The sequence below is a fragment of the uncultured Pontibacter sp. genome (assembly GCF_947502515.1).
Taxonomy (GTDB): Bacteria; Bacteroidota; Bacteroidia; order Cytophagales; family Hymenobacteraceae; genus Pontibacter.
Map to the genome: position 1 here is coordinate 1 of NZ_CANNAI010000010.1, position 57,671 is coordinate 57,671.

The 57,671-nt window shown below is 50.5% G+C and carries 43 protein-coding genes (1 of these 43 running past the window's edge); 28 read left to right on the forward strand and 15 right to left on the reverse strand.

Features of this window, described 5'->3' with window-relative positions:
- Positions 1-94: 94 nt before the first annotated feature.
- The 6 genes from Q1A54_RS19135 to Q1A54_RS19160 all read left to right on the forward strand — a co-directional run bounded on the left by Q1A54_RS19135 (position 95) and on the right by Q1A54_RS19160 (position 10,769).
- On the forward strand, positions 95-757 hold the full coding sequence (locus Q1A54_RS19135; RefSeq protein ID WP_299991387.1) for a DUF4375 domain-containing protein: 663 nt from the start codon (positions 95-97) through the stop codon (positions 755-757).
- A gap of 798 nt (positions 758-1,555) precedes the next feature.
- Positions 1,556-3,088, forward strand: coding sequence for a TlpA disulfide reductase family protein (locus tag Q1A54_RS19140; RefSeq protein ID WP_299991389.1), 1,533 nt, complete (start codon positions 1,556-1,558; stop codon positions 3,086-3,088).
- A 95-nt stretch (positions 3,089-3,183) separates the two neighbouring features.
- Positions 3,184-4,461 (forward strand): TlpA disulfide reductase family protein, encoded by a 1,278-nt coding sequence (locus Q1A54_RS19145; protein WP_299991391.1) that lies wholly within the window; start codon positions 3,184-3,186, stop codon positions 4,459-4,461.
- A 269-nt stretch (positions 4,462-4,730) separates the two neighbouring features.
- Positions 4,731-5,618 carry a dienelactone hydrolase family protein gene (locus tag Q1A54_RS19150; protein WP_299991393.1) on the forward strand — a complete coding sequence of 296 codons (888 nt, stop codon included), beginning with the start codon at positions 4,731-4,733 and terminating at the stop codon, positions 5,616-5,618.
- 33 nt (positions 5,619-5,651) lie between these two features.
- Positions 5,652-6,158, forward strand: a complete 507-nt coding sequence (locus Q1A54_RS19155) for a GNAT family protein (protein WP_299991395.1) — start codon at positions 5,652-5,654, stop codon at positions 6,156-6,158.
- 405 nt (positions 6,159-6,563) lie between these two features.
- Positions 6,564-10,769, forward strand: coding sequence for an IPT/TIG domain-containing protein (locus Q1A54_RS19160; protein WP_299991397.1), 4,206 nt, complete (start codon positions 6,564-6,566; stop codon positions 10,767-10,769).
- Positions 10,770-10,878: 109 nt separating this feature from the next.
- On the opposite strand, the gene Q1A54_RS19165 is transcribed toward Q1A54_RS19160, so the two are convergent.
- Together Q1A54_RS19165 and Q1A54_RS19170 are read right to left on the reverse strand one after the other, a co-directional pair.
- Positions 10,879-11,292, reverse strand: a complete 414-nt coding sequence (locus Q1A54_RS19165; protein WP_299991399.1) for a VOC family protein — start codon at positions 11,290-11,292, stop codon at positions 10,879-10,881.
- On the reverse strand, positions 11,293-12,222 hold the full coding sequence (locus Q1A54_RS19170; protein WP_299991401.1) for a glyoxylate/hydroxypyruvate reductase A: 930 nt from the start codon (positions 12,220-12,222) through the stop codon (positions 11,293-11,295).
- Between the two features lie 185 nt (positions 12,223-12,407).
- On the opposite strand from Q1A54_RS19170, the gene Q1A54_RS19175 reads away from it, so the two are divergent.
- Entirely contained in the window at positions 12,408-13,964 is a 1,557-nt protein-coding gene (locus Q1A54_RS19175; RefSeq protein WP_299991403.1) for a protein adenylyltransferase SelO, read from the forward strand.
- Between the two features lie 107 nt (positions 13,965-14,071).
- Positions 14,072-14,323, forward strand: a complete 252-nt coding sequence (locus tag Q1A54_RS19180) for a BPTI/Kunitz domain-containing protein (RefSeq protein ID WP_299991405.1) — start codon at positions 14,072-14,074, stop codon at positions 14,321-14,323.
- A gap of 608 nt (positions 14,324-14,931) precedes the next feature.
- Here the strand turns inward: Q1A54_RS19180 and Q1A54_RS19185 are convergent.
- The 4 genes from Q1A54_RS19185 to Q1A54_RS19200 are packed head-to-tail and all read right to left on the reverse strand — an operon-like array spanning position 14,932 to position 17,602.
- The gene (locus Q1A54_RS19185) at positions 14,932-15,876 is read right to left on the reverse strand and encodes a hypothetical protein (protein ID WP_299991407.1); all 945 of its coding nucleotides are present in this window, start codon (positions 15,874-15,876) and stop codon (positions 14,932-14,934) included.
- Positions 15,876-16,061: a hypothetical protein gene (locus Q1A54_RS19190; RefSeq protein ID WP_196120394.1), complete on the reverse strand. Its 186-nt coding sequence runs from the start codon at positions 16,059-16,061 to the stop codon at positions 15,876-15,878. Before Q1A54_RS19190 ends, Q1A54_RS19185 begins: the two co-directional genes overlap by 1 nt.
- Positions 16,061-17,155: a toxic anion resistance protein gene (locus Q1A54_RS19195; RefSeq protein ID WP_076422700.1), complete on the reverse strand. Its 1,095-nt coding sequence runs from the start codon at positions 17,153-17,155 to the stop codon at positions 16,061-16,063. The genes Q1A54_RS19190 and Q1A54_RS19195 overlap by 1 nt, the downstream gene beginning before the upstream one ends.
- 9 nt (positions 17,156-17,164) lie before the next feature.
- Positions 17,165-17,602 (reverse strand): hypothetical protein, encoded by a 438-nt coding sequence (locus Q1A54_RS19200; RefSeq protein ID WP_196120392.1) that lies wholly within the window; start codon positions 17,600-17,602, stop codon positions 17,165-17,167.
- A gap of 360 nt (positions 17,603-17,962) precedes the next feature.
- Between Q1A54_RS19200 and Q1A54_RS19205 the strand changes: the two genes are divergently transcribed.
- From Q1A54_RS19205 to Q1A54_RS19220, 4 genes are all read left to right on the forward strand, one after another.
- Positions 17,963-18,532 (forward strand): pseudouridine synthase, encoded by a 570-nt coding sequence (locus tag Q1A54_RS19205; RefSeq protein WP_299991412.1) that lies wholly within the window; start codon positions 17,963-17,965, stop codon positions 18,530-18,532.
- Between the two features lie 155 nt (positions 18,533-18,687).
- On the forward strand, positions 18,688-20,289 hold the full coding sequence (locus Q1A54_RS19210) for a M20/M25/M40 family metallo-hydrolase (protein ID WP_299991413.1): 1,602 nt from the start codon (positions 18,688-18,690) through the stop codon (positions 20,287-20,289).
- Between the two features lie 194 nt (positions 20,290-20,483).
- Entirely contained in the window at positions 20,484-21,629 is a 1,146-nt protein-coding gene (locus tag Q1A54_RS19215) for a putative sensor domain DACNV-containing protein (protein WP_299991415.1), read from the forward strand.
- A gap of 119 nt (positions 21,630-21,748) precedes the next feature.
- Complete coding sequence (locus Q1A54_RS19220; RefSeq protein WP_299991417.1) at positions 21,749-24,217, forward strand: TonB-dependent receptor plug domain-containing protein; 2,469 nt, start codon at positions 21,749-21,751, stop codon at positions 24,215-24,217.
- A 64-nt stretch (positions 24,218-24,281) separates the two neighbouring features.
- Here Q1A54_RS19220 and Q1A54_RS19225 read toward each other — a convergent pair whose 3' ends face one another.
- From Q1A54_RS19225 to Q1A54_RS19235, 3 genes are all read right to left on the reverse strand, one after another.
- A complete protein-coding gene (locus Q1A54_RS19225; RefSeq protein WP_299991419.1) occupies positions 24,282-25,493 on the reverse strand; it encodes a DUF1501 domain-containing protein in 1,212 nt (403 codons plus the stop codon).
- Between the two features lie 24 nt (positions 25,494-25,517).
- Positions 25,518-26,930 (reverse strand): DUF1800 domain-containing protein, encoded by a 1,413-nt coding sequence (locus tag Q1A54_RS19230; RefSeq protein WP_299991421.1) that lies wholly within the window; start codon positions 26,928-26,930, stop codon positions 25,518-25,520.
- 121 nt (positions 26,931-27,051) lie between these two features.
- Positions 27,052-27,492, reverse strand: a complete 441-nt coding sequence (locus Q1A54_RS19235) for a helix-turn-helix domain-containing protein (protein WP_299991423.1) — start codon at positions 27,490-27,492, stop codon at positions 27,052-27,054.
- Positions 27,493-27,608: 116 nt separating this feature from the next.
- On the opposite strand from Q1A54_RS19235, the gene Q1A54_RS19240 reads away from it, so the two are divergent.
- The 5 genes from Q1A54_RS19240 (at position 27,609) to Q1A54_RS19260 (ending at position 31,103) form a co-directional block, all read left to right on the forward strand.
- Positions 27,609-28,238, forward strand: coding sequence for an NAD(P)H-dependent oxidoreductase (locus Q1A54_RS19240; RefSeq protein WP_299991425.1), 630 nt, complete (start codon positions 27,609-27,611; stop codon positions 28,236-28,238).
- Positions 28,239-28,313: 75 nt separating this feature from the next.
- The gene (locus Q1A54_RS19245) at positions 28,314-29,015 is read left to right on the forward strand and encodes a DsbA family oxidoreductase (RefSeq protein WP_299991427.1); all 702 of its coding nucleotides are present in this window, start codon (positions 28,314-28,316) and stop codon (positions 29,013-29,015) included.
- A gap of 11 nt (positions 29,016-29,026) precedes the next feature.
- Entirely contained in the window at positions 29,027-30,049 is a 1,023-nt protein-coding gene (locus Q1A54_RS19250; RefSeq protein WP_299991430.1) for an LLM class flavin-dependent oxidoreductase, read from the forward strand.
- 225 nt (positions 30,050-30,274) lie between these two features.
- On the forward strand, positions 30,275-30,637 hold the full coding sequence (locus tag Q1A54_RS19255; RefSeq protein ID WP_299991432.1) for a spore germination protein GerW family protein: 363 nt from the start codon (positions 30,275-30,277) through the stop codon (positions 30,635-30,637).
- A 16-nt stretch (positions 30,638-30,653) separates the two neighbouring features.
- Positions 30,654-31,103, forward strand: a complete 450-nt coding sequence (locus tag Q1A54_RS19260; RefSeq protein ID WP_299991435.1) for a hypothetical protein — start codon at positions 30,654-30,656, stop codon at positions 31,101-31,103.
- 11 nt (positions 31,104-31,114) lie between these two features.
- Here the strand turns inward: Q1A54_RS19260 and Q1A54_RS19265 are convergent, their stop codons facing one another.
- Entirely contained in the window at positions 31,115-31,726 is a 612-nt protein-coding gene (locus Q1A54_RS19265) for a hypothetical protein (RefSeq protein WP_299991438.1), read from the reverse strand.
- 225 nt (positions 31,727-31,951) lie between these two features.
- Here Q1A54_RS19265 and hflK point away from each other — a divergent pair, with 225 nt between their 5' ends.
- Both hflK and hflC read left to right on the forward strand, forming a co-directional pair.
- A complete protein-coding gene (hflK, locus tag Q1A54_RS19270) occupies positions 31,952-32,935 on the forward strand; it encodes an FtsH protease activity modulator HflK (protein ID WP_299991441.1) in 984 nt (327 codons plus the stop codon).
- A 3-nt stretch (positions 32,936-32,938) separates the two neighbouring features.
- A complete protein-coding gene (gene hflC, locus Q1A54_RS19275) occupies positions 32,939-33,877 on the forward strand; it encodes a protease modulator HflC (protein ID WP_196120369.1) in 939 nt (312 codons plus the stop codon).
- Positions 33,878-34,046: 169 nt separating this feature from the next.
- On the opposite strand, the gene Q1A54_RS19280 is transcribed toward hflC, so the two are convergent.
- Complete coding sequence (locus Q1A54_RS19280) at positions 34,047-34,886, reverse strand: MBL fold metallo-hydrolase (protein ID WP_299991443.1); 840 nt, start codon at positions 34,884-34,886, stop codon at positions 34,047-34,049.
- A 473-nt stretch (positions 34,887-35,359) separates the two neighbouring features.
- On the opposite strand from Q1A54_RS19280, the gene Q1A54_RS19285 reads away from it, so the two are divergent.
- The 7 genes from Q1A54_RS19285 to Q1A54_RS19315 all read left to right on the forward strand — a co-directional run bounded on the left by Q1A54_RS19285 (position 35,360) and on the right by Q1A54_RS19315 (position 47,148).
- Entirely contained in the window at positions 35,360-35,947 is a 588-nt protein-coding gene (locus tag Q1A54_RS19285; protein WP_299991446.1) for a response regulator transcription factor, read from the forward strand.
- 94 nt (positions 35,948-36,041) lie between these two features.
- Complete coding sequence (locus Q1A54_RS19290; protein WP_299991448.1) at positions 36,042-37,409, forward strand: HAMP domain-containing sensor histidine kinase; 1,368 nt, start codon at positions 36,042-36,044, stop codon at positions 37,407-37,409.
- 104 nt (positions 37,410-37,513) lie between these two features.
- Positions 37,514-38,830, forward strand: a complete 1,317-nt coding sequence (locus Q1A54_RS19295; RefSeq protein ID WP_299991450.1) for a TolC family protein — start codon at positions 37,514-37,516, stop codon at positions 38,828-38,830.
- Positions 38,827-39,960 (forward strand): efflux RND transporter periplasmic adaptor subunit, encoded by a 1,134-nt coding sequence (locus tag Q1A54_RS19300; RefSeq protein WP_299991453.1) that lies wholly within the window; start codon positions 38,827-38,829, stop codon positions 39,958-39,960. The genes Q1A54_RS19295 and Q1A54_RS19300 overlap by 4 nt, the downstream gene beginning before the upstream one ends.
- Before the next feature lie 23 nt (positions 39,961-39,983).
- On the forward strand, positions 39,984-43,079 hold the full coding sequence (locus tag Q1A54_RS19305) for a CusA/CzcA family heavy metal efflux RND transporter (RefSeq protein ID WP_299991455.1): 3,096 nt from the start codon (positions 39,984-39,986) through the stop codon (positions 43,077-43,079).
- Positions 43,080-43,453: 374 nt separating this feature from the next.
- Positions 43,454-45,601: a M48 family metallopeptidase gene (locus Q1A54_RS19310; protein ID WP_299991458.1), complete on the forward strand. Its 2,148-nt coding sequence runs from the start codon at positions 43,454-43,456 to the stop codon at positions 45,599-45,601.
- Positions 45,602-45,648: 47 nt separating this feature from the next.
- Positions 45,649-47,148, forward strand: coding sequence for a radical SAM protein (locus Q1A54_RS19315; RefSeq protein WP_299991460.1), 1,500 nt, complete (start codon positions 45,649-45,651; stop codon positions 47,146-47,148).
- A gap of 58 nt (positions 47,149-47,206) precedes the next feature.
- On the opposite strand, the gene Q1A54_RS19320 is transcribed toward Q1A54_RS19315, so the two are convergent.
- The 4 genes from Q1A54_RS19320 to Q1A54_RS19335 form a co-directional block, all read right to left on the reverse strand.
- Complete coding sequence (locus tag Q1A54_RS19320; protein WP_299991463.1) at positions 47,207-52,174, reverse strand: DNA repair ATPase; 4,968 nt, start codon at positions 52,172-52,174, stop codon at positions 47,207-47,209.
- A gap of 139 nt (positions 52,175-52,313) precedes the next feature.
- Entirely contained in the window at positions 52,314-53,030 is a 717-nt protein-coding gene (locus Q1A54_RS19325; RefSeq protein ID WP_299991466.1) for a hypothetical protein, read from the reverse strand.
- 67 nt (positions 53,031-53,097) lie between these two features.
- Complete coding sequence (locus Q1A54_RS19330; RefSeq protein WP_299991468.1) at positions 53,098-55,233, reverse strand: flotillin family protein; 2,136 nt, start codon at positions 55,231-55,233, stop codon at positions 53,098-53,100.
- A 5-nt stretch (positions 55,234-55,238) separates the two neighbouring features.
- The gene (locus Q1A54_RS19335; protein ID WP_299991471.1) at positions 55,239-55,865 is read right to left on the reverse strand and encodes an OB-fold-containig protein; all 627 of its coding nucleotides are present in this window, start codon (positions 55,863-55,865) and stop codon (positions 55,239-55,241) included.
- 171 nt (positions 55,866-56,036) lie between these two features.
- On the opposite strand from Q1A54_RS19335, the gene Q1A54_RS19340 reads away from it, so the two are divergent.
- Positions 56,037-56,684 (forward strand): CatA-like O-acetyltransferase, encoded by a 648-nt coding sequence (locus Q1A54_RS19340; RefSeq protein ID WP_299991474.1) that lies wholly within the window; start codon positions 56,037-56,039, stop codon positions 56,682-56,684.
- Between the two features lie 167 nt (positions 56,685-56,851).
- Positions 56,852-57,671, forward strand: the 5' portion of a protein-coding gene (locus Q1A54_RS19345) for a 3-oxoacyl-ACP synthase III family protein (RefSeq protein ID WP_299991477.1). Its footprint extends 254 nt past the window's final position; only the first 820 of its 1,074 coding nucleotides appear in the window; its start codon is at positions 56,852-56,854; its stop codon lies beyond the right edge, outside the window.

Here is a 57,671-nt window from a genome sequence, read left to right on the forward strand (position 1 = left end):
CTAAGAATCACGTCCGCCAACAAAGCACATGTGTAAAGCTGCGGCTACGCCTTGCTCACCTCATGTACCAGCACGTTGTGCGGCATTAGAATCAATGGATAAACAGAAAAGACAGGATCTTAAGAAGAAGTATAAAGAAGAGCAGTTGGCAACTGACCCTAATCTTCAGTTTTTGTCCAAATTGAAGGAGCAGATTAGTCAGACCTCTGACATTAGTAAGGAAAAGATTGAACGGCGGAGTGATGAAGAGCTTGAGCAAAAGATAGTCAACTATGTCTACAATAGATTTGAAAATGCGGGTAGAGCACCCAAAGCTAAGAACCAAGTGGAATGGGAAAGAGAGGTTTTGCAGAGTCTGCCTGTCGGAGTTCGGGCTGTTTACGCTACTTACTTGTTTGAAAGTGACTTAAACTTAAATGGTAGCTTCTGGGACTTTTTCTACCAGAACAACGGTGCCTTTGCCATAGATACTCTCAACGGCTATCGACTCATGGAAGAGATGGAAATGGTAGAGATACTAGAGCAATGTATAGGAGCTTACCTGAAAATGCTACAGAGTGGGGAAATTGAAGAACTGTATGGGGTAGTGCATGATTGGAGTATTGACGAAGAGTACTTTATAAGCCGCAACAAAAAGAGCTTTGAAGAACTGGATAGAGAGTACCTGGCAATGGAAACAAACCTTGTTGAAGAGTTAAGGACGAAGAAAGTAAAATTCATCCGAAATCATCCTGGACTCCTGATAACAGAAAAATAATAAACCCACAACAAAGTGCATAATTTAGGTGCGGCTACGCCTTCCCACATTATAGCACCAGCACGTTAGCCATCATTTAATGAATGAAGAGATTTCAGAAAATACTTGCTTTGCTGTTACCATCATGATAACTCTCATATCAGTCTGTATTACGCTAATTCTGGTTTGGGCAGCATATAGAATCATTAGGAAGACTACGAGCAATAGGACATCTATAATCATAACCAGTTTTCTAATCCTGATTCTGTCTTACTTTTTGTTTGCAGATTTTCACCCAACTACCAAATTCTACCTCGACGACTACAGGGAAAATACGAGTATCAAGCTTCCTGATTCGGCTGAACTGATTAATAAGCGGAGCAGTAGTTCATTTGGTGACTATAATATCTCATATGCAGTTAGACTAACTCCAAGTGACTATAAATTGACATATAAAAAACTCCTAAAAAAGGGATTTCAAGAGAATACAACATACTTGGAAACCTTGGAAAATGACTTCCTCCTTTCGCAGATCTCTAATGTTGGAATAGCAAACATTCTGGTTAAAAATTATGGATATAAAAATTATGAAATACTATTTATGGAGGACGGCAAAACAATAGTTTGTAACTCAAATAAATGGTAAAAACACTTCACACAACAAAACCTATAGTGCATTAAAATGCACCATAGCCAAATCTGTTGGCATTATTACTTTACCATCGGCTTGTTCAAATCTTATGTAAATAATCATTTCATTCCAGCGGATTTTAGAGAAAGGTCTGCCAGTTCCTAATCAAGTTAACGATAACTAAAATTATGAAATTAAATCTCCTTGGCATACTCAGCCTTTTGTGCTTGCTAGCATGTAACCAGTCTGTTAGTAAGGTAACAGACACAACTGCTACAGAAGCAAGTACAACTGAAATAATAGCAGGTTCAGCTAAAATAACAGGCAGCATAATAAGTCCGAACGACACAGACAAGGATAGCATTTTTGTAAATGTTTATGTTCCACATCCAATTACGGGAGAGATTGTTCCATATAAAGCGCTCGTTGATCAGTCAGGGAAATTCTCTGTTGAAGTGGATGTTGAAACCGCGGTTTCTTTAGTTGGTTTAAACACAAGTTTAAATCCATACAAGACCCTTTATGTTAAACTGACAAGTGGTGGTGTTAATAACCTCGACATTGCTTATAATTCCGATTTTGATGTCGAGAATGTAGACGTTACGTCTGCTACTATGACTCAATATGATATGATTCATAGCTTTGATGTCTTTTATAAAATGCATGCATATAAGTCGGGTAAGGTACGGGAATCTATGTATGACAAAAGCCCAGATTATTTTCTGAATAATGCTAAGACTGTTCTATCAGAAAGATCAGAGATTTTAAATAAGGATACATTGCTATCGAATGACTTAAAAGGTGTGCTGTTTAAAGATTTTCTTTTAAACATGTATGTAGAACATGTCTTTGATTATGAAAAAGAGATGATTCGTAATTATGGAAACACAACTGGCGACAGAAGCAATAAACCTGACCTGCAAAAGATTGACAGATCCTACTATCACTTCCTGAGGGATTTTAAGCTCAATGACCCACAGTATCTGCTTACTTCTCAATTTTCGTATTTTCAAAAAGAGATTCTCCAGAATGAAGTATTGGGGCTTCCTGAGATAGGAGAAAGCGATATTCCCTCCTGGCTGGCAAGTGTGAAGGTTATTTTATCGGATTTAGTCGGATTCGAAAGCGGGCCATACTATGATATTTTAGCAGCCAATGCTTATGCCAGGCAGCTGACTGAGGAAGTAAGACCGCTGACCGAAAAGCAGAAAGAGCATATAGCGGCTTATTGGAAAGACGGAGAAATTGCAAAGATACTACTTCGGAAAAACCAGCAGGTTGCTGCATTAGACAAATTCAAATCACCTGCTGTTGTCATTGACATCTCATCCGTTTCGGCCGACAAAGTAATCCAAACAATTTTAGCTAAACACAAGAATAAAGTTGTTTTCATTGACCTTTGGGCAACATGGTGTGGTCCCTGCCTAAAAGCAATGAATGAATTCAGAAGTACAAAGGGTGAATTTCATGATAAGGATGTTGCATTTGTGTATTTAACAGATACGTCCTCACCTCGGGAGCGATGGGAAGAAAAAATTAAGGGAATAGGCAGTGAGCATTATTACCTGACAGACGCTCAGTGGAAATACATTATGGACCATTATGAGTTCGAAGGTGTTCCTTCATATGCCCTATTTAATAAAGAAGGTGTGCTCATCAATAAGTTTACCGCCTTTCCTGGAAATGTCAAAGTTAAAAAGATGATAAACAGCCTGTTGTAAAATAAACATTCCCAGATTGTTACTTATTCAAGAACGGCTGCATTAGGAAAGCAAGCTATCAACCTCTAAAGCCATATTATAATAATGACCAGTTCATGCACAGGCTGATTCTGATTACCATCATTCTAGCTGTTTTATCGGTTAGCTCGGGCTATTCACAAAACAGACATGTCAAAATCGTAAAGCTCAACAAGCAAGCCGTTATTAAACGTCATGAGGGCATACAGCTCTTTGTGTTAAATGGAAGCCAGATTGAAAAGGGCAACAAAAGTGTTCCTATTAAATTGCCGATGAACTTCCCAAGTTCTGCAGAGAATGCTTATTTCTTCTTCCAGTATGAGGCAGCAGGTTCAGATTTGGCCGTGGTGCTGGTGGCGGACTACAAATCTGCCTCACCTGTGCTTTACTTTGACAGCAACAACAACTTCGACTTTGGCGATGACGGACAACCTGTCACTTTCAGAGATGGGAAAGTGGAGTTAAGATTTCATAATCCGGCGCAGCCTGATGGAAAAACGACTTTGTCTTTCTCCAAACATATAATGGATGAAGAAACTGAGAGGAGATACCTTGAGATGCAGAAGCTGCTTTACAAAAGCCCCAAAGCGCAGTTCACGCTTCCAAGGTACTGGCTCTCCATGAACCCGATAGCCAGAGTTGGATACTTTCGCTTAAATGGCATAGATTACACCATTGGCTTCTGGGACGTAAACAATGACGGCATCATATCCAGGAAGTACATTGATGGAGAATTTTATATCGGGGACAGGCTACTCCTGGCCGAGGGCAAGCAGGATTCACTCGATGAAAACTTCCACAAAAACGGGTATAAAATCTTTGAAAACGTGATAGCCTTTAGCAAGTCAAACATAAAGATAGAAGAGTTTGACTCACTAGGTAATTATGTTAGAGTTAGCTCAACTGAGCAGCCCGCCACTGTGAGCAGAATTAAGGAAGGTGACATCCTGCCCAGCTTTAGCTATAAACTTATCGATAATACAACTTCCAATGACGTCTATGCACTGAAGGGAAACGGGAAGTACAAGCTAATCGAGTTTTGGGGCACGTGGTGCAGGGGCTGTGTTCAGCTAATCCCTGATCTCCGCACTCTGCATGCAGAATTCGGGGATAGGCTCGACATCCTTTCCCTTAACTTCAATGACAGTGATTTGGAAAAAGTGTCTAAGTTCATTCATGCAAAAGAAATGACCTGGCAGCAGGGTTTGTCCACACTTGAGCTAAACAGGAAGCTTGGAGTGAATATGTTTCCCTACTCCATTCTTGTGGATGAGAACTTCAGAATTATAGCTATAAAAATTCAACCCTCTCTTGTGAAGGAGCATATTTCAAAAGCATCGGTTAATACTAAATAAAAGGCTGTTGTACATTAGCTAATAAAGCCGAAAGTGGATCCTGAACCTATCCCAACCCGGCACAGGATCCATTATAGGCTACACCTCTTTCGCAGCCTTTACAAAACATTACCCTCCTTATCTTAATCAAAATATTCTTGTTCTTAGTAGCCTGTTATTCCACTCACTTTCACTACCTTAAAGGATGTTTTAGTGCTTTGCTAAAACTGACAGGTATAGCATTTAGCCTCTGACACGCACCTTAATCTGAAGCAAAACAGAAAACTCATATGGACGAGATCAAAAAGGAAGATATTAAACAGGAAGTATTTGACCTGTACGATGACTATGCCCACGACCGCATCAACCGGCGTGATTTTATGCAGAAGCTCTCGATCTATGCTGTAGGTGGCCTTACAGTGGCTTCGCTCGCGAGTTTTCTGATGCCGGATTACAAGAATAAAGTCCAGCTCGCTGCAGATGATCCGCGCATTATATCCGAGTACATCACCTACCAGTCTCCTAAAGGTGGCGGTCCGATAAAGGCACTTTTGTCGATGCCGGCTGATGCGAAGTACAGACTGGGCGGTGTAGTGGTCGTGCACGAAAACCGGGGATTGAATCCGCATATAGAGGATGTGGCCCGAAGAGCCGCACTGGCCGGGTTCATCTCCCTCGCACCCGATGCCCTCACGCCTCTTGGAGGCTACCCCGGCACTGATGATGAGGGTCGCACCCTGCAGAGCCAGCGTGACCGTAACGAAATGCTCGAGGACTTTATAGCAGCGCATGATTACCTGAAGAATCATGAAAAATGCAATGGCAAAGTGGGTGTGGTAGGCTTCTGCTTCGGCGGCTGGATCTCGAATATGATGGCCGTGCGTATACCTGATCTGGCAGCAGCTGTTCCGTTTTACGGGGGTCAGGCGCCGGTTGAGGAGGTGCCCCAAATCAAAGCTCCCCTCCTACTGCATTACGCCGAGCACGACACACGCGTAAACGAAGGCTGGCCGGCGTATGAAGCGGCTTTAAAAGCGCATAATAAGCAGTACACCGCCTACTTCTACCCGAACACCAACCACGGTTTCCATAACGACACAACGCCCCGTTACGACAAAGCTGCGGCCGAACTGGCCTGGCAGCGTACGGTTGATTTTTTCAAGCAGCATTTAAAGTAACATCACGCAGAAAGTGATTTTTAAAGCAGGTAGATGATGAACTTCAAACTGCGTCCCTGGACAATGGCTGACCTGGACAGTCTGGTGAAATATGCTGACAATTTCAACATTGCCCGGAACATGGCGGATGTGTTTCCGCATCCCTATACTTATGAGAAAGGCAAGGCTTTTTTGGAGATGGTGACACAGGGCAACCCGCCCCACATCCTTACAATCGAGGTGGAAGGCGAAGCCGCAGGCGGTATAGGCATACACCTTCAAGCAGATATCTATCGGAAAAATGCGGAGATGGGCTACTGGCTTGCGGAGCCCTTTTGGGGCAAAGGCATCGTAACGGAGGCTATCCGCCAGATGGTGGACTATGGCTTTGCCAATTGGGACATAAACCGCATTTTCGCCCGACCCTTCGGGTATAACATCGCCTCGCAGCGGGCACTTGAGAAAGCCGGTTTCGTGCTGGAAGCAAAACTCCAGAAGACTTTTTATAAAAATGGCGAGTACCAGGATGAGCTAATCTATGCTGTCAGGCGGCCTGCCTAATGGCTCAGGTATAACATAAGGCGTTTAGCAAAAAAGCTGAGCACACATGTGCTTCAATAGCTTTATGTTTATACTTTAATAGTTACTTTTACAGAATTGTAATTCACTATCTATCAGCCTATGAGGACAACTTTACTTCTTGTAATTCTATTCCTGTCTTTTCTAAATTTTTCCTTCGCACAGGCACCCTTTTTTAAGCCTGCAAGAATTGTAGGAGTACCTGTTTTTTATCCGGAAGACATCGCCCTGGATACAGAGGGTAATATTTACTTAGCACAGGAGTCAGGGATCCTAAAGTTTGACCGTGACGGGAATGTAGACTTGAGCTATGGACTAAACAAGCCTGCTCTTCAAAAGTATTTTCACTATAGTATTGCACTTGATCAGCAGAACAATCTATACCTTGTGAGCGACACCAGCGCTGTGGTAGCGAAATTTAGCCCCGAAGGAAAATTGCTGCTTGAGTTTGGCTCTTTTGGAACAGCCCCGGGTCAGTTTAGCACCCCCTCTGCTGTAGCTCTTGATGCAGCCGGAAATATTTATGTAGCAGACAGAGGCAACAGGCGCATTCAAAAATTTAACAGCAAGGGCGCACTGCAACAGATTATCAATATAAATACTGGAGCGAAATACCAGGATACAGATTTAGTGGACATTGCGCTTGACCCGGATGGCAATATTTATGTGGTTGACAGTTTTGTGCACCACAACATTCTGAAATACTCTCCAGAGGGTCGGCTCCTGGTTAACTTCAACGAGGCAAACGCTAATCAGAAACTGCTGTATCACCCTACTTCCATTGCTCTAAGCTCTTCAGGAGAAGTATACATAGCAGACCAGCTGACTCATAAAATACAGGTTTATAATGCAAACGGTATCTACCAGCGAGAAATCTACCATCCGTACGGCGATGGAGAGGGCTACTTGGATGGAGACAAAGTGAGCCTCGCACTGGACAGCGAAGACAATATTTTTGCGGCAGACCGCCGTTGGGGTGGCTGCAAAGTGATCTGGTATGACAAGAATACAGCAGTACGCAAGGTCTGGGGCAACCTATACACTGCAAATCAATTAGCCATGGACGAGGCCGGTAATGTCTATTTAATCGATGACAGCAAAAACTATGTGTATAGCATTGGGGTGCAAGTCATTAAATTCGACGCCACAGGCAAGCCAACTCCGCTCACAACCATTTCAGAATTCCTCAATAATAATAATTTTAAAGACATCCTTGATATAGCGCTTGACATTCATGGCAACATCTATCTGCTTTCCAATACATTCTTAAACAAGGGCATCTTAAAGTTCAACAGCCAAGGAGAGTTTCTGGCTAAGTATACCGACTTTGGCCCCAATGTAGGCTGGGAGACCTACTCCAACATCCATGTGGACATCAACGGGAACATTTACTTAGGTGACTATGGGCAAGGAAGACTCCGAAAGCTTGGTCCTGATGGCACCTTCCTGCAACTGATAGGTGCAGGTACCGGAGACGAGTTTAAGTTAGGCGAAGCGATTGCTTCTGACATACGTGGAAATGTATATGTACTGGACTACCTCGGAGCACGTGTTCAAAAATTTGACCCAACCGGTAAACTAGTCCTAACTGTAGGGAAGTATGGCTGGGAAGACACGCGGCAAAAGTACAACCATAGCGATATGGCGGTAGACGCTGCCGGAAACATCTACGTAGCTTCTAACAAAGAGAAAAAATTTTTTAGGGTATATGACACCAACGGCAATCTAAAGTATGAAAAAGAGCAGCTCATCACGTCTTTGGCTGTAAATAGAAGAGGAACACAACTAGTGGCTGTAGACGCAAATAGTGATGCCTATACCCTCTATCATTCTAACACTTATAACTCCTTAGAAAGCACTATATCGGGTATCGTGTACCATGACCTGAACCAGGATTGTGAACCTGGGAAAGAGGAAGCTAGGCTGGCCGGCATTGTAGTAGAGGCCACTCCTGGACCGAGCTACGGTATAACGGACAAGGATGGCCACTACACACTTACTGTTGCACCAGGCACTTATGCCTTGCGCCAGATCCTCCCGAATGATACCGGCCGCTCAATCAGTCAGAACTGCTCGTTGGAGCCAGTGGAAGTACCTGCTGCTGACCTGAGTATCACCGACATTAACTTTGGCAACCGCGTCACCCTCTCCCCTTACCTTTCGGTAAGCGTCTCCTCCACCCGGCGGCGCCGCTGCTTCGAGAGCACGACGACTGTGCATTACACCAATTCCGGCTTCGCCCCGGCCCCCGACGCCAAAGTATACCTGCAGCTGCCCAAGGAGGTGGGGCTGCTCTCATCTGACAGGCCCCACACCCTGCTGGCGGACGGCACCTACGAGTTCTCCGTGGGTGACCTGGCGGCCGGGCAGTCGGGCACCATCACCGTCGAGGACATCGTCACCTGCGGCGACGAGTCGGTGCGGGGGCTCACCGTGTGCACCCGCGCCTGGATCACCCCCTCCAACAACCAGCCTGCCGAGCCCACCCCGACCGTCTCCATCACCGGCCGCTGCAGCGCCGAGACGGGCATGATCCGCTTCGTGGTGCGCAACACCGGTACGGCCGACATGGCCGACCCGGGGCTCTTCCGCAAGTACGCAGACGGCCAGCTGGCCTCCGTGGAGCAGTTCCGCCTGGCCGCCGGCGACAGCCTGGTGCTGTGGGTGCCCGCCATGGGCTACACCTGGCGCCTGGAGGCAGACCAGCCTACCGGTAACGGCGACAACACCGCGGTGAGCGTGACGGTGGAGGGCTGCCCGGGCGCCGAGGTCAGCTCTGTCAGTACGGGCAAAGTGAACCTGCTGCCCGCAGACGACGAGGAGGCCGAGCAGTCCGCCGAGTGCATGCCCATCACCGACTCCTACGACCCCAACGACAAGCTGGTCACGCCGGTGGGCCGCACGGAAGAGTTCTACACCCCGACCAATACGGCCCTCAAGTACAAGGTCCGCTTCCAGAACACGGGCACCGACGTGGCCTACCGCGTGGTGGTGGTGGACACCCTCTCCGAGCACCTGGACCTCTCCACCCTGCAGCTGGGGGCCACCTCCCACCCGGCCCGCGTGGAGGTGTCGGGCAAAGGACGGCCGGTGCTCACCTGGACCTTCGACAACATCCTGCTGCCCGACTCGACGGCAGACGAGCCCGGCAGCCACGGCTACGTGCTCTTCAGCATCAAACCCAAGGCGGACCTTGCCGAGAAGACCCTGGTGGAGAACTTCTCAGACATCTTCTTTGACTTCAACTCCCCTATCCGCACCAACGTGACCCAGAACCGCATCTACGACATGCCGCCGGTGATCAGCGAGTCTGTGCGGGTGAGGCTGGAGGACGTGCTGGCCACGCCGGGCATTGCTTCCTTTGAGCCTGCGGCAGGCAAGCTCGGCTCGGAGGTCACCATCACGGGCCAGCGCTTTGCCGCTAAATCTGGCGACAACAAGGTATACCTGAACGGCAGGGCCGCCACCGTGCTCAGCGCCACGGCCACTGAGCTCAAAGTGCTCGTGCCGGCGGGCGCCACCACGGGCGAGATAAAAGTCGTCACCCCGGACGGAGGGGTTACCTCCGCAGCTAAATTTCAGGTCTACCAGCCCCCGGTGCTCGCCTCCTTCAGCCCTGCCGAGGGCATGGTGGGCCAGAGGGTGACGCTCTCGGGCGAGCACCTGCAGGCCGTTCTGGTCGAGGGCGTTAAACTGGGCGGGCTGGAATGTGAGATCATTGGGCATGACGGCAACGCAGTCACGGTGCGGGTGCCTGAGAACGCCGCGACAGGCGCTTTCACGATCAGCACCAGGGGCGGCGAGGCGGTGAGCGGGGCGGCCTACACGGTGTGGTACGTGCCGGTGATCGCGGCCTTGAACAAAGAGACCGACATCGTGGGGGCGAGCTTGACAATCACAGGCGATAACTTTGCCGCGGACAAGGCGCGCAACATCGTAAGATTTGGGCAGGCGCAGGCCCAGGTGCTGGAGGCCAGCCCGCAGCAGCTCACCGTGCGCGTGCCCGAGCAGGCTGCCTCTGGCTTCATCACCGTGGAGACGCCCGGCGGAAAAGCCACGGCAGGCACCGCATTTGAGGTGATCCCGGCTCCGAAGTTCACAGCCATGCAGCCCTCCTCTGGCACGGTGGGCACGGTGGTGGAGATCACCGGCGCGCACTTCGGCATCATGGGCCAGCAGGACGTGATCACCTTCAACGGACGGGAGGCGCTGGTGCTGGAAGCCTCGGGCGACAGGTACAGGGTAAGGGTGCCGCGCGGGGCCGCCACCGGTAGGGTGACCATCACCGGCTACGGCGGACAGGCCCAGAGCATTGCGGATTTCGTGGTGGAGGAACTGGCACCAACTGAGGCCATCCAGGTGTACCCCAACCCGAACTCGGGCCAGTTCACCGTCAGCCTGCGCCACGCCGACTTCGACGTGCAGCTGATCGAGGTGCATGACGCCCTGGGCAAGCGCCTGCACCAGACCCGCATCACCGGTCCAAGGCCCGAAGCGGTGGAGATCAGCTTGCCTACCGCAAAGTCAGGACTTTACTTCCTGCAGATCCAGACGGAACGAGGCTTGATCATCAGGAAGCTGACAATACTATAGTAAACTACAAGAAGCACAAGGGCCGCTTAGTTGAAACTAAGCGGCCCTTGTGCTTCTTGTCATACAGGAATGGTCACCTTGATCCAGGCATGCTATACCCTCACTATTTTTAAGAAGCAAACACCTCCTCCGGATTTTTAAAAGCCTTAAACTCCAGCGGGTTTTTACTGTGGTCGAGGATAAACATGGTGCGCTGCTCTCCTACCTGGCCTTCGTAACGGGTATAAGGCTCGACCACAAAAGGTATAGTGTGCTGCTCCAGTCGCTCGCGCACTTCATCAAACTGGGTGTAGCTGAGCAGACAGCCAAAGTGCGGTACCGGCACACTAATACCGGCAACTTGTCCGCAGTAATCGGGCTCAGGTATGTTGGCACTCACGTGGGCCGAAAGCTGGTGTCCGAAAAAGTCGAAATCGATCCAATGCTCGGTGCTGCGACCTTCTTTGCATCCTAAAATGCCAACATAAAACTGGCGCGTCGATTCAATGTCCTTCACTTTGAAGGCGTAGTGGAATGGGTTCATTTAATATCCTTTAGCTCTTGATACAACATTGATTAAAGATTCGCCGTGGCGCATCCGGTCGTAGTTCTCCAGAATCTGCGACACAGCTGAGGCCGGATTTGTAATACTGGCGACATGCGGCGTCACTGTTATGGCCGGATGCGACCAAAACGGATGCTCCTCCGGTAACGGCTCCTCCCGGAACACATCTAGACTAGCACCGGAAAGATGGCCCTTGTCAAGCATCTCGATCAGATCGTCATCTACCACGTGTTCGCCACGGGCCACATTAATAACATACGCCCCTTTGGGAAGCTTGCTGAATGTGTCTTTGTTTAAGATATCGGCCGTCTGCCTGGTTAAGGGCAGCAGACAAATCAGGATGTTGGCACTCTCCAGAAAAGCAGGCAGTTCCTCTGAACCTGCATAAGTTCCAACCCCTTCCATCAGTTTAGGAGAACGGGACCAGCCGTGCACTTTGAAACCGAGTTTGCTCAACTGCTGTGCCGTGTGCGTACCAAGCACGCCCATACCCATAACCCCGATCACCACATCGGCGGTTCGCTTGTAACTGTGTTGCTTCCAGGTATGGCTTTGCTGTAATTCTTTATACTTGTCCAGGCCGCGCACATGATTCAGTACCTGGGCGGTCACAAAAGCAGCCATGTCCTGCGTCAGGTCTTCGTCTACAATACGGGTGATCTGAACGCCTTGCGGCAATTCCGGATCCCGCAAAATATGGTCTACTCCGGCACCCGTGGAGGCGATGCATTTGAGGTTTGGGAATGCTGTAAAAGCACCGGGCGGGTGGTTCCAGGCCAGGGCAAATTCAACTTCCTCTGCAGGTCCTGTATCCGGATAAACATGTACTTCCAAGCCCGGGCGACGTTCCTTCAGGGCACTTTCCCAGCGGCTTGTGTTTCTGCCCTGGCTAAATATAGTGATTGACATAAAAGCTGTAAGTCTGTTCAGTAATGTTTGGCGATGTAAAGCCTGTCCCTGATTACGTGCTAAACGGGATAAGTCTGCTAAATTTAACTAATCTTGCACAAATCTTGTTAAAGAGAAATCAAAAGGCTGACAAAAGGTTTATAGAAACGCCTTGGTCAGCTACCTTATACCTAAAACTGAATAAGATGGAGCAACTGAGCTCGAAGAATTATAAAAAAGAATTTGTAGACGCTTTTGCCGGTGATGACAGCGGCACGTTAACCCCACGCCAGACACCGGGCGTACTCTACAGCAAAGCAAAACCTACTCCGGTAGAAAAAGTGACACTCCTGGCTTGGTCCGATGCGCTTGCCAAAGAGCTAGGTATAGCCAGGCCCACTGAGCAGCAAGACATCGATATACTGGGTGGCAATCAGGTCACAGACAGCATGTACCCTTACGCTGCCTGCTATGCCGGACACCAGTTCGGCAACTGGGCAGGTCAGTTGGGCGATGGCCGTGCCATTACGCTGGGAGAATGGGAAGCGCCTGATGGAAAAACCTGGGAGCTGCAGCTGAAAGGCGCAGGACTCACGCCTTATTCCCGTCGTGCTGATGGCCGTGCCGTGTTGCGTTCTTCGGTGCGCGAGTATCTGATGAGCGAAGCGATGCACTATTTAGGAGTGCCTACTACCCGTGCCCTCAGCCTGGTGAGCACCGGTGAACCCGTCCTCCGCGACATGTTCTACAATGGCAATGCGGCCTATGAGCCCGGTGCGATCGTGATGCGGGTTGCTCCAAGCTTTCTGCGCTTCGGCAATTTCGAAATGCTGAATGCCCGCAAGGAAGTCGATAACCTGCGCCAGCTCGTTGACTGGACCATCTCACGCTATTACCCGCATATTACAGGTGAGGATAGAGTAATAGACTGGTTCAAAGAAGTGGTGGACCGCACGGCAAAACTGATGGCAGAGTGGATGCGTGTAGGCTTTGTACACGGCGTGATGAATACCGACAACATGTCCATCCTCGGCCTGACCATTGACTATGGCCCTTACTCCTTCGTGGACAATTACGACCCGAATTTCACCCCGAACACGACTGACCTGCCAGGCAGAAGGTATGCCTTCGGAAAACAACCCTCAATTGGTTACTGGAACCTGGGTGCTCTGGCCGGCGCTTTGCTGCCACTGGCAGATAAAGATAAGTTGGTAGCCACGCTGGAGTCATTCAAGGATGTGTATTGGACAGAATACTACGCCATGATGGGCCGCAAGCTCGGGTTAGACCAGGTGTCCCAGCTCGACCGCGACCTGATCAGTCAGTTCGAGAAAACCCTGTCAGAGATACAGCCTGACATGACCATTTTCTATCAGTTGCTGATTGACCTGCCGCTTTCAATAGAAGGTGAAGAAGCTGTTGCAAATCACTTCAAACAGGCACTGTACGATGACCTGACAGCAGATCAAAAAACAGCGCTCTATACCTTGATCAGTAACTACCTGGAGCGCCTGAACATGAACAAGATCAAGCGGTCGGATTCGCAGGAAATGATGCGAAAAGCCAACCCAAGGTTTGTGTTGCGCAACTACCTGCTGCACCAGGCAATTGAAGGATTGGAGAAGGGTGACGACACACTATTTGTCAAGTTACAGGAGGCTATCAGAGAACCGTATTCCGATAATTTTGATGAGTTTTTCCAGACCCGTCCTGAATGGGCTTCCCAGAAAGCAGGATGCTCAATGCTTTCGTGTAGTTCTTAAGTAACGGCGGCAGAAATTCAGAATCATAGAATTTCTGCCGCAGGTTTGCAAAGTCGATCAACCATGTCGTATCTTAAAGCAGGTATAGCTTTTAACAGAAGTGCAACATGAAATCCAAGACGCTCAGCATCACTATCCTTTTCGCGGCTGTGCTCGGATTGGCTTCCTGTGAAAAAGAATGTGAAACTTCTATCGCTGCCTGCACTGAAAAACCACCAACCGATGAACTCTGCCTCGCAGCATTCAACAGATGGTTTTACAACGAAGACAAAAACAAATGCGAGGAAATCAGGTATAGCGGCTGTACCTTGAAAGGATTTGAGACGAAGCAAGAATGTGAGCAGTGTAAGTGCGGGTGATGAAGATTGTAGGTATAAGCCTTGTAGTTACAGATTCACCTGCCCCTAATTGTCAGAATCAGGATTTTCAGGATTAAAAGATTGACAGGATTTTCGTGCACGATTAACCCACCTCTTCCCCTCCCGAAAGGGGCAGGGGAAACGATTGTCATCCCCTGCCTACTTCTTTGTCGAGGGCCCCTACCCCCAAGGGGGACTTTGCTGCCACTACAAATTCTCATTTATAAGCGTTGTAGTGACCACATGAACCACTGGCAGGTATAGCAAGACTAACTTGCGCTGAAACTATGAAAAAGACCACAGTGCCATGTGCGCCCAAATGACTACCCACTGTTTGAGCGTTCAGCGAGTTTGGGGAGTCTTGACTTTTTTGCTTACTTTTTGTGTCAAGACAAAAAGTAAGGCCCGCCCGGCCAGGGCAAACAGTGCCCACCGCACAGGTGAATCAATGAAGCAAGCCACGTTGCTATACCTATAAAAGTACAGTTATACCCACATCTGGGCCAGAGGCCCCACCATAGTAGACACGAGCGAGGACGCTCGCGCCATACCAACAAAAAAGCCCCTGATCACACAGAGGCTCTTCACTAAACAATTCAAAAACTAAATTAAAAACTCTTCCGATGCATCCTCACCGGAAACAAACGGTAATCCATTAAACTCACAGCGTACGGAAACCCACGCCAGTGCACAATCGGAACATGCCGCGCCGGACTAGGCCCCTTGGTATCAGGTATAGCCAACATCGTATTACCGATGTAGCTGATCTCTTCCTTCGGCACTGCAAGCTTCGAAGCGACATGCTGCAAAAACACATCCTTATCAGCATCCGAAGACGTGAAGGAGATTTCGCGTGACATGGTGGCACCGCCTTCCAGCTCCGGTGCGTAAAACACGCGGGAGTAGGTATCAATGGCAATAATCGGAACACCCAAAGTCGGGACTTTAGCCTGCAGCACATCCGGCTGGCCCATCGGTGCCTGATTGGCAACGCGCTTCACCATCTCCGTTACCTTCTGAGCCGTATAGATGCCCTTGATCGTTTCGGATTCGATGCGCTTGAGCACCTGCTCTACCTTCGACTCAAAAGGCTGGCCTGGATTATCCGGTCTGGGTGGAACTGGGCGTGGCGGGGCAGGTTGAGCTGATGCCTGTCCCTGCGGACGTGGCTTCTGTACCTGTGGCAGTGGTTTTGGCTTTTCACGCTCCGGTACGTAGCTGTCTTTAATGTGCCGCTCGTGCACGTTGATCACGGTCGTGAAGGTATTAATAAAATGCTCTGTATTCTGCACATGAAACAGCTCCAACTCCTGGATGCGCTTGCGCGTGACCAGGTAGTTATGAATCAGCTTCGTCTTCTCGAAAACGGCCAATATTTTTTCGGCGTGTGGTGTGTGCTTATACCTGTCGTAGAGTTTGTGCAGTGCGTTCAGACGAGCATTGGAGGCGCGAATGTACTGCATGGCGCGTGCATCGGCTGCACCGGGATGGTCCATTACCGTGCGGGTTGACTCCTGTTCCAGCCCGAAAAAAGAACGGAAAAATCTGATCATTAGGACAGGATACGTTTCAAGTGCTGGGTTTCAATTTCGACCTGCAGCTTCTCAGAAAGCTTCATCTCTTCAAAGATGTTGTCGATGTGCTGGATATAGAGGTCCAGCACCGCCTCCTGCTCATCGCTCAGGATACGGTGCCGGACGGCTAATTCTTCTTCTTTCTTATCCCCTTTATAAATCATTATTCAATTTCAATCTGTTTGGACTTGCCGAAAGTGCCGATGATTTTGCTGTTTAGTTCTTCCTGCACCTGCGCCAGTTCTTTTACGGCTTCTGCCCGTTTCTTGCTGCCCTCTTCTGATATCTTGATCACCTGATCGAGCGTTTCCACCATGTCCTTGTTCACTTTCTTGAGCGTCTCTACGTCCACGATGCCGCGCTCGTTTTCCTGCGCCGCGATCACCACGTTTTTCTTCAGGAGTTCGGAGTTCTTGCGGAGCATTTCGTTGGTGGTGTCGGTCACCTTTTTCTGGATCTCGAGGGCCTTACGCTGTTTCTCTAAGCCAAGCGCAATAGCTACCTGCTGACGCCATACAGGTATAACCGTCACAATAGAATTCTGGATCTTCTGGGCCAGCACATCGTTCGTGGTCTGGATCATACGGATCTGCGGCATCGACTGTGTAGCGATGGTATGGGATAAGGTGAAATCGTGCACTTTCTTCTCCAGACGCTCCTTGAAGGCGATCATGTCGCTCAGGCGCTGTACGGCCAGTTCGTCCTGTCCACTGTTTTCTACTTCGTCCTGCAGTTTCGGTATGATGTCGGTTTCGATCTCCTCGATCTTCATCTTTCCGGCTGCAATCACAGAGCGTATCTCGTGGATATATTCCACTGCTTGATTGAACATCACTTCCAGTGAAGTTGAGTCTTTCATGATGCTCTGGCGGGTGCGCTCCAGTTTCACCACCACATCGTCTACGTTAGCCGACACGGAGTTGTACTGCGATGCGATCTGCTTCGACTTGTCCGAGAACTTTTTCACGAAAGGCAGGCGCGAAAAGAAGCCCCCCTTCTCCTGCTCATCGATCTTGATCATATTGATCTGGTTGAGCAGTTCGTTGATGGCATCACCAGCCTCGCCAGAATCCTTGGCTTTTACTTTGGTGAGCAGTTCGTTGGAGTAGTGGCCCAGTTTGCGTTGCGTTTCTACACCAAAATTGCTCAGACTTTCCGGATTACCCGGATCTATGGATTTAGAGATAGCCAAGGCTTTCTCTTTTATTTTCTCTTGATTCTCTGCGATCGTAATCTCTGTTTTCTCTGTTTTTTCCATCTTGTTTTATTACCTAAAAAGGTTGTGATTGATTAGGTCTAAAGAGTCTAAATACTTTTTGATGCGCTCGTGCCGGTCTGTCTGCTCGTACCACTCTATTTCGTTTAGTGGCAGGTACTCTCCGAGGAGATCACGCACCTCTTTGAGCAGTGCATCGCCTTTGCGTGTTCTAAACTCCGGGTTGCGGTACTGAGCGCTCAGGTACTCCACCTTCACCTGTCCTGTTTTCGTTATAGCCAGCTCGCGTACCTCCACTACCAGTTCCGAGGACTTACCATCTTCTGTCACGATGGTTTTGTACACGCCCTTGTTGCCTTCATCGAGTGCCAGGGCACATTGCTGCCGTACATCCTGCAGCGCTTTGCGCAGTTGTCGGTTCGGGATAATATAATGTCCCACGATGTACCCCAGAAGAGCCGCTATCAGGAATGTCCAAAAAATAAGCATTGCGTTTATAAAGTTTGACGCTTAATTAACTATGTAATGAAGCAAAATAAATTGATGTAATCAAGTATTAGTGAAGTGGATGGGGCTTGAAACAACTGGATGGTTCTCCTGATCACCTGTTTTGCGCCTCGCTCCCAGCCTTTTCCTTTCTTCTATACGCGGAACCTACACCTGGGGCTAACGAGAGTCCAGGCTGAATATGGGCCAGGTATAGCCTCCTGTACCAATTGTACCCGAACGCATCTTTTCATTGTCCTATTACGGTGGCAGGGCGCTATACTTTACAGCGCTCGCCGATAAAATCAGGCATTTTGTCTAATTTGCGGGACGATCTATCCCTGATTTTATACTTTCGCTTACATGCAGCACCGGCATTTCATTTTGCACAAACCCTACGGCTACATTAGTCAATTCGTGACAGATAAGAAAAAGCAGAAACTGCTTGGGGAATTGTACGAGTTTCCAGCCGGCACCATGGCCATCGGTCGCCTGGATGAGGCCAGTGAGGGTTTGCTCCTGCTCACCACCGACGGCAAGATGAGCGAACAGGTACGCAGCAAGCATGTCGAAAAGGAATACTATGCGCAGGTCGACGGCCTGATCACCGAAGAAGCCATCGCCCAAATGCAGGAAGGCGTGTCCATCGGGCTATACGGCGAACAGTACGGCACCCGCCCCTGCACCGCTTTCCGACTCGAGGCCGCCCCGGATTTCCCGGAGCGCAGCCGCCGCATCCGTGACGACCGCCATGGCCCGACCAGTTGGGTGTCGATCACGATCTCGGAAGGCAAGAACAGGCAGGTCCGCAAAATGACTGCCGCCGTAGGCTTCCCGACGCTGCGACTGGTGCGTGTCCGGATTGGAAATATAAGGCTGGAGGAGTTTGTGCCGGGAAGTGTATCAGAAGTTGAAAGCTTCGATTTAGGATAAAAACCTGTGTTATACCTGCAAAATTTGTGGGGACTTTAAACCAAAGCCGTCGCGGGGAGTCTATTAAGCGGTTTCGGCATCTATAGCACTTATTTACTATATTTAACGAACATAGCTTAACATATCATACAAACAATCCATACCTTACATTAACCATGAAGAAACACCCTATTCGCATTTTGGCCCTGGCTTTGATGCTATCAGGCGGTGTGAGCAGCGCAACGCTCGCGCAACGACCGCAACAGCAGCAGGCACAGTCACAACAAAAGCAGGATCCTGTTATCCAGAACATCATCAAAATGGCCACCGAGAACTCACAGCTCGAGCAGCTAGGCCACGAACTGATGGACGGCGTTGGTCCACGTCTGGTAGGTACACCGCAGATGAAAGAGGCAGCCGACTGGGCCGTGAACAAGTACAAAGGCTGGGGCATCGATGCTCGCATTGAAAACTACGGTGAGTGGCGTGGCTGGGAACGCGGCATTACACACATCGATATGGTGCACCCGCGTGTACAGTCTCTTGAAGGTATGCAGCTGGCCTGGAGCCCGTCTACGTCTTCTAAAGGTGTAACGGCTGAGGTGATTACGATGCCTGATTTCGCTGACTCCCTTGCTTTCCAGCGTTGGTTGCCAAGTGTGAAAGGCAAAATAGTGATGATCTCGATGAACCAGCCAAGTGGCCGTCCGGAGTACAACTGGAAAGAGTTTGCGACGGAGGAGTCTTTCGAGAAAATGAAAAAAGTGCGTGACGAGCAGAACGAGGCTTACCGCAAGCGCATTGCCGCTACTGGCAAAACCGCCCGTACGCTTCCTGTTGCGTTGGAGAACGCTGGTGCTGCCGGTATCGTGATGTCGAACTGGTCACAAGGTTTCGGCGTGAACAAGATCTTCAGCGCCTATACTAAGAAGATTCCTACTGTAGATCTTTCTCTGGAAGATTATGGTATGCTATACCGCCTGGCCGAAAACGGCAGCAAGCCACGTATCAAAGTGGTAGCTGAGTCGAAGCACGCCAAGAAGCCGGTGCCTACATTCAACACGATTGCTGAGATCAAAGGCTCTGAGAAGCCTGACGAGTATGTGATCCTGTCAGCTCACTTTGACTCTTGGGATGGCGCTACCGGTGCTACAGACAACGGCACGGGCACGATCCTGATGATGGAAGTAATGCGCATTCTGAAGCAGGTATACCCGAATCCGAAGCGTACGATCCTGGTAGGTCACTGGGGTAGCGAAGAGCAGGGCCTGAACGGTTCGCGCGCTTTCGTGGAAGATCATCCGGAGATTGTAAAGAAAACACAGGCGGTGCTTAACCAGGACAACGGTACTGGTCGCGTGGCCAACATCTCTGGCCAGGGCTTCCTGCATGCTTACGACTACATGGGTCGTTGGCTGAACGCTGTTCCGCGTGAGATCACCAAAGACATCCAAACCTCATATCCTGGCTTCCCGGGTGGCGGCGGTTCTGACCACGCCTCCTTCATTCCGCACGATGTACCTGCCTTCATGCTGAGCTCCCTGAGCTGGTCTTATGGCAACTATACCTGGCACACCAACCGCGACACGTACGACAAGATTGTGTTCGACGATGTGCGCAGCAACGTGATCCTGACCGCTATCCTGGCTTACATGGCCAGCGAAGAGTCGGAACTGGTACCGCGCGAACGCAGTGTGATGCCGGTGAACCCACGCACTGGTGAGCAGATGAGCTGGCCACAGGCAAGACCTGCTACCCGTAAAGGTGGTCTTGACTAAGACATCCAAAAGCAGGTAACATACCTGCTTTATTTCAGCACAGCCGTTGCAGATGTTCTGCAGCGGCTGTGCTTTTTTATGGCTATACCTGTCTACATCAACGCTCGCATCTGGAGGAATCTATCGGTTTTTGGACTGTGCACCGTATAAAAAAATAGAACCTTAGCAGCTATACCTGTAAAGCGAGAACAGACATGATTGGCAAATCAACATACAAGGCCGCACGCGAAGTGGCTCAGATAGCAGAAGACCATTTCACAACCCAGATAGAAGCAGCAAAAAAACTGAACGGCAACAACCTGGCTACCGTACCGCCTGCCCGCATCATCGAAACCATGATCGATGCCGCTTTCTGGGCGAGCCTGCGCCGGGAAGAAGGCCAATCCCCTAAAATATCCCTTGCCTTTCTGCCGCCCGAACAGACCGAACAGCCCTTGTTGTTCGAGCATCACTTAACCCTGTCCCCTGCCGTGCTGACCAAGCTTGGTCCGGGTGTGGAGCGGCAGGGCATACACTTGGGCGTATGGTACGAGGGAGACTACCTCCATATCTGGGGGACTACTCGCAGCATCCCCAACTTTTGCTTTGTGCTGGATGTGTCAGAGCCCGGCTTGCTGGTGATCAAACACCGCAGGCAGGATGGCTTTGGCAAGTTTGTGAACGTAGCCGTGCTGATGGGCGATCAGGTGAAGATCGTGAACGAACAAAGCTCCCATTTGCCGAACTGTCCTGATGTGCTGACTTCACTGCTGGGCTTCAGCTCCCTGAGCGTCTGGAACAAGTCCCTGAATGTACTGGTGCAGTTAGCTGTGTCGATGCGCTCCCACAAAAGAGGCGGCATCCTACTGGTGGTACCTGCTGGCTCTGATACCTGGCGCGCCTCTATCCGGCACCCTATGCGGTATGCAGTGGGCCCCGCCTATTCTGAACTGACTAATCTGATGAAACAGAAAGAAGAAAAGGACGGCGAAAACTCCAACTGGCAGGACGAGCTCGGAAGAGCCATAGAGGCCATGGCCGGCCTCACAGCGGTAGACGGTGCCACCATTATCAGCGACAAATATGAACTGTATGCTTTCGGCGCCAAAATAACCCGCAAACAAGGCAGCACGCCAGTAGATAAGCTGATCCTGACAGAACCTGTGATCGGGGGTGAAGCCATGATCGACCAGCCCACCTTGAGCGGTGGCACCAGGCATTTGTCAGCCGCCCAGTTTGTGCACGATCAGCAGGACGCCATTGCACTGGTTGCCTCACAGGATGGCAGGTTTACCATCTTCAGCTGGTCTGATTGCGAGAACATGGTACAGGCCAACCGCATTGATTCCCTGCTGCTCTAGCGGCATAAATCACGGTGTTTCTCCCTCCCGAAAAGAGTCAATGGCATATGATTTTAAGGAATGATTATTGCACTCGTTTTTGTTGATAAAGAAGAGATGTTTTAGAAAGAGAGGACGATATGATCAGAGATAAAGTAACTAAAAAATGGGCCTACCTGGTGCCGGCACTGCTGCTGGCATTGGTGTCGATGGCCTTCGTCAGTCCGCAAACGGACCTGCTCCAGAAGTTGGAGACGCACCTCGCGAGCTGGCGCACACAATATGCCCCTGAGAAGGTATACCTGCACTTAGACAAGCCGCGCTATACACCGGGCCAGCAGATCTGGCTCAAAGGCTATGTAGTAGATGCCGCTAGTCTACAGCCGACCACAAAAAGCAGTGTGCTGTATGTGGACCTACTCAACGCCAACAACGAAGCCGTGCAGCGCCTGAAACTGAAGGCTGAGAACGGCAAAGCCAATGGCGACATTATCCTGCCGGCAAACTTGCCAGTCGGACAGTATACCCTGACTGCCTATACCCAGTGGATGCGCAATTTCGGGGAAGAGAGCTTCTTCCGGAAAGAGATCAGCGTCATAGGCGAAAAAGCACCGACAGAAAAGCAGGATAAGACCGCGCAGAAAATCGATCTGCAGTTTTTCCCGGAGGGTGGTGATTTAGTGCAGGGTGTGCAAAGCCGTGTAGCCTTTAAAGCCACCAAACCCGACGGAACAGGTATAGCGGTGTCAGGCGCAGTGCACGACGCGCAGAACCAGAAGCTGTTTGACTTCAAAGACTCGCACCTGGGTATGGGTGCCTTTGCGCTGCAACCGCAGCAGGGACAGCGTTACAAGGCCCGGGTGACTTTTGAAGACGGCAGCAAGGCTGAGTATACATTACCGGAGCCAAAAGCTACAGGCTATGTGCTGCGCGTGAACGAGACGGCCAACCCGGATCAGGTACAGGTGCAAATTACAGGAAATGCCTCTGGCCGGCAGTCGCTGGTGCTGACAGGTATAAGCCGCGATGCGGTGCAGTACGCCGAGCAGATCAGTCTGCAGCCAGGCCAGACGTTCAGCAAACAAATTCCCAAAGCGGACTTCCCGACAGGTATAGTCCGCTTCAACCTGGCCACCGCCAACGGCGAGCCGCTGGCAGAGCGCTTGGTATTTATTGACAACAACGACAACCTGGACATCAGCCTGACCACAGACAAGAAAACCTATGCGGGACGTGAGCGCGTGACGATGCAGGTACTGGCCCGCGACAAGCAGGGCAAGCCGGTTTCTACTGATTTTTCGCTGGCCATTACCGACGATGAACTGGTGACACCGGAACTGCAGGGACTCAACATAAATGCCTACCTGCTACTGACCTCCGACCTGCGCGGCTACGTGCAGAATCCGGGCTATTACTTTGAAGATGATGACCCAGTCCGACAGGAAGCTCTCTCTTACCTACTGATGACGCAGGGCTGGCGCCGCTTTGCATGGCAGCAGGCAGCCAAGGGTGAGTTTCCTGAGCTGAAGCATAGCCCGGAGACGGAACTAGCTGTGCGCGGCACCTTGCTTACAGACCGAGGCAAGGCGGTGAAAGGCGGTGAGGCGCTGCTATACCTGAAAGGACAGCACCTGGCCTTTATCACCACCGAAACTGATAAAGACGGCCGGTTTGCCTTCGAAGGATTTGACTATACCGGCGCTGCTGATATGGTGGTGCAGGGTACCGATGCCCGCGGCCGTCGCAAGCATTTGCAAGTGAATATCGACGAGCAGGAATACCAGCCAAAACTGCCGGCTATACCTGCCCCGCAAAGTGAGGAACTGGTGGCCAGTGCCAGCCCGGATCTGCTAACCGCCGGAAAAGTAGAAATGGCGGCTGCTGACGAGGTAAACGCTGACCTGACGCTGAAAGGCATTTTGCTGAAGGATGTAGAAATTCAGGGCGAGGCGGACATGGTACAGCCCTTTAAGCTGCACCGAAGGGCAGACGCGGTGATTGATGTGAAAGATCTTCCGGCTGCCCCATCCGGCAACATTATCGAATCTTTGCAGGGACGAGTGGCTGGTGTGCAGGTATACCGTGCCGGTCCTAACGATTTCAGGGCGAGAATCCGTGGCAGCAGAACCGCTCCGCTATACCTGATCGATGGCATGCCTGTCGAAGAGGGCATCACGTCGCAACTGAACCAGTTTGATATCAGCCGCATCGAGATCCTGAAAGATCCGGCCAGCGCCAGTCTGTATGGTGGTCGTGCTTCGGGCGGTGTGATTGCACTGTATACCCGTCAGGGTGGTGAGGCGATGCAGGAAGTGGAACCTGGAAAGTACATCATCATACACCGCGCACAGGGCTACAGCAAGACACGAGAGTTCTATAGTCCTGTTTACGATGGCAAGACACCGGCCAGCCGCGAGCCCGACCTGCGCACCACGCTGTACTGGAACCCAAGCGTGCAGACCGACGCAGCAGGCAAAGCGACAGTGACGTTCTACGCCGCTGACCGCAACACGACCTACCGAGCCATTGCTGAAGGTATATCCGATGCCGGTAAGCCTGGCCGGGGTGTAAGCACCTTCAATGTAAGTTTGGGAAAAGCAAATCCGTAACAGAGTTTATACCTGCAAAAAAGCCCGCTGTTGTTGAAACAGCGGGCTTTTTTGTGTCTGTATCTTACACGAGTCCCGGTAGCAGTTGGGTTTTATCACCCAGTATACCTGCAGCGTTTCCGTTCAGCCAGTTGTTCAGCAGAGTCGCATAGATATTCCGGAAATCGATGCTATAGCGAAGGTCGCCCTGGTCGAGGTCCTGCAGATTGGGTCCTTCGTTGAAAATGCCCGCCTGCTTTAGTTTCCCTCCGATCAGGAAAAGGTTGTTAGCCGTGCCGTGGTCTGTGCCGTTGCTGGCATTCTGAGCCACTCTCCTTCCAAACTCCGAAAACACCATGATCAGGGTATTGTCAAACTCCTGCTGCTGTTTCAGGTCTTCCACAAAGCTGTACAGCCCCTCTGAGAGCTCCCGCAACAGGTTAGCCTGCTGCCCCGCCTGCCGCACATGCGTGTCGAAACCGGTAAGCGAGGCATAGTATACCCGTGACTCCACCCCGGAGGCGATCAGTTCTGCGATGGTTTTCAGGTGGCGGGCAAACTCGCCGTTCGGGTACTCTTTTTTACTGCGGTATACCTTGGTTTTCTCTTGGAGGTAACCAGCCGATTGCTGCGTATCGATCAGCGTTCTGTAAAGATAGTCCACCTGGTGGTGCGAATGCTCATCTGCATGCAACTGAGCAGCCTGCTTCAGGAACTGATCGTTGGTCGCCTGAAAGAAGCGCTTCACATCCTGCACCGCTATACCTGTGTACCGATCACCTTTCAGCGCCAGACTAAGCGTGTCGTCCACTTCAATAGCCGCATAGTTGGCAGAGGGACCAGACAAGCTGTCGAGGTAGCGGCCCAACCAACCGGTGCTCAGGTACTCGTCGGAGGCGCTGGCTGAGTGCCAGATGTCCATGGAGCGGAAGTGCGAACGGTCAGGGTTGGGATAGCCCACACTGTTAAGAACAGACACGTAGCCCTGGTCGTAAAGCAGCCGCATCTTTTCCATCGCCGGATTCAGCCCGAGTCCTTTATCCAGGGTGAGCACTTCCCGGGTAGGTATAGCCAGGGTTGGCCGTGCTTTGTAATACAGGTCATTCTGGTATGGCACCACCGTATTCAGGCCATCGTTACCGCCGCTGAGCTGTACTACGACCAGCCTCTTGCCATTGGAGTTGGCCAGCAGCGGCAGTCCGCTACGGTCCAGTCCGTGCAAAAAATTAGGTACCAGCAGCATACCCGAGGCCAGCGCCGACAATTTGATAAATTCTCTTCTGGAATTAGTTGCCATAGTGCATTAGTGAACGGTGGAAAACTAGCATAACTGGTACTCAGGTAAAGAAAGCAGCCGCAGCGTCAGTAGCGTCACTTTATCGGCGTGTGCTGCTCCCGAAGGTACGTGTTGCGTGAGCAGCGCTGTCGTTTCCGGTCGCAGGGGCACCTGCAGCAGCTTCTGGCTCAGTTTGTCGATCAGTTCCCGTTCCTTCACTTGCTGCAACTGCTGGTGCAGTCCGCTCAGGTTGGCTGTGGCACGCACAATCCGTATCCCATCCTGCCGGCGCCTGCGTGGTGCGGTCGGTTCGGTGTCGTCGTCTGGTTTCAGGTTCACCTCCAATGCCGCATCCTGCAGCAGCGCCGGCCCGATGCGCAGCCGGAAGGCAAGTGTAGAGCTATCGATCCAGTTGCGGCCACCGGCCCAGCCGCTCACATTCGGGGGCCTGAACAGCTCCTGCCCCAGCGCCCGCTGCAGTACCAGCGGACTGCGGCCATCGGTATAAGTCACGTCAAACTGCCGCTGCAAACCAGCCAGCAGCTCGATCGGTGATTTTATCTTGCTTCCCATTACATCCGGTCCGTAAAACCACTTCACTGTGAAAATCTTCTCCAGCAGCAACGGTATGTCGTAGCCAGTCTGGTAAAAGTAAGCGCTCAGGCTTTGGATTCGTGCCGGATCAGGTACATCACTTACAAAAAAAGTGTAGATCTTCTCGGCCAGGAATTCGGCTGTGCGTGGGTTTTCAACGACTATTTGCAGAATCTCCTCTCCGCCAAAATTCCCCCGTTTCCCCATAAAGGTTTTCTTACCCCGGTCGTGCTGACGCGCACGAAACACGAACTCGCCCTGCGGGTTGTAAGACCAGCCGGTAAAGGCGCGGGCAGCTTCTTTGATGTCCTGTTCGGTATAGTGTCCGCGGCCCAGCGTGAAAAGTTCGAGCAGTTCGCGGGCGAAGTTCTCGTTAGGGCGTTGTTTGCGGTTTTGTTGATTGTTGAGAAACTGCAGCATGCCGGGGTCTTTGGAGATGGCCAGCAGCAGGTCAGGGAATTTACCCAAGGCATGTTCGCGGAGGGTGTTATGCTGCTGCAGCGCAATACGTGGCTCCCGCAGGCGACAGGCAAAGTGCCCGTGCCAGAAAAGCGTCATCTTCTCCCGCAGCTGAGCCTCGGAAGTGGCCATTTGCTGTAGCCAGGCGTTATTGAGCAGCACAAAGCCCTGCTGCCGTTCCCGCTGACGCCGCAGACGCATTTCGGCATTCTGCGCTTCAGCCTGCAGTTTCGTTTCTGTACGCGGAAGCGTTACCTGCAGGGGCTCAGCATGGCCCGACTGGCGAAACAGTCCGCGAACGGCATTTTTAATTGCCGGACTAGCCTGATCAGGCTTGAAAGGTAGGCCAAAGCCAGCCCGCCAATAGAGGTGCTGCAGCTTTTGTTCGCGTGCTAAAGTTTTCATGCAGATGCCATTTAAACTTAGATGAAAAAGACTCATCCGGGTTTAAATATACCTGAAAATATATGTTGTCAGGTATGGCATCTAACAAATTTAAAGTCAGCCGGTTTAGACTGGTACTCTGCTACGCAAGCTGTGCCTGTTTTTCCTTTTTCGCGTAACGTTCCCGTGCTTCAAGAATCTGGTCGATGTTCAGCTTTGCCCAGTCGGCCAACTGCAGGAGTTGCAGCAGCAAGCCCTGCCCCAGCGGCGTCAAACTGTACTCTACCCGGGGTGGAATTTCAGCGTATACCTGCCGGCTCACCAGCCCATCCTCTTCCAGCGAGCGCAGCGTGACCGTGAGCATGCGCTGCGATACGCCATTTATCTGGCTTTTCAACTCATTAAAGCGCAGTTTTTCCTCCTTCCCCAGAGTAAGGATGGTATAGATGGACCACTTGTCTCCAAAGCGGGCCAGAATATCCTTGATCGGGCAGCAGGATTCAATTTCTTCCTTACCGCACAAAACTTTATCGATCTTTTTCTGAATTGCAAGTCGCTGATTATCAACTTTAGTTACTTCCATGTTACTAGGTGAGGCTGAAGTGCCTGCTTGACCAGCACAAATTTAAGAAATACCTTTGAGTTACCAAAAGTAACTAAGTAATGAAACGTTACTGGCATTTTAACTGTTGTATAGACATGAATATCTTAGAATCTTTGAAATGGCGCTATGCCGCCAAGCGTATGAACGGCCAGCGTGTGCCGTCTGATAAAGTAGAACGTATTTTGGAAGCTATCCGCCTGGCCCCTTCTTCTATGGGTCTGCAGCCTTACACGGTGCTGGTGATCGAGGACGAGGAGCTTAAAAAGCAGATCAGACCGGTTGCCATGAACCAGCCGCAGATCGAGGAGAGCTCGCACCTGCTGGTTTTTGCCGCTTGGGATGACATCAACCCGGCCCACATTGAAGAATACATCCAGCACACAGCTGAGGTGCGCAACATGCCAGCCGAGCAGCTAGATGATTTTAAAAACACGCTGTTAGGTATAGCCGAGCGCAACACGCAGGAGCAAAACTTTAACTGGGCCGCCCGCCAGGCTTACATCGCCTTTGGAGTAGGACTGGTTGCCGCCGCTGCTGAACAGGTTGACGCTACTCCAATGGAAGGCTTCGACGCAGCTGCATTGGATAAATTACTCAACCTGCCTGAAAAAGGTCTGCGCAGCGTGACACTGATGCCACTCGGCTACCGCGATGCGGACAACGACTGGCTGTCCAAATTGCCTAAAGTAAGACGACAGAAAGAAAAATTCGTACTGGAAGCATAAGCTTCGATCTAATAAGTACAGCCGACAGCTACCTTCATCAGGTAGCTGTCGGCTTACGCATTTAAAGAAATTACTATGACAAAGCAGAAAATCAAAATAGACATCTTCTCCGATATCAACTGCCCCTGGTGCTATGTGGGGGAGCGAAGACTCGACAAAGCGCTGCAACAAGTCGGTGATCAATACGAAGCCGAGATCAGTTTTAAAGCCTTTGAACTGAACCCGAACATCCCACAGGATGGCATGGGTCGCCTCGACTATTTTAAGGGCAACTACGGTGAACAGATCGTGGCGCAGGTGCCGGCCATGGACCAGCGCATGACCGAGGCTGGTGCTGAGGAAGGAATCAAGTTTAACTTCTCGGACAGCATGACGGTGAACAATACCTTCAACGGCCATCGCCTGATCTGGCTGGCAGGTCAGTATGGTGTGCAGCACGAGGTAGCCAATGCGCTTTTCAAAGCTTATTTCACTGAAAACCGCCAGATGAACGACACGGCAGTGCTCAAAGAAATAGGGATAGCACAAGGTATACCGGCTGATCGACTGGAAGGCTTTTTTGAAAGCGAAGAAGGCAAGCAGGAAGTCCGCCAGATGGAAGCTTTTGCGCAGTCGGCAGGTATAACCGGCGTGCCCGCTTTTGTGATCAATGACCAGTATTTGGTGAGCGGTGCCCAGCCTGCCGAAACTTTCCTGAACGTATTCAAGCAAGTAGCGCCTACTATTCAGAAGCTCGACATCGAAGGCAACAGCTGCGATGTGGGCGGGGTGTGCTAAAAAACATAACTATGGAGAACAAGAAGCTAAGCGATATCAAATTATCCGTACTCGACCTGGTGCCGATCCGCACAGGCAAGAGCATCCACGATTCTTTTCAGCACAGTCTGGAGTTGGCCCGCCACGTCGAGCAGTTGGGCTATACCCGCTACTGGCTGGCTGAACACCACAATATGCCCGGCATCGCCAGTTCGGCTACGGTCGTCCTGATAGGCTACATTGCCGGCGGTACTTCTACTTTGCGGGTTGGTTCGGGCGGTATCATGCTGCCCAATCATGCGCCGCTGGTGGTGGCCGAGCAGTTTGGTACGCTCGAGAGCCTATACCCCGGCCGCATCGACTTAGGACTCGGTCGGGCTCCTGGCACCGACCAGGTAACTGCCTATGCGCTGCGCCGTGACCTGCAAGGCAACGTAGAAGACTTCCCGAACAACGTGGCCGAACTGCGGCAGTACCTGAGCGCCGACAACAGCACAGCCAAGGTACGCGCTATACCTGGTGAAGGCCTTGACATACCTGTCTGGATACTGGGCTCGAGCACCTTCGGCGCACAGTTGGCCGGCATCATGGGCTTGCCTTATGCCTTTGCCAGTCATTTCGCCCCGGCCGCCCTGCACGCTGCACTTAAGGTGTACCGCGACAGTTTCCGACCATCAGAGCAACTGCAGGAGCCTTATGCGATGGCCTGTGTGAACGTGGTGGCCGCTGATTCAGATGCAGAAGCCAACCATTTAGCTACTTCTCTTTACCAGTCTTTCCTTAACGTGATTCAGGGCAAGGCTTTGCCGATGCAGCCGCCGGTGGAGAGTATGAAAGACCGCTGGAGCCTACAGGAGGAATATGCCGTTAAACAGATGCTGCGCTACAGCTTTGTGGGAAGCAAAAAGTCAGTACAGGAAGAGCTGGAGGCTTTCGTGGAAGAAACGCAGGTAGACGAACTGATGATCTCTACCGGCATTTTTGACCCGGAAAAGCGACTTCACTCCTATTCCCTGCTATCAGAAATCAGTGAGTTGACAAGCGCCAAGGTATAGCTCGAAGAAAAGAACATGACATCAGACGGGCCAGGTACAGTGTACCTGCCCGCTATTTAGAAACAGATCCGAGGCGATGCTCGGATCTGTTTTTTTATACCTATACCTGCACGCTAGTGCCACTCACTTCTTATCCAATACTTCTCCCCTCCTTTTTGCAACGATTTAATTCCTTATCGTACAACTTATTATTTTATTGCTTCAAATTACATCAACCAAAAGCATATGGAAGATACATCCAAAAACGGGCAAAACACATTCATAGAACGATTGGCGCAGCGACTGGGGATTTCAGCGAATGCCAGCACCATTTACGGTGAACCGGTGGAGCGCGATGGGGTGACGGTTATACCTGCGGCCAAGGCCATGTATGGCTTCGGTGGCGGCAGCGGCTCCAAAGCAGGCGAAGAAGGAACTGGTGGCGGTGGTGGTGTAGGCATCAAGCCGGTGGGCTACATCGAAATAAAAGACGGGAACACTAAATTCAAATCAATACCAGACCCGGAGCGGGTTATCAAAATAATCGGAGTCAGCGGTGTCATGGCCCTGTTGCTCTTAAAGGCAGTCGGTAAATTGCGGAATCGCTAGTTTAGTTACCTGCGCCATGAAAGTAAAACGGTTTTTAACAGAGGAGCCATCGATTCGGAAAACATTGCTGAGAGGAACGGCTGTCTGGTTGCTGCTGATAAGTGCCGAGGTACTGCACGGTATCGCGCGCACCGCCTTACTGGCACCCAAAACAGGGGACTTTAAGGCCAGGCAGATCAGCGTTTTCTCCGGCTCAGTCCTGATTTTGAGCATCACCTACCTGACCATACGCTGGGTCGGCAGCCGCAACAAAAACACACTGCTGCGCCTGGGCATTGTATGGCTTCTCCTTACACTGCTTTTTGAGTTTGTTCTTGGCCGCAAGGGGCTGCACCTCTCCTGGCACCGGCTCCTCTCCGATTATAACCTTCGGAAGGGCGGTCTGCAGCCTATCGGTTTAGCCATAATGACAGGGGCGCCCCTACTGATGGAGCGCCTCAAAAGCAGGCACCAGCACTTGCTATAAACTGCCGCTAGTTACTGTCCAGCTTTATTTCTTGGCGGATTGATCATGATGTGGGCGCCATGCGTGCCGGGATGCATGATCCAAGGCATGGCCACGGAGCCTTGATCAGGCTTAAGCGGCAAGCCGGTGCTCTCGGATGTGGCCCACGGGATGTAGACTACGTAGCGCAGATAGCCGTCGGCTACCTCGCCAGCACGCATGTTTACCTGCTCATCTGGCGCACTGTACACAAAAAGTGTGGTGGGCTGCTTGGGCATGTTCAGCTTACCGCTCTTGGCTTCTTTTTCGCGCATATCAAAAATCTCGTTGGCGCTCACACCCTGTCGGCGCAACTCACGGCCACGTGACATAAAAGGTTCTAAATCGCGGTGGTAGCATGAAACTGAAAATCCGGGCTGATTCGGGTCGTCGGCCAGGCAGACCAGTTCATTGGTGCCTTTTCTCAAAGTGACCACCTCCCCTTTCTGATTATAACCCAGCACAGTTGCACCTTCACGCATCTCGGCCGGGGCGGCCAGTACGGCGGTTTTGATCTGTGCTTCCGCAGTTGGAATGGTGGTGTTCTGGGCTTGGCTGCTATACCCAACCAGCAGCATGAAAACGAAGGCGAAGAAGTGTTTCATATCGGTTTTGGAGCTTAGTGTATATGATCAATCAAGGGCTGGATCTCAGCTTCTACCCTGTACGAAGAATTCAGTAAAAAGCTTTCAATAATGCCTCGTCCCTGTCTTTAAAGCACGCTATACCTATATTGCTCAGACACAACACTCCTACGCATACTTATCAAGACATCAACATATTAAGATATTTTAGTTATCTTAACGCTACAAACAAATTTATCCGCTCCCATGGCTGAACCCAACTACCGGCTGCAATACTACATGTTCCTGCTGAGCAAGCACTTTCGCAAGATCCTGCTCGGCTTGTTCCTACTGATACTCCTGCTCACTTCCGTCAAAACGGTTGGTCCTGAAGAAGAAGGCGTGGTAATGTACGTCGGACACTACGACCGCACCGTACAGCCCGGACTAAACTTCATTTTGCCCTTCGGTATTGAGGAGATGCGTAAGATCCCGGTGCAGCGCCAGCTCAAGCAGGAATTTGGTTTCAGAACACTGGATTCAGGCAGAAACACACAATACTCTGATCAAAGCTTCAATGACGAGTCGCTGATGCTGACCGGCGACCTGAATCTGGCTAACGTGGAGTGGGTAGTGCAGTATCGTATCGTCAACTCTTACAATTACCTGTTTAAAGTGCGCGACGCGGAAAAAGCCCTGCGTGATATGGCTGAGTCGGCCATGCGCAAGATTGTAGGTGACCGAACTGTAAACGAAGTACTCACCGTAGGTCGCCAGGAAGTAGCTACCAGTATGGAGGTGCTTTTGCAGCGTATGTGCGACGAGTATGAAAACGGTATCCGCATTGACCAGGTAGTGCTGCAGGATGTGAATCCGCCGGAGACTGTGAAGCCTTCCTTTAATGCCGTGAACCAGGCCCAGCAGGAGCGCGAAACCCTGATCAACCAGGCGGAGTCGGAGTATAATCGCATCATTCCACGTGCACGTGGCGAGGCAGATGAAACCATTCAGCTGGCCGAGGCCTATGCACTGACCCGTGTGAACGTAGCAACTGGTGAGGCCGCCCGTTTCAACTCCCTTTTCGAGGAGTATGTGAAAGCTCCTGAAGTAACCAAGAAGCGTCTATACCTGGAAACCATGGAACGCATCCTGCCAAAAATAGGCGATAAAGTGATCGTGGATGAGCGTGGCAACAACGTGCTGCCGCTGTTGAACCTGAATCAGAACAAAACTCAAACTCCAACGAAATAGCCTGTGAATACTCCAAAAATACTCTCGCTCATAGCTGCAGTACTCCTGCTGACATTGCTTTTCACAAGCGTATTTGTACTCGACGAAACCAAGCAAGCCATCGTCACCCAGTTTGGTAAGCCCGTAGGCGAGCCGCGCTCCCAGCCGGGTCTGCACTTCAAGATCCCGATTATCCAGAAGGTGCAGTTCTTTGACAAGCGCTACCTGGAGTGGGACGGCGATGCCAACCAGGTACCTACCAAGGACAAGAAATTCATCTTCGTGGACTCCTACGCGCGCTGGCAGATCACCAATCCGCTGCAGTTCTTTATCCGTCTGCGTGACGAGCGCTCCGGTCAATCCCGCCTCGATGACATACTGGACGGCGAAACCCGCAATGCCATCGCCAGCCACGACCTGCTGGATATTGTACGCTCCACCAACCGGGAGCCGGAAGTATCTGACGAGATCATGGAAGACCTGGAGAATTTGGAGAAAATCTCAGTCGGCCGCGACAGGATTGAAGCGCTGATCCTGAAACGTGCCAACGAGCGCACCGCTGACTTGGGTGTGCAGATTTTGGACTTCCGCTTCAAGCGCATGAACTATGTAGACGAGGTGCGCAACCGGGTATACGACCGCATGATCAGCGAGCGTAACCGTATCGCCGACCAGTTCCGCTCCGAGGGACAGGGTGAAGCTCGAAAGATACAAGGTAACAAAGAACGTGACCTGGCACAGATCACCTCTCAAGCTACCCGCGAAGCCGAGATGATCCGTGGTAAGGCAGACGCACAGGCCACTTCGATCTACGCCTCCGCCTACAATCGCAATGCCCAGGCCCGTGAACTCTACGGCTTCCTCCGCTCCATGGAAACGCTGGAGAAGTCGTTTGATGATAAGACGAGTATAATCCTTTCTACAGATTCAGAACTGTATAAGTATCTGAAGCGGGCGAACTAGGAGAAGTTTGAGAGTTTGAGAGTTTAGGAATTGAGGAGTTGGAAAGTTAAAAAGCCCGATGACGTTTAGGTATAGCGTCATCGGGCTTTTTTGGTAATATGCGATTTTGTAGGGACAGGTCGCGACCTGTCCGAATCGTGCACAAGGATATACATCATGCTGCTTGCATCTAAAACAACGACAATTGCTCCCCTGCTGAAGTAATATCCTCCACAGTCAAGGTGCGTCCAAAAATATCACCTTGATGGTTGATATGGTACACGGCTGTTTCTTCGAACCTGGAAGCTACCACTATCTCAGTGCCATCGGCACAGACATCGAACAGGCTTTTGGCATGTTTGGGGCAATTGTTGTCTTTGGAGAGGTGCGACAGGAACAGGTGACTCATAAAAGCGGGCTTGTGTGCCACAAACAGTTCCAATGCCTGCCTGTTAGATAAGTGTCCATGGTTCCCACTGATGCGGCGCTTGAGGTAATAGGGGTAATAGCTTTGCTCGAGCATGCCATCGTCATAGTTTGCTTCCAGAAAAGCGGCATGACACTGCTGGAAGTGGCGGATAACATGATCACAGGGTGCGCCTATATCCGTAAAAACACCAATCTTCACGCCATTACCCTCCACCACAAAACTGTGTGGATCCGCTGCGTCATGAAACTTTGGGAATCCAGTCACGGACAAGTCTCCGATCTGCACTGGTTCGTAACCCGTGAAAGATAGCACCTCTACCCCACTCAGATCCATGCGGGAGCGGTACAGGGTGTCAGGTGTTATATAGACTGGCAGTTTGTATTTGCGAGCCAGCACAGGTATGCCTTTGATGTGATCAGAATGCTCATGCGACACAAAAATAGCCTTCACTTGTCGCATGCTCAACCCAAGGCGGTGCATACGCGTCTCCGTCTCGCGGCACGAAATGCCAGCATCTACCAGCACAGCTTCCTGGCCGTTGCCGATGTAATAGCAGTTTCCGTTGCTGCCGGAGTTTAGTGAGGTAATGGCTAAAGACATAGAGGTACAAAGTACGCTCTTTTAAGTAGATTAATCAACTTGTAATAATTCAAAATTATACTTATCTCCGGATACCGGCTGCTCTCTGCTGGCAAACCATTACTGCCATGGCGCCGAAGTGCTGTTTAAACGTTTGCTTGAGCATCAGAATATATACCGGGTACGCATAGAAGGCAGGTAATAAAACAATAACATGCCTGCTGCATGAAACATTCGCTTAATGTGTTTTCGCCTACTGACAAAGTCTTGTATAAGGTCGCAACTGTGGTTCCTTAAAGTATCCGTATAAGTGGGAGTCAAAGCTTTCACGACAACTCGCTCGGTTTTATAAAGCTGGCAATCATACTTTTCCGGCTCATACCAAGGTATCTCCCAAGTGAAAACCATATGATCGGTATATCAGGAGCAATTCTCATGCTACGAGTTTCTGCACAATTTTCTTTAGCTTTAAATTCTATACAGATGAACACCCCATGATTAAATGCCTCTTAGTTGAAGACGATGTCAGCGTAGCCTCTTTTATACAAGAGGGTCTGACCGAGAAAGGGTACCAGGTAGAGCTCGTATCGGATGGCTATAAAGCGGCTGAGCTTATTAGTCTGCATGAATATGACATCGTGATACTTGATGTCATGCTACCAGGTATAGACGGCTTCGAAATATGCAAGATCACGCGTAAAAGAAATATCGCCTCCATCATCATCATTCTGAGTGCGCTGGGGAATCCTGAAGAGAGAATTAAAGGGCTGGAGGCCGGTGCCGATGACTTTATGTCGAAACCCTTTCACTTCCGTGAACTACTGGCCCGGATCAATGCGCACCTGAGAAGAAAGCAGCTGGAGCATGGCGTGTTTGAAGCTGACAAGTATGCGGATCTGGAGATAATTGCCGATCAGAATTCTGTTAAAAGAGCAGGGAAGGAAATTACACTAACGCCCCGCGAGTACAACCTGCTCCTCTTTTTGCTCAGAAACAGGGAAAAGGTCGTTTCCAGGGTTGAAATTGCGCAGGCCGTCTGGGATATACATTTCAGCTCCAACACCAATGTGGTGGATGTATAAATCAACTACCTCCGCAACAAAATAGACAAGAACTTTTCAACCAAACTGATCCATACCATTAAAGGTAGAGGATACCAGTTGGCGCAGAAATCAGATGAATCTTAAACAGAAACTTGCCTTACGGTCTACGCTTGTCTGCGCTATTACCCTTCTGCTTGTTTTTGGCAGCATTTTATACCTGTATAGAAACCTTACCATCAATGCGTTCTATAGCAAACTGGAGAACCGTGCGCTGCTATCGGCTATTATATTTCTGGAGAAAGACGAACTGAATAAGAAGAAGTACCAGGAGTATGAGAGAAGATACCTGAATACCCTGGACAAGGAAACGCTCCAGATCTATGATGCCAGCGGCAATGTGGCCTTTGTGCCGGAGTTGAGTCCCTATCCGGTGGATGAGCATATTCTGAACCAGATTCGCCGCAGGGGGAAGCACAATTTTCGGGCTAAAGGGCAGCAATATGCTGGCATTTATTACGAAGATAACCAGGGCGACTTTGTCATCATAAGCTCCGGAGTGGATACAACCGGGCAAGATCGGCTATACAACCTAAGTGTTATTTTGGGCGGTCTTTTCCTGGTGGGTATCTTGATCAACTACATCTTCAATGTGGTGCTGGCGCAGAGAACATTTAAGCCTTTCTCATCCATACTACAGCAGGTAAATACCATTTCTACAAAGAACCTGAACTCCCGCCTCCCACAGGTAAACAAGCCAGGAGATGAACTCAGCGAATTGACACAGACCCTCAACACCTTTCTGGAGCGACTGGAGGGAGGTGTCAATCATCAGAAACAGTTCCTGAAAAACGTTTCGCACGAGCTGAAAACGCCGCTTGCAGCTATTTTGGGCGAGGCAGAGCTTAGTCTGGATAAAGAAAGAAGCCCCCAGGAATACCAGCAGGTGCTGAAGAAAATAGCAAAGAGCACGTCCGAACTGAATTCGGTAATCGAAGGGCTACTGCTAATCAGCGGTTTGAGAAACAACACCTCCCCATCCAATTACCGGCAGTTCAGACTCGATGAACTGCTTTGGGAGGTCCTGGAAAAGCTTCATTTTAAGTATCCTGAAGCGGAAGTAGAGACAATGATTGAAGTAGAAGATAGCGACCTGTTACAATTGCACTCACACCCTGAGCTAATTGCGACAGCCATTACCAACATTATAGACAATGCGCTTAAATTTTCAGAGGATCAAAAAGTGACTTTGAAAATTGCGCTTACCGAGCAGCGACAACTGACCTTACTCGTGCAGGATCACGGGCCAGGTATACCTGTGCAGGAACAGGATAAAGTGTTTGATCTCTTTTACCGGGGAAGCAACACCCAGTACCTGAAGCCAGGCCATGGCGTAGGGTTGTCACTGACGAAGCACATTGCTGAGTTTTGCAACTTCGACATAGCCATTTCCTCTGTTCCTCACGAGGGAACCGAAGTAAAGCTGATTTTTCCTGCAGCCTAATCTTAAAATAATATCCCTCTAATGTAAGTCTAATGTAGGCCAAAGATGCCTTTAATGTTGTCGCTGTAGCTTTGTGGCACAATTTACAAGCTACGGTTTACAGCATGACAATCAAGTTCTTAAAACACGTTATCTGGCTTTTGCTATTCTGCTCTTTCGGTGTCACCCAGGCACATGTGAAGGAGCAGCAACCAGACACCCTATCTCTATCGAGAGTCGAGGCTGAGGCACTTTTCCTTGAAAAGAACCTGGCTCTGATTGCCGAAAGGCTGAATATTGACCAGGCAGAAGCGCTGATCCTACAGGCAAAGGCATGGCCCAACCCAGAACTGGAGATTAGCGAGGTAAACTTTTGGGCTACTCCCCACCAGGTAGCCAACGGAGACGGAAATCCACCACTTTTTAGAAACGGTTTCGGCGAGAACAGACAGATTTCTGTGCAGCTGGAGCAACTGGTGTTTACTGCCCGCAAGCGCAAAAAGAACATCTCCCTGCAGGTAGCAAACCGGGAGCTGGCCCAGACAGCCTATACCGAGATGCTACTCTCACTAAAGGCCGAATTCAGAACCCAGCTCTCTGAGTTACTCTACCACCAGAACAACGTGCGCCTCCTTCGGCAGCAGCAAAATGTGCTATCGCAACTCATTCGGGCACAGGAGGCACAGCTGCGCAATGGCAACATTTCTAAAGCTGATTTCTATCGGATCAGAGCGTTGGACCTGTCATTGCGGGCCGAGCTGAACGAGGCGTTACAGGAAAGTAACGAGGCACAGAAAGATCTGAAATCGCTGATGATGCTGCCGGCTCACACTGCCCTATACCTGACCGATATAAGCCCACTCCTCAGCCAGTCTTTACTATTGAACCAACCGCTCGACAGTTTACTCACCCTGGCCGAAAGCCAGAATCCTACTGTACGGGTAGCTGCGCTTGATTTACGGGTGAGCGAGGCCGAGCACACGTTGGAGCGGGCCATGCGCGTGCCTGACCTTCGGTTTAACACCAACTACGACCGCGGCGGTAACATCCTGCTCAACTTCATCGGCTTTGGGGTTGCCATGGACCTGCCCGTTTTCGACCGTAACCGGGGCAACATAAAAGCGGCACAAGCCCGGGTACAGCAAAGCAGACACCTGCATTCGCTTCGGGTAAATGAAGCTCAGAACGAGGTTGTAAAGGCCTTCAAAGACTATCAACAGCTGGCAGCTTTCTATCAGTCTATTGATGGGAATTTCATCAACGAGCTCGACGAAGTGCTGGCAGGCGTAAGCCGCAACTTTCAGCGCAAGAACATCAGCCTGCTGGAGTTTCTCGATTTCTTCGAGGCCTTCAAAGAAAACAAGCTCCTCTACTTCGACACCATCCGAAGTCTGGAATCCAAAAAAGAAGAACTCAACCTACTAACAGGAACTGACCTATGATTTACCCTTATATAAACCGTCTCAACAAGATCTCAGCTGCAGCTTGTTTTGCAGTGCTCCTAACAGCTTGCCAGAGCTCGAATGATCTCGAACAAGGATCCACTGCTCAGCAAGAAGGTTACTGCCTGCCTGCGCAGTTAGCTAAAAACATAAAGCTGGCCGATGTAGCACCTTCCACCGAGCATAACCACATTCAGCTAACAGGCAGGGTGATGAGCAACCCGGAGAAGTACTACCGTTTCGTGCCCCTGCTGGATGGCGTGGTGTCAAAGGTCAATTTCTCTTTAGGGGATTATGTAAAGAAAGGCACGGTGCTGCTTGAAGTACGCAGCCCGGAGCTAAGCAGCCTCAACGCGGAGCTACGCACAGCCCAGGCGCAGCTGAAGTTGGCGCAGCGCCAGCTTTCGGCCACCCAGGAAATGTTCGAAGATGGCGTAGCTTCAGAACGCGAACTTATAGAGGCGCAGCAGGATGTAGAGATGGCTCAGCTGGAGATCACCAAAGTACAGGAAAACCTGGGCATCTACGGTGGTAGCCTGGAGCGGGGTGTGCTCATCATTAAGGCTCCTTTAAGCGGTCACATTGTGTCTAAAAACATCGTGGGAGGCCAGCAGATCGAGGCCGGTGATGAACCGCTGTTCTCCATCGCGGACCTGGAAGAGGTTTGGGTAATGGCTAATGTATACGCAGGTAACCTGAGCAGTGTAAAGCAAGGTATGGAGGTTGAAGTAAAGGCTTCCGCCTATCCCGATCAGGTATTCAAAGGTAAAATAGACCGGCTGGCCAATACTTTTGATATCGAGGAGCGTGTATTGAAGGCCCGCATTAGCATCCTGAACCGTGATCTGCTCCTGAAGCCTGAGATGTTTGTCAATGTATCGGTAACACAGGATAATACGGGCCAGAACGATGCGCAACAGCACCTTTTGTCCTTCCCCGCCAAAGCCATGATTTTCTCGAACTCCAGACACCAGGTGGTGGTGTACCGCGACAGCTGCAGTTTCGACATTGTGCAGCTCGAGCCCGTGTACCAGACCCAAAATACTGTGATGGTAAAAGAAGGCCTGAAAGAAGGCGACAAGGTCGTGACCGAAAACCACCTGCTTATCTATAACCAAATTCAGAACTAAGAGGAGGAGCACAGACACACAACATGGATAAATTTGTTCAGAGTTTAGTATCATTCTCGCTTAAAAACCACGTCATCGTCTTTTTCCTGACGGCGCTGTTGGTAGCGGCGGGAATCATCAGCTATATCAATACCCCTATTGAGGCTTTTCCTGACGTAACCAATACCAGGGCCCGTATTATTACCCAATGGCCAGGCCGCAGTGCTGAGGAGGTGGAGAAGTTTATCACCCTGCCGATCACACGCCAGATGAACACCATTCCCCGCAAAGCCGAGGTGCGTTCCACCTCCCTTTTCGGACTATCGGTGGTAACGGTGCTGTTTGATGAAAACGTGGACGACTTTTATGCCCAGCAATACGCCTCCAACCGTATGCAAAGCATCGAGTTGCCGGAGGGAGCCGAGGCAGAAGTGGAGCCTCCTTCAGGAGCCACCGGCGAGATTTTCCGTTATGTACTTAAAAGCAAATCGCGTGAAATCAGCGATCTGGCTGCCCTGCACGAATGGGTAGTGGAGCGGGAACTGGTAGGCGTGCCAGGTATAGCCGAGGTGGTGAGTTTTGGTGGTGAAGAAAAGATCTATGAAATACAGGTGAACCCTGTGGAGCTGGCCAACTATAACCTCTCACCCCTGGATGTCTTCGAGGCCGTTGGGAACAGCAACATCAATGTGGGCGGCGATGTGATCGACAAAGGTGACCAGGCCTATGTGGTACGCGGCGTTGGTTTGCTGGAGAGTGTGGCCGACATCGAAAATATTCTGATCGAAAACGTAAACGGCACCCCGGTGCTGGTAAAGCATGTGGCTGATGTCAAGATCTCTGCAAAGCCGCGTCTTGGTCAGGTAGGACTGGACGACGACGATGATTTGGTACAGGGCATCGTAATTATGCTGCGCGGTGAAAATCCAAGCGAAGTAATTGAAAGGCTGAAAGACAAGATAGAGGAGCTCAACACCAGAATTCTGCCAGCCGATGTCAAGATCGTGCCTTTCCATGACAGAACCGTGCTCGTTGATAACACGGTGCGTACCGTAACGCACAACCTGCTGGAAGGAATCATCCTGGTATCGGTGCTGGTGTTCATCTTCCTGTTCAACTGGCGCACCACGGTTATCGTGGCTTCGGTCATTCCGCTGGCTTTCCTGTTTGCCATCGTGATGCTGCGCATTCAGGGCTTGCCTGCCAACCTGATCTCGATAGGTGCCGTGGACTTCGGACTGTTGCTCGAGGGCACCATGGTGGTGGTAGAGCACGTGTTTGTGGGGCTCGACAAACGGGCGCATCAGTTGGGTATGCCGCGTTTCAATAAAATATCCAAGCTGGGCATCATCAAGAACCAGACACGCTCGGTGGCCAAGTCCATCTTCTTTGCACAGATCATCCTGATCGTGGCCCTGATGCCGATCTTTACTTTCCAGAAGGTGGAAGGCAAGATGTTCTCACCGCTGGCCTTTACGCTGGGCTATGCCCTGATCGGGGCTGTGCTGCTCAGCTTAACTTATGTACCAGCCATGTGTAAGGTGCTGCTCAACAAAAACGTAGTAGACCGCGAAAACCCGATTACCAATTTCATTCGCGGAGCAATGTTTAAGCTCTACCAGTTGGGTGCCATCAACAAGAAGCTGACGGTAATGCTCTTCGGAGGACTGCTGATTGTCTGCGGTTTTGGCTTCAGTCGATTGGGAACAGAGTTTATTCCGCAGCTGAACGAGGGGGCGTTGTATGTTAGGGCAACCCTACCAAACAGCGTGAGCTTGGACGAGTCGGTGAAGCTGACCAAAGAGATGAAAGCCAAGTTCCGGGAGTTTGACGAAGTAGCTTTTGTGCTAACGCAAACGGGTCGTCCGAACGACGGCACTGACCCGACAGGCTTCTTCAATATCGAATTCCACGTGCAGCTCCATGACGAAAGCGACTGGAGCCGGAAGATCTCTAAACAGGAACTGCTCTCGGAGATGGAACAGTCGCTGGCGGTATACCCTGGCGTCACCTTCGGTTTCAGTCAGCCGATCATGGACAATGTGGAAGAATATGTGTCTGGGGTAAAAAGCTCGCTGGTGGTGAAGATATTCGGCAATGACTTGTTTGAGCTGGAAAATACCGCCGATCAAGTGGCAGCCGCCATTAAAGATGTGGAAGGTATAGAAGACCTGAACATTTACCGCAACATTGGCTTGCCTGAGCTGCGCATCAAACTGGAGGAAACCCGGATGGCACGCTACGGCGTGAGCATGGCCGATGCGCAGGCGGTGATTGAAATGGCAATTGGCGGTAAGGCAGCTACTACGTTTTATGAGGATGAACGCATGTTTGATGTGCGGGTTCGCTATGCAGAGCCATTCCGTAAATCAGAGGCCGAGATCCGGAACATTCTGGTTCCAGCCAACAGCGGCTCTATGATCCCGCTCTACGAGATTGCCGATGTGGGCTTCTTTACAGGGCCAGCCTTCATCTACCGCGAAGGAAGCAGTCGCTACATCGCTGTTGGTTTTTCGGTACGGGGACGTGACCTGGGCAGTACCGTGGAGGAGGCACAGAAACTTGTAGAAGAGCAGGTAGTGTTACCGGAGAGTTACAGGCTAACCTGGGCCGGGGAATTCGAGAACAAGGAAAGAGCAACGAAGCGTTTGAGCTACATTGTGCCGATCTCGCTCCTGATGATCTTCTTCCTGTTGTTCGTGAACTTCGGCAACCTGAAAGACACTGTTATATCCCTTATCACGATTCCGTTCGCCTTTATCGGTGGCTTTTTATCGCTGTGGCTTACGGGCACTACTTTCGGTATTTCGGCAGGTATAGGCTTTATCATCCTATTCGGAGTGGGCACCATCGACGGCATCATTCTGATCGCCGTGATGAAGGAATACCTGCGCAAGGGCTTACCACTGCAGCAAGCCATTTCGGAAGGTGTGTATAGTCGTATAAGACCTGTGTTTATGATTGCCATCATGGGTTCGGCGGGCTTGCTGCCCGCGGCGCTTTCGACAGGTATGGGATCTGAGATTCAGAAGCCACTGGCCATTATGATCGTGGGTGGACTGATGATCTGTATGATCCTTTCGCTGATCGTGCTGCCCCAGGTATACTACCTGGCCTACAGCCGGAGCAAGAAAGTATAACAGGTATAAATAGATAGAATAGTGATTAGTTTGTTTGTTAAGAGTGCCTGGGTTTCCGGGCACTCTTTTTTTATAGACATCTCCTTACAGCTTTTCCTTGCCCGCCAAACTACTGCGTGCTTATTGCACAGGGTGGTACTTCAGTGTATACCTTGCCACTCGGGCACTCTCAAATTTCATTCAACTATATTCCATCCACTTCCACAGAAATCATCCACTCCAGCGTAGTTAGATACTGTAATTTACTTTTGCCATTCATGCTATCGGTCTAAAAAAGAACCGCAATTGGTGCAAAAAATCTTTATCAGGTAAAGTATCAGGTATAGAATAATACTTATATTTAAGGTATAAGAAATAATTATACCCACCTTTTCATGAAACAACTTTACCCTGAAAGTCCTCAGTGTATACCTGCTGGCTATACACTCCCCCCGTCATCCTACAAAAGCCAGGTAGTGTATGTACTGCTGGCCATGCTGGTGTTCCTGGTGCTATACCTGGCGATGGTGGCTTTGGCTGGTTACCTGCTATACCTGGCCGTTCTATACCCAATGGAAACAGTCAACAGGTGGACTATTCTGCTGAAGCTTGGTGCTATAGGTATGGCGGGTATGCTGTTCGGTTTTATGCTGAAGTTTCTCTTCAAGAAACACGACACCAACAACCCGCTGAACGTGGAAATAACAGAGGATGAACACCCGCAGCTCTTCTCTTTCATCCGACAGCTTTGTGCCGAAACCAATGCCCCCCTGCCCCACAAAGTGTTCGTGAATCACGAGATCAACGCCTGTGTGTTTTATAACAGTACCATCCTCAGCCTTTTCCTGCCAGTGAAGAAAAACCTGCTGATTGGCCTGGGGCTGGTCAACTCGATCAACCTGACAGAATTTAAAGCGGTACTGGCGCACGAGTTCGGTCACTTTTCGCAGAGCAGCATGAAGTTGGGCAGCTACGTGTACATGGCCAACAGCATCATCCAAAGCATCGTGTACGAGCGCGACAAGTGGGACGAGCTGCTGGAGAAATGGAAGAACTCCAACATTCAGCTGGCTGTTTTTGGCTGGTTGCTGATGCCGGTAGTGTGGCTGATTCGCAAGTTCATGGCCCTGATCTACCAGGCGATAAACCTGGTAAACGCATCACTTTCGCGCCAGATGGAGTACAACGCCGACCGTGTAGCCGTAAGCGTGACTGGCAGCGATGCGATTGTAAATGCGCTCTATCGCCTGGGACCTGCCAGCGAAGCCTTTGCCCATTCCAACAACCACCTGACCACGGCTATCGATAACAAGATTTATACCTCCAACTTGTTTTATCACCAAAGCAAAGCCGCAGAATATCTCAGTCAGACCCGCGAAAGTTACCGACAGTCGCTCCTGGAAAACCTGCCTAAGCATACTGCCGGTGCTCGGTTTATCTTTTCTGATGAAGACGGTCACCTGGCTGAGATGTATTCCAGTCACCCTTCTAATTACAAAAGAGAGCAGAATGCCAAAGCCACTTATTTTGCAGGTATAGAAGACGAGCGTTCCCCCTGGTTGTTGTTTAACGAGCCAGAGAAACTCGCAGAGACCGTTACCCAGAACCTGCTTCGTGTCAACCTGCAACTGCACCCGAACATCACCTTCACGCCTGCTGAAGAGGTGCAGGCTTTTGTTGAAGCAGAGCAGCAGGAAACCACTTTTAAAGCGCACTACCTTGGTGTATACGACAACCGCCTGCTCACCGAGCTGGATCTTTCGGAGCCTGAGGCTTTGGTCGCGACAGCCAGCATATCAACAGAGCTTTTATCAGACGCCTTAAAGTCGCTTTACGGGGAAGGTTTGCAGCAGAAGATGGAGGAACTCAGCGGCCGGTATAAGGATATCCAGACGCTATCGCTTATCCTTCAGAAGCAGGACAAACGCAAAAGCTATACCCTGCACAACGGCTTTTCCTACGAGCCTCACGAAGCCCAGGCACTGCTGGAGCAAAGACTACAGGAGTTTCCGGGCGACCAAGACTGGTACCAGCGGTTCGACACCAAAGTATTTGCCGTGCATTACCTCCTGACTCAAACACAGCCAGCACAAAGAGCGGAGTTATTGCAGCGCTATACCTTCCTGGTGGCTTGGGTGAAACAGTTCAGCGCCTGGCAGCAGGAGCAGCAAAACCTGCAAAACACCATCGATACGGCCATCAGCAAAGGAAGTCACATGTCTGAGAAGGAGGGTAAGTGGTTTGCAACGGAGTTCCGCCGCCTCCGCGATGCCTTTGAGGCTATATTGAAAGAAGCAGACACTCTACAATTCCCGGCGCTTCAGAACGTGGATACAGCCCAGTCGGTGCGCAAGTACCTGCTGCAGGAAGAACTGATCTGGATGTCAGCAGACTCGCTGCAGGGCGAAGAACTGAATATGCTGATCAACCAGACCGTAACTGTTGCCGAGCGCATGCAGCGGGTATACACTAAATGCCTGGGCAGTCTGCTGAGTCTGCAGGAGCAGTTGGTTACTGTGGTTGAAGATAAGGAACTGGTCTAGAGTATTCTTAGACTAAATTATTTACGGCAGATAACACCACATTAGAATTGAAAGTCAAACTGATACTTCCTGCGTTGGCAGAGGCTGAAAGCCCATTTTGGAGACCTATAAAATATTCACTGTTTCCTCCTCTTGGGTTAGCAACGCTGGCGGCCTACCTCTCACCTGACGATGAGATCGACTTACAGGATCAGCATGTGGAGGAGCTATACCTGGATGATACCCCTGACCTGGTCATCATTCAGGTATACATTACCAATGCTTACAGGGCCTACAAAATTGCCGACCATTACAGAAGGCGCGGGGCTTATGTGCTGCTCGGAGGACTCCATGTAACTTCTTTACCAGAAGAAGCAGCGCAGCATGCTGATACCATTTTCCTAGGTCCAGGGGAAGACACTTTCCCACAGTTCCTGAAAGACTTCAGAAATAAGGTGCCTAAGAAGGTATATACCTCTATGATTCGGACACTCGAAGGGATACCTCCTATCCGAAGAGATCTCATCAAGCGCAACCGCTACCTGGTGCCCAACTCGATTGTAGTGACCAGAGGCTGTCCGCACCACTGCGACTTTTGCTACAAGGATGCCTTTTTTGAAGGAGGAAAAACCTTCTATACACAAGCCGTGGATGATGCCCTGGCTGAAATAGACAGACTCCCAGGTAAGCACTTATATTTCCTGGATGACCATTTACTGGGCAATTCCAAATTCGCGAGTGGCTTGTTTGAAGGTATGAAGGGTATGAACCGGGTATTTCAGGGAGCCGCTACCATAGACTCCATACTTCGTGGCAACCTGATAGAAAAAGCTGCTGAGGCTGGCTTAAGAAGTTTGTTTGTTGGTTTTGAGACTTTCTCACCGGCTAACCTTAAGCAGAGCAACAAAAAACAGAATCTGCAGAAAGACTACATCAAGGCCGTAAACAGACTGCACGACTTGGGCATTATGATCAATGGCAGTTTCGTTTTCGGGCTGGATGATGATGACCAGGATGTGTTTAAAAGAACGGTTGACTGGGGCGTACAAAACGGGTTAACGACCTCTACCTACCATGTTTTGACACCCTATCCTGGAACCAAGCTCTTCAAAGACATGGAAAGTCAGGGCCGCATACTCACTCGCAACTGGGACCTGTATGATACCAGAAGCGTGGTGTATAAGACCACCCGCCTGACAGCCGACGAATTAAAGGCAGGATATGATTGGGCTTACAAAGAATTTTACAGCTGGTCCAATATTTTTAAGGCAAGTTTTCAGCACGACTCACACAAGCATAAGCTAAAGCACCTGCTCTACTCTGGAGGATGGAAAAAGTTTGAGCCGCTCTGGAATTTTATGATCAAGTCAAAAAACCTGAATGAAATGCTGCCACTACTAGAGGCCATTCTCTCAAAAGTTGGCTCTGGAGACAAAGAACACCCAAAAAGCGAAATGTCCATTACAAGCCATAAACAAACTGAAACGAGCGAACTCGCTTCCACTTTCTTGCCACTTCCAGTCATCGATGGTCAACAGCTTAAGTCAATTCCAACTCTAACCAAATAAAAAAATCCCCTGCAACATTATACCTGCAGGGGATTTCCATTTTTACACAAGCTATACCTTACAGCTCCTCCGCTGCCTCTAGCTTACTCGGCTTGAACTGACTTAGCACGTCGCGTATTCCTGCCAGTCCGCCGGAGATGTTTTCCATCTCAGTCAGCACCTGCCCGACTTGATTGTTGCCGCCGAAGCCTTTGAGCTTGTTGTTGCGCACAAAGGTGGCTTTGATGTCTTCCCAGCGCTGCGCCTCAGCCTCGGTCATGATGCCGATTAGCTGCTTGAACTTGAGCATATTGGCTTCGGCACCAGACGTGAGCGTCTGTGACTCTGCTTCGTAGTGCGATAAGATCAGTGTCTGCAGTTCCTGGTCGTTCATGATCGGCATGACCTTTTCGGCCAGCTTATTCATGTTGCGGTACGAGCCCTGCAGCTTAAAGGCGGGCTCGGTGCGGTACTCGTCGGCCTGCGCCGCTGAGCGGATGTACTCGAGGTTCACTTTCAGGATCACATCCTGAATCTTGAGCAGCTTTTTCAGCACCAGCACATACTCGTTGAGCTCGGCGGCGGAGTGGTTGCCCTCGAACTCCAGCCCTTCGCTGTTGCCTGTTTCGGCCAGTTGCAGCAAGGTATAGATGTCTTTCTGACTCTTTGCCGCCAGCTTTGCGAGCACGGTGTTGGAGGTCAGGGAGTTTTCGATGTAGCTCAGTTTGAACACATCTTCCGTGTCGCCGATGATATCGCCGAGGTTGTAGATGTCGGCGCGGTTGGCGAGCATGTCAGGAATACGGAACTTCTCCCCTGTTTCGGTGTAAGGGTTGCCCGCCATCACCACGCATACTTTTTTACCCCGGAAATCATAAGTTTTGCTGCGGCCTTTGTACACGCCTTCGATCTTGCGTTGGGCGTCGCAAAGGGAGATGAACTTCTGCAGAAACTCAGGATTACAATGCTGGATGTCGTCGAGGTAGATCATCACGTTATCGCCCATCTCAAAGGAAAGGTTCAGCTTCTCTAACTCTTCACGGGCTGCGGCATTGGGTGCCTCTTTCGGGTCTAGCGCCGTTACCTGGTGGCCAATGGCGGGACCGTTGATCTTCATGAAGATGATGCCCAAACGGTTGGCGATGTACTCCATGATGGTCGTCTTACCATAGCCTGGCGGCGAGATCAGCAAGAGCATACCCATCAGGTCGGTACGCTTGGTCTCCCCTGCCGCACCGATCTGCTTGGCCAGGTTGGCACCGATCAGCGGTAGGTATACCTGGTCGATCAGTTTATTGCGCACAAACGACGAGAGCACCCGCGGCTTGAATTCGTTCAGGCGCAGTGCCTGCTCAGCCTGTTGCGTCAGGTTCTTTTTGAGCTCCGTGAAAGCGGTAAAGGCCGTAGCCGTGCTGGAGGTATAGTCGCGTAAACGGTGCAGGAACTGGTGGTAGTTTAGCTGGTAGCTTTGTCCCTGTACCTGCTGGTGCGCGCCCTGCATCCCTTGCAGGTTCTCCTTAAGCACAGTGTGAACCACATGCTGTGTGTTGTAACTGTCGGTGAGCAACAGTGTCGCTACTTCGGCCACAAATTCGGCTTTGTCGTGCTGGCCCGCCTGCGCGATGTAGGCCTTAAGCCAGTGCTGGATCAGTTCGAACTGGTGTGCTACATTCTCCTGCAGTGCCTTTACCGATTCCTCAAAACGATCCAGCACACGCCGCTCCGTCAGGAAATGTTTGAAGCCATCGTAGAGCACATCCGCCTGACTGTCGATGACGAAGTGGTTTCCGCGGGTAAGCTCGTAAAACAGGTACTCGCCTGCCTCAGCCGCATTGGCTTTTTTGCAAAGCCCTGTCTCCTGCTGAAAGGTATAGACCTCCTGCTGCAGACCTGCCTTTACATCGTCGAACTCGTGCGTGTCGGGGAAGACCTGCAGGATGGCGCTTATACCTTGCAGCTGGTGGGTAAGCGATTTCTTTTTTGACTCGGGTGCAAATACCAGCCAGTAGAGCTGTGCACAGGCCCTGTCGGTGGAGGTATAGCGGAGCAAGTCTGCGGTCTTGATCAGGCGGATCAGGGCGGCCAGAATAAGGGCGGCGTCGTGGTCGTGCACACCTTTCAGGTAGCCCTCGTTGAAACGCACGGCCATGAACTTGTTTACATACTCTGTCAGTTCGGCTTCAGTGAGTTTGTGCAGTTCGTCGATGCTCAGGTAACGTAGACTGTTCTCGTTTTGCGGCCTGTTTATACCTGTATCCTGCGCCGCTTCCAGCACTTTAAAGGCTAGGTACTCAGCGCGGTATACCTGCTGATTCTCCGATACCAGCGATTGCTCCCACACGGGGCGGTAACTCAGGAAAGATTCGTCGGTGATCTTCTCGAAAAAACTGGTGCCCGTGAGGTGATAATACATCGCGTCGTCGCGGTGCACCACGCTCAGCTCCAGTGGCTGCGTGTTCACCGTGAATTGGTGCTTGCCGAACTTCAGGATGTTGGCGCCGTCCACGAACAGTTCCTGCTTGTCCTTCAGCTGCCGAATGGCGTCTTCTTTCAGCGTTTTGAGGCGACTCTGGATGGTATCGGCCTTTACCGTATCACCTATACCTAAGAGCTCTTCCACCGTGCTGCGTACCTTTTCGATCATCAGATCGGAGGCGAAGTAGCCGTTGATCTCGCTTACCGAGGTCAGCTTGCCTGCTCGGTTCTGCACGGCTTTCAGGATGCGGTCGGCGGCTTGTTGCAGACTGTTGGCGCGCTTATTCTGGGCCTCCTGCAGCTGCACTTTCTTCGATTCAAAGGCACTGTAGATTTCCTCCCGCTTCACGGTGAGTTGCTCAATGAACTCGTCGAAATCCGGAAAACGGCCTTCGAGTTCCTCCAGCTGCACCATCAGCTTGGCCAGATACTCTTCGCATTTCTGCGGTGAGTCCGATACGTCGAGGTAATTCACCACGCTCTGGCTGATCAGCTTGATCTGAGAGTTGAACTCAGCCTTGCCCTCCTGACTCAGCAAGTCCTTGCGCTTGCGGCGCAGGGCGGCTCGGGTCTGGTTGAACGTGGCGTAAATGGCCGAGATGGTATCGATGATGCGGGTGGTCTGGGTGGCGTCTTCGATCTTGAGATTGCTCACCACATCGATCAGCATTTCCAGCTCCGCCGACACCGCCGCAATTTCCTTGTCGGTCGCATCGGCTTCGACTACCTTAGCTATACAATCAATGACCGTGTTGATCTCCTTTACCTGCTTCTCGTAAGGGGCCAGCGCATTGGGCTGCAGCAAGAAGTCAACAGCTCCATTGGCTGTTTCCTGCGCAAATTGCTGCAGCTGCGTTTCGTAGTTTTCAATAGAGGGCAGGTCGGTGTAGCGCAACTCTTTCAGCGAGATCACTTCGCCACGTATGCCACGCAAATCGGCCAGATACTTCACGTAGTCGTTAATACTCTCCGCCTTCTTGAACTTCAGTGTCTGGATCAGCGCATCGGCCTGCCCTAGAACTTGGCTTATCTGTGCCTGCGTGTTTTTCTTGATGCTGAGCACCTTTTCGTACTCCTCCACCGCCGCCGTGGCCGTCTGCCGAACAGCCGAGAGCGGAGCCGCCAGATTGTAGGTTTCTTCCCTGTTCAGCCAATGGTAAGAATCCAGCACATCGGTGGTTTTCTTGATCAGGTCGAGGTATAGGTTGGCGTAGGAATCTTCTTTGTGCAGGAGCGTGAGCACCTCGTTGCTCTCGGCCATGGCCCGCACAATATCCTTGTTGCCGATCTTGTAGAGGTAGGACTCCTGTGTAACAGGTATGGTAAAGTTCGGCCCGATGTAAGGCGTCTGCCAGATCTGGATGGCGTGGTGCTTCTGCGCCTCTTCGTCGGCCCGGAAATAGCACAACTCCCCGTTCTCGTAAATAGCGTAGCCGTGGCACACGATCGGCGTTTCGATCTGCTGCGTGATCAGGTTATAAGACAGCAACAGGTATACGCTCGTCTCCTTGTTGTAAAACACATACAGGAAATCCTCGCCGTTCGGGGACGCAATGCGCTTCTCAAAGAGCATGTCCTGCAGGTTGTTGTCGAACTGCTTGAACTCACCCGTCTGCAGGTAGTAGCCATAGGCATAGATGATTCCCTGTCCGTCTGGCAATAGCACGCAGCTGTGCTCCAGCGCATCGATGCGGCGGGCCTCTTTCAGCTTGGAGTTGAAGACGATGTAACGGTAATTGTTCTCGCGGTACGGTCGGATCTTCAGAAGAATGATGTTGCCCAGAATGGCGTAGTAGATCTCCGAGTCGTCGAGCGTCTGGTCTTTATCCTCTACCTCTTCCGAGTAAATGCCGCGGCCCGAGTCGGTGTTGTCTTCTACCTTGATAGTCAGGTCGCCGCCAACCGTCTCCACAAACACCTTGTCCTCAATGGACACGTGCGGGTGCTTGCCTTTGCGCTGCGCCTCGCGGGTGGTACGCTTCCAGCTAAAGTCATGCTGGTTGGGGAACACATATTCGTGGTCGCTGCGGTTGTCGATGTAGGTGATCGTGTCGCCCTTAAGCAACCACTTAAAGGTTTTGATATCGTTCAGGCCCTTGCCCACCCGGAATACCATGTACAGGTAGTTGCCGATGTGAGCAAACTTTACGAACTGGGTATTCTTATAGTACTTGTAAAGCTTCTGGAAATCCTCAATAAACTGTTTGTCCTGCAGCAAGTCGAGCGGCTGCTGGTGGAAGCTGTGGCCCTCATAGGTATAGACGCCAAACACATCCGACAGCTCCACCTCCGACTTGAGGCCAAGGTATACGTTGTAGCCAAACAGCAAGGTATAGCCCACGGGTACCATGTCCCAAGGCACGCAGTTGTTCTCGGTCGTGATGCGCTCGGTCGTGATCAATTTCGTCTCGATCGCCCCGAACACGCTCTTCCGCTCCTGGTTCAACTGCTCGAGTTGCGTGCGCAGTTCAGTCCCGCTTTTCTGTAGACGGTTCCGTAAGATTTCATAAGTGCCCCCTTCGAGCTGCACGTTTTCGGCAGCTGCGGTAGTGGCGGTATTGGTATCTTCCATGTGGGTGGAGGATTAAATTTTAAATGGTGGTAAGTTTTTGGCTTTGGTAAAAGCCAATTGTTTTCACGGCTTATTTTGTACTAGTGGCTTATGTAACGACTTGATTGAAATTTGAATAGGTGCACCTTAGTATTTGTTGTTAAGTATATTTTTCTAGCAAAAGCTCCTTAGCTGCCATTACTGCTTCTTTCCTATACCCCTTTTTAGAAATCTTCTCCACAAGCTCTTGTTCTGAGTGGTTCTTAAATTTTGATTTAAACTCCTCAACGACCTCCCTTAATTGGCCTTCAATCTCTGCATTTGTCAACTCTTCTATGACAGTTTCATCTAAGTCGGGTAGAATCTTGTATTGGGTCTCGGTTTCTTTTATAGGCGGATTCATCGGGTCAAGCATAAGTGATGTTAAAAAGAAGACAGAATTGTCATGGGTAACTAATTTCAAGTATCCATATTTTCTCCATGGCAGAGGAAACCAATTTTGCTCCCATTTTTGAAGTCGGTAATCTCGCTGAACCACCCTTACTACTTGTTTTATATCTGAGGCATGTATAAAATGCTTTCCTTTATTGTCTATAATCGTTATTTGTTGCTGCTGCTTATATACTTCTACAACTGTATACCTGTTCGTGAGATAGTAAACAATATGTAAGTAGAATGCTGGTAGAAAGGAAACAATACAAGCCCCTAATAGGATAAAGTAAAAGTTTAGCTCTAAAAGCACACTTCTTCCCTCAGACCAAACTAACTCTTTCAACCAAAGTAACAGAAGAGCTATAGGATAGCCTAATATCACTAATGCTCCATTAGAAATAGACTTTAACTGGTGCTTCTTATTTATTTGTAAAACTTCTATCATTAATATGATCGACACCACAGGTATAAAAGCCCCTCTCCTGTTTCCAGAAGAGGGGTTTGGGGTGAGGTTAGTTCAATGAAATGTACGGCTTATCAGCAATGCCCATGGCAGTAGCCGCAGAGGTCAGCTGCTTCAGGGTATTGAGTGTGCCTTCGTCTGCGCTACTCTGCATCATCTTCAACAAAAGAGCCGATACGCTCAGGTTGCGCACATCATCGGAGGTCATGCCGAACTGGTTGATGAACTGCTGCAGGTTCTCACGGAAATCTACGTGCCCGTTGCCGTTCGGCTGGAAGAAGGTTTCCTTCACTGTGTTCAGCACTTCGCTGTTGCCTACGAGGCGGTCCACCTGCTTGCCTTTGGTAATGGAGCCTACGATCTGGTCGAAGAACATGGTTTCACCACCCACGATGTCGATCTTCGCGGACTTCAGGGCTTCGGAAATTACCTCGGCCTGTGAAGCGGCAATGTCTTTCTGGATGTTGATCTGGGCCAGTTCAATCGACTTGTCTTTCTCCAGACGTAGCTTGAACTCTTCGTGCTCTTTGCCCACGCCATCGAGCTTGCGCATGGCTTCGGCTTTCTCCTCTATACCTTTGGCATCTACCGTGAACTTCTCGCCGATCACACGGGCCTCAGCCAGTCCGCGTTTCTCTTCTGCTGACGCCATGTTTTCTACCACAGTGGCCTCGGCTATACCTTTCTCTTTGGTCACTTTGGCAGTTACCATACCCAGCTTCTCGTCGGCTTCGGCCTGTGCATTGGCTTTGGCTTTGATCACCAGTGCTTCCGCTTCGCCTTCTTTCTGACGTGCATGAGCTTTGGCTTCCATTACCTGTGCTTCTGACAGTCCGATAGCTGCCGCCTGTGCTGCTTCGGCTTCTGCCATGGTTTTGATGGCCTGCGCCCGGTTGTTAGAAGACACCTGCTCTGCCTCCGCATCGATCAGCATTTGCTTGGCACGGAATTCCGCCGCCTGACGGGCCGCTTCGGCGCTCTTGATCTCTTTCACCAGCGACTCTTCTGCTTCACGTTCGGCGTTTTTAATTGCTACCGCTTTCGTACGCTCAGCCTCTGCAAATGCCTTGGTGTCCTTGATCTTCTCTTCTTCCTCTACCACGGCTTTCTCCACGGTCACGCGCTCGCGTATGATGCCCTGTATGTTCTTGCGCTCTTCTTCGATCGCTTTTTCTTTCTCGATCTGCGCCAGTGCCACGATACGCTGTTTTTCATTTTCTTCCAGCAAACGGGCCTGCTCCACACGCTCTGTCTCAATGGCGTCAGTACGCTGCTTGCTGCGCTCGGCTACAAGGATCTGTCGATCTTTGTTCTGCTCGGCAATCTTCACTTCCTCGTCTGTGGCGATGCGGGCTTTCTCTGCCTTCAGGCGCTCTTCATGGCGCACTTTCTCCATCTCGGCAAACTCGCGCGACTTGATGTTAGATATTTCACGCTTCTGCTTTTCCTCGTTCTCAGCCAATTGCTTTTCGAGCTCCAGGATGGTCTCTTGTGCTTCTACGTCCTGCTTCTTGATGGTCTTCTGCTTCTCGCGCTCGATCAGGTTGGCCTGCACTTTCTGCTTAGCCGTCAGATCGATGATCTTCTTGATACCTTCAGCATCGAGGATGTTGTTTTCATTCAGGTGCATCAGCGGTGTTTGCTCCAGGTAGTCGATCGCGCAGTCATCCAGCACATAGCCGTTCAGGTCGGTGCCGATGGTCTGGATGATCTGGCGCTTGAAGTCGTCGCGGCTGTTATACAGCTCCACAAAGTCGAAGTGCTTACCTACCGTTTTCAAAGCTTCGGAGAACTTGGCATCGAAAAGGCTCTCGAGGGCGGAGTGGTCTGAGGCACGCTTACAACCGATGGACTGCGCCACCTGAATCACGTCTTCCGGTGTTTTGTTTACGCGCAAAAAGAAGTTCACTTTGATATCGGCACGCATGTTATCCTTGCAGATAAGGCCTTCAGAGGCTGTTCTGGAGATGACGATGGTTTTGAGCGTGATATCCATCACTTCCAGTTTGTGGATAACAGGCACCACAAAAATGCCTGAGAAGGACACTTTCGTATCGCCCAGACCGGTGCGTACCAGAGCCTCGCCTTGTATGGCTTTCTGGTACATTTTGATAACAAAGACTATTAAGCCAATAGCGAATACCGCCAGCATAATGACGATAGACAGGGATAAAGATTCTAACATGCGAATTAAATGGTTTGGTAAGGTTCTATAAGGTAAAATTTGTTTTCAGCATTGTATTCGAGCACGAGTGCAGTTTCTCCTTTCTGCACAGCGGAGCCCATGGTTGTTCTGACATTCAGCAAGAGTGGTGCGCCCGTTGTTTTCACAGCGGCCTGTCCCATGTCAGTGCCATTGGCAGGCAACATCACCGTACAGATCTGCCCGATGATAGCTGCCGCTGATTCATGCTCTTTTTCCATAGCGGCGAACACTCGCACGAAAGGCATGGTCAGGAACTTAGCCACGAACAAAGCGGCCACGAACGAAGGGATCAGGTATAGCCATCCTAATAAGGTATAGCCGTCGTTGAAGTAGTGGTTCGCCAAGATGGAGATTACCCAGAAAGGCAGTGCGAAGAAAGTGAGGAACACCATGAATGGCACCTTGCCCAGGTTAAAGAAAGCAAGTACGCTGTTGAGCCAGCTGACGGCTGACACATCATCGGCATTCACGTCGGGCTCTACTTCAATATCAAAAAAATCGAGGTCCAGCAAGCCGAAGATCACGGCAAGCCAATACAGCATGACAAAGACCAGTAAGGCCGTCGGTATGATGTTGACACTGGAAAAGGTAGCTTGTATAAGTTCGTTCATAGGCAAAGTAGGTTATCAGAAGTATTATGCTATAAATATAAAAGAATATTCATAACAAAGCATATACTTTTTGCATTTCACACCTGGAAAAAATTAGAAATGCAGGTAAGCCCCTATCTTTGCGTTTTCGTTTATCAACGACAGGCTGCTCAAAGTCGGTCCTATTTATACATGCAAAACCGCTACAACAAAGAAATCATACCTATTGAGGGATGGGAACGCGAAGAGAGTTTTCGCTTTTTCAGCACCTTCACCCAGCCTTTTTTCAATGTGCACACGGAGGTGGATATTACGCCACTTTATCGCTATTGCAAACAACACGGACTTTCCATTTCGCTGGCCTATATGCACGCCACTACACAGGCTGCACGCGCCACGGAAAACTTCCTGCTCCGCATCGAAAACGGCCAGGTGGTAAAATTTAGCGGACTCGATTTGTCGACTACTATTCTCAAAGACGATAAACAGATCGCTTTCACGCATTTTCCTTTCATCGAAAATCTGGCCGATTTCTGTGCCAACGGCGCTACCATCATCGCCGAAGTAAAAAAGAGCAAAAAGCTTTTCAACGGCCACCAAGGTATAGACCTGCTGCACATGACTACCCTGCCCTGGTTTACTTTCAGAGGTATGGAGCATGCCTTCTCGATTGGTCAGGAAGACCCGGGTGTACCGAAAATCGGCTATGGCAAACTGGAGATGCGCGGCGACCAGGTATACCTGCCGATCAGCATTGGCCTGCACCATGCGCTGGCCGATGGCTACCACATGCACCTGTTTATGGAAGAATTAACAAAGGTTATTCAAAGCTGTTTGTAGCAGAAATCAACGGATAAATTGCGCTATACCTGGCAGGGTATACAGGAGAATTAATGTTCAAACACTTTTATAAAATTTTCCTTGTCATATATAGTGAGGATCAATATATTGTGTTGCTATAGGGTCTTGCACCCGGATGATATTCCTTCACCTTTCAACCTACCAATATGTGGCGATCCGTTATCACTGGCACGGGCAGTTATATCCCGACAGAAGTAAAAACCAACCAGGATTTTACCTCTCACAATTTTTACACTGACCAGAACGTCCCGATCGGGGTATGCCCGCATGTGGTGGTCGAGAAGTTTCAGAAGATCACAGGTATAGCGGAGCGTCGCTACGTGGCCTCCCACCTCACCACTTCCGACATTGCTACCCTGGCCGCTGAAGAGGCCATCCGGGACAGCGGCATCGACCCGGAAACCCTGGACATGATCATTGTGGCGCACAACTTCGGCAACGTGATCGAGGGTACTATTCAGTCTGATGCCGTGCCTGCGCTGGCTAGTCGTGTAAAGCATAACCTGAAGATCAAGAGTCCAGACTGTGTGGCGTACGACATCCTGTTTGGCTGTCCGGGTTGGGTGCAGGGCGTGATTCAGGCCGAGGCGTTTTTTAAGGCAGGTATGGCCCGAAAGGCACTGGTGATCGGTGCCGAAACCCTCTCCCGCGTGATTGACCTGTACGACCGCGACAGCATGATCTTCAGTGACGGGGCGGGTGCCTCAGTAATAGAGTACCAGGAAGTGCCCGAAGATGGCAGTGGCATACTCGCCAGTTGCGCCCGCAGCCACAGTGTGGAGGAGGCCTATTATATCAACATGAACAAATCGTACATGCCGGATGGTGATCCGCGCGTGCGCTACATCAAAATGAAGGGCCGCAAGGTATACGAGTACGCCATTAAGCTGGTACCAGAAGCCATGAAGGAATGCCTGGATATGTGCGGTGTTGACATCAAAGACCTGAAAAAGGTGTTCATCCACC

Bases quoted from the DNA above. Each gene is read 5' to 3' on its own strand.
- hflK (WP_299991441.1), top strand. From the start codon at position 31,952: ATGGCTGAACCCAACTACCGGCTGCAATACTACATGTTCCTGCTGAGC.
- Q1A54_RS19185 (WP_299991407.1), bottom strand. From the start codon at position 15,876: ATGATCAGATTTTTCCGTTCTTTTTTCGGGCTGGAACAGGAGTCAACC.
- Q1A54_RS19145 (WP_299991391.1), top strand. From the start codon at position 3,184: ATGCACAGGCTGATTCTGATTACCATCATTCTAGCTGTTTTATCGGTT.
- Q1A54_RS19265 (WP_299991438.1), bottom strand. From the start codon at position 31,726: ATGAAACACTTCTTCGCCTTCGTTTTCATGCTGCTGGTTGGGTATAGC.
- Q1A54_RS19225 (WP_299991419.1), bottom strand. From the start codon at position 25,493: ATGGCAACTAATTCCAGAAGAGAATTTATCAAATTGTCGGCGCTGGCC.
- Q1A54_RS19200 (WP_196120392.1), bottom strand. From the start codon at position 17,602: ATGCTTATTTTTTGGACATTCCTGATAGCGGCTCTTCTGGGGTACATC.
- Q1A54_RS19240 (WP_299991425.1), top strand. From the start codon at position 27,609: ATGAATATCTTAGAATCTTTGAAATGGCGCTATGCCGCCAAGCGTATG.
- Q1A54_RS19290 (WP_299991448.1), top strand. From the start codon at position 36,042: ATGAATCTTAAACAGAAACTTGCCTTACGGTCTACGCTTGTCTGCGCT.
- Q1A54_RS19150 (WP_299991393.1), top strand. From the start codon at position 4,731: ATGGACGAGATCAAAAAGGAAGATATTAAACAGGAAGTATTTGACCTG.
- Q1A54_RS19230 (WP_299991421.1), bottom strand. From the start codon at position 26,930: ATGAAAACTTTAGCACGCGAACAAAAGCTGCAGCACCTCTATTGGCGG.
- Q1A54_RS19215 (WP_299991415.1), top strand. From the start codon at position 20,484: ATGATTGGCAAATCAACATACAAGGCCGCACGCGAAGTGGCTCAGATA.
- Q1A54_RS19245 (WP_299991427.1), top strand. From the start codon at position 28,314: ATGACAAAGCAGAAAATCAAAATAGACATCTTCTCCGATATCAACTGC.
- Q1A54_RS19285 (WP_299991446.1), top strand. From the start codon at position 35,360: ATGATTAAATGCCTCTTAGTTGAAGACGATGTCAGCGTAGCCTCTTTT.
- Q1A54_RS19155 (WP_299991395.1), top strand. From the start codon at position 5,652: ATGATGAACTTCAAACTGCGTCCCTGGACAATGGCTGACCTGGACAGT.
- Q1A54_RS19175 (WP_299991403.1), top strand. From the start codon at position 12,408: ATGGAGCAACTGAGCTCGAAGAATTATAAAAAAGAATTTGTAGACGCT.
- Q1A54_RS19300 (WP_299991453.1), top strand. From the start codon at position 38,827: ATGATTTACCCTTATATAAACCGTCTCAACAAGATCTCAGCTGCAGCT.
- Q1A54_RS19325 (WP_299991466.1), bottom strand. From the start codon at position 53,030: ATGATAGAAGTTTTACAAATAAATAAGAAGCACCAGTTAAAGTCTATT.
- Q1A54_RS19170 (WP_299991401.1), bottom strand. From the start codon at position 12,222: ATGTCAATCACTATATTTAGCCAGGGCAGAAACACAAGCCGCTGGGAA.
- Q1A54_RS19280 (WP_299991443.1), bottom strand. From the start codon at position 34,886: ATGTCTTTAGCCATTACCTCACTAAACTCCGGCAGCAACGGAAACTGC.
- Q1A54_RS19165 (WP_299991399.1), bottom strand. From the start codon at position 11,292: ATGAACCCATTCCACTACGCCTTCAAAGTGAAGGACATTGAATCGACG.
- Q1A54_RS19260 (WP_299991435.1), top strand. From the start codon at position 30,654: ATGAAAGTAAAACGGTTTTTAACAGAGGAGCCATCGATTCGGAAAACA.
- Q1A54_RS19140 (WP_299991389.1), top strand. From the start codon at position 1,556: ATGAAATTAAATCTCCTTGGCATACTCAGCCTTTTGTGCTTGCTAGCA.
- Q1A54_RS19180 (WP_299991405.1), top strand. From the start codon at position 14,072: ATGAAATCCAAGACGCTCAGCATCACTATCCTTTTCGCGGCTGTGCTC.
- Q1A54_RS19320 (WP_299991463.1), bottom strand. From the start codon at position 52,174: ATGGAAGATACCAATACCGCCACTACCGCAGCTGCCGAAAACGTGCAG.
- Q1A54_RS19205 (WP_299991412.1), top strand. From the start codon at position 17,963: ATGCAGCACCGGCATTTCATTTTGCACAAACCCTACGGCTACATTAGT.
- Q1A54_RS19135 (WP_299991387.1), top strand. From the start codon at position 95: ATGGATAAACAGAAAAGACAGGATCTTAAGAAGAAGTATAAAGAAGAG.
- Q1A54_RS19310 (WP_299991458.1), top strand. From the start codon at position 43,454: ATGAAACAACTTTACCCTGAAAGTCCTCAGTGTATACCTGCTGGCTAT.
- Q1A54_RS19255 (WP_299991432.1), top strand. From the start codon at position 30,275: ATGGAAGATACATCCAAAAACGGGCAAAACACATTCATAGAACGATTG.
- Q1A54_RS19220 (WP_299991417.1), top strand. From the start codon at position 21,749: ATGATCAGAGATAAAGTAACTAAAAAATGGGCCTACCTGGTGCCGGCA.
- Q1A54_RS19210 (WP_299991413.1), top strand. From the start codon at position 18,688: ATGAAGAAACACCCTATTCGCATTTTGGCCCTGGCTTTGATGCTATCA.
- Q1A54_RS19235 (WP_299991423.1), bottom strand. From the start codon at position 27,492: ATGGAAGTAACTAAAGTTGATAATCAGCGACTTGCAATTCAGAAAAAG.
- Q1A54_RS19305 (WP_299991455.1), top strand. From the start codon at position 39,984: ATGGATAAATTTGTTCAGAGTTTAGTATCATTCTCGCTTAAAAACCAC.
- Q1A54_RS19335 (WP_299991471.1), bottom strand. From the start codon at position 55,865: ATGAACGAACTTATACAAGCTACCTTTTCCAGTGTCAACATCATACCG.
- Q1A54_RS19195 (WP_076422700.1), bottom strand. From the start codon at position 17,155: ATGGAAAAAACAGAGAAAACAGAGATTACGATCGCAGAGAATCAAGAG.
- Q1A54_RS19190 (WP_196120394.1), bottom strand. From the start codon at position 16,061: ATGATTTATAAAGGGGATAAGAAAGAAGAAGAATTAGCCGTCCGGCAC.
- Q1A54_RS19250 (WP_299991430.1), top strand. From the start codon at position 29,027: ATGGAGAACAAGAAGCTAAGCGATATCAAATTATCCGTACTCGACCTG.
- Q1A54_RS19295 (WP_299991450.1), top strand. From the start codon at position 37,514: ATGACAATCAAGTTCTTAAAACACGTTATCTGGCTTTTGCTATTCTGC.
- Q1A54_RS19340 (WP_299991474.1), top strand. From the start codon at position 56,037: ATGCAAAACCGCTACAACAAAGAAATCATACCTATTGAGGGATGGGAA.
- Q1A54_RS19330 (WP_299991468.1), bottom strand. From the start codon at position 55,233: ATGTTAGAATCTTTATCCCTGTCTATCGTCATTATGCTGGCGGTATTC.